General features: G+C 71.0%; 43 protein-coding genes and 1 pseudogene (2 of these 44 cut by a window edge). 16 read left to right on the forward strand and 28 right to left on the reverse strand.

Annotation, left to right across the window (positions count from 1 at the left end; genetic code table 11):
- Both AB0E94_RS15100 and AB0E94_RS15105 read left to right on the forward strand, forming a co-directional pair.
- On the forward strand, window positions 1-471 hold the 3' portion of the coding sequence (locus tag AB0E94_RS15100; RefSeq protein WP_360326452.1) for an alpha/beta hydrolase. It extends 330 nt beyond the left edge of the window; 471 of the gene's 801 nt are visible here — the last part of the coding sequence; the start codon falls outside the window, past its left edge; its stop codon occupies window positions 469-471.
- Window positions 468-2,795: a BTAD domain-containing putative transcriptional regulator gene (locus tag AB0E94_RS15105; RefSeq protein ID WP_360326454.1), complete on the forward strand. Its 2,328-nt coding sequence runs from the start codon at window positions 468-470 to the stop codon at window positions 2,793-2,795. The genes AB0E94_RS15100 and AB0E94_RS15105 overlap by 4 nt, the downstream gene beginning before the upstream one ends.
- Here the strand turns inward: AB0E94_RS15105 and AB0E94_RS15110 are convergent.
- Window positions 2,726-4,279, reverse strand: coding sequence for an alpha/beta fold hydrolase (locus tag AB0E94_RS15110; protein ID WP_360326456.1), 1,554 nt, complete (start codon window positions 4,277-4,279; stop codon window positions 2,726-2,728). The two genes, AB0E94_RS15105 and AB0E94_RS15110, sit on opposite strands and share 70 nt — an antisense overlap.
- 83 nt (window positions 4,280-4,362) lie before the next feature.
- On the opposite strand from AB0E94_RS15110, the gene AB0E94_RS15115 reads away from it, so the two are divergent.
- Together AB0E94_RS15115 and AB0E94_RS15120 are read left to right on the forward strand one after the other, a co-directional pair.
- Entirely contained in the window at window positions 4,363-5,196 is an 834-nt protein-coding gene (locus AB0E94_RS15115) for an RNA polymerase sigma factor (protein WP_360326458.1), read from the forward strand.
- 14 nt (window positions 5,197-5,210) lie between these two features.
- On the forward strand, window positions 5,211-5,783 hold the full coding sequence (locus AB0E94_RS15120) for a hypothetical protein (RefSeq protein WP_360326460.1): 573 nt from the start codon (window positions 5,211-5,213) through the stop codon (window positions 5,781-5,783).
- Between the two features lie 38 nt (window positions 5,784-5,821).
- On the opposite strand, the gene AB0E94_RS15125 is transcribed toward AB0E94_RS15120, so the two are convergent.
- On the reverse strand, window positions 5,822-7,642 hold the full coding sequence (locus AB0E94_RS15125; protein WP_360326461.1) for a polymorphic toxin-type HINT domain-containing protein: 1,821 nt from the start codon (window positions 7,640-7,642) through the stop codon (window positions 5,822-5,824).
- 51 nt (window positions 7,643-7,693) lie between these two features.
- The gene (locus tag AB0E94_RS15130; RefSeq protein WP_360326462.1) at window positions 7,694-12,130 is read right to left on the reverse strand and encodes a ricin-type beta-trefoil lectin domain protein; all 4,437 of its coding nucleotides are present in this window, start codon (window positions 12,128-12,130) and stop codon (window positions 7,694-7,696) included.
- 259 nt (window positions 12,131-12,389) lie between these two features.
- On the opposite strand from AB0E94_RS15130, the gene AB0E94_RS15135 reads away from it, so the two are divergent.
- Entirely contained in the window at window positions 12,390-13,016 is a 627-nt protein-coding gene (locus AB0E94_RS15135) for an ATP-dependent Clp protease proteolytic subunit (protein ID WP_360326464.1), read from the forward strand.
- Window positions 13,013-13,627, forward strand: a complete 615-nt coding sequence (locus tag AB0E94_RS15140; RefSeq protein ID WP_360326466.1) for an ATP-dependent Clp protease proteolytic subunit — start codon at window positions 13,013-13,015, stop codon at window positions 13,625-13,627. The genes AB0E94_RS15135 and AB0E94_RS15140 overlap by 4 nt, the downstream gene beginning before the upstream one ends.
- Before the next feature lie 229 nt (window positions 13,628-13,856).
- On the opposite strand, the pseudogene AB0E94_RS15145 reads toward AB0E94_RS15140, so the two are convergent.
- From AB0E94_RS15145 to AB0E94_RS15170, 6 genes and pseudogenes are all read right to left on the reverse strand, one after another.
- Window positions 13,857-14,087: pseudogene (locus AB0E94_RS15145) on the reverse strand (helix-turn-helix transcriptional regulator); the annotation flags it as partial.
- Window positions 14,088-14,290: 203 nt separating this feature from the next.
- The gene (locus AB0E94_RS15150; protein WP_360326467.1) at window positions 14,291-14,731 is read right to left on the reverse strand and encodes a hypothetical protein; all 441 of its coding nucleotides are present in this window, start codon (window positions 14,729-14,731) and stop codon (window positions 14,291-14,293) included.
- Window positions 14,728-15,441, reverse strand: a complete 714-nt coding sequence (locus AB0E94_RS15155; RefSeq protein WP_360326469.1) for a hypothetical protein — start codon at window positions 15,439-15,441, stop codon at window positions 14,728-14,730. Before AB0E94_RS15155 ends, AB0E94_RS15150 begins: the two co-directional genes overlap by 4 nt.
- Window positions 15,434-15,751, reverse strand: a complete 318-nt coding sequence (locus tag AB0E94_RS15160; RefSeq protein ID WP_360326470.1) for a hypothetical protein — start codon at window positions 15,749-15,751, stop codon at window positions 15,434-15,436. The genes AB0E94_RS15155 and AB0E94_RS15160 overlap by 8 nt, the downstream gene beginning before the upstream one ends.
- Window positions 15,748-16,485: a YbaB/EbfC family nucleoid-associated protein gene (locus AB0E94_RS15165; RefSeq protein WP_360326472.1), complete on the reverse strand. Its 738-nt coding sequence runs from the start codon at window positions 16,483-16,485 to the stop codon at window positions 15,748-15,750. Before AB0E94_RS15165 ends, AB0E94_RS15160 begins: the two co-directional genes overlap by 4 nt.
- A 168-nt stretch (window positions 16,486-16,653) precedes the next feature.
- On the reverse strand, window positions 16,654-18,864 hold the full coding sequence (locus AB0E94_RS15170; protein WP_360326473.1) for a ricin-type beta-trefoil lectin domain protein: 2,211 nt from the start codon (window positions 18,862-18,864) through the stop codon (window positions 16,654-16,656).
- A 191-nt stretch (window positions 18,865-19,055) separates the two neighbouring features.
- Between AB0E94_RS15170 and AB0E94_RS15175 the strand changes: the two genes are divergently transcribed.
- Window positions 19,056-20,063 (forward strand): LacI family DNA-binding transcriptional regulator, encoded by a 1,008-nt coding sequence (locus AB0E94_RS15175; RefSeq protein ID WP_360326474.1) that lies wholly within the window; start codon window positions 19,056-19,058, stop codon window positions 20,061-20,063.
- Between the two features lie 109 nt (window positions 20,064-20,172).
- Here AB0E94_RS15175 and AB0E94_RS15180 read toward each other — a convergent pair whose 3' ends face one another.
- Entirely contained in the window at window positions 20,173-20,304 is a 132-nt protein-coding gene (locus AB0E94_RS15180) for a hypothetical protein (RefSeq protein WP_360326476.1), read from the reverse strand.
- 66 nt (window positions 20,305-20,370) lie between these two features.
- Here AB0E94_RS15180 and AB0E94_RS15185 point away from each other — a divergent pair, with 66 nt between their 5' ends.
- Window positions 20,371-21,468, forward strand: coding sequence for a M35 family metallo-endopeptidase (locus AB0E94_RS15185; protein WP_360326477.1), 1,098 nt, complete (start codon window positions 20,371-20,373; stop codon window positions 21,466-21,468).
- A 229-nt stretch (window positions 21,469-21,697) separates the two neighbouring features.
- On the opposite strand, the gene AB0E94_RS15190 is transcribed toward AB0E94_RS15185, so the two are convergent.
- The 3 genes from AB0E94_RS15190 to AB0E94_RS15200 form a co-directional block, all read right to left on the reverse strand.
- A complete protein-coding gene (locus AB0E94_RS15190; RefSeq protein ID WP_360326479.1) occupies window positions 21,698-23,074 on the reverse strand; it encodes an ATP-binding protein in 1,377 nt (458 codons plus the stop codon).
- A gap of 71 nt (window positions 23,075-23,145) precedes the next feature.
- The gene (locus AB0E94_RS15195; RefSeq protein WP_360326480.1) at window positions 23,146-29,268 is read right to left on the reverse strand and encodes a S8 family serine peptidase; all 6,123 of its coding nucleotides are present in this window, start codon (window positions 29,266-29,268) and stop codon (window positions 23,146-23,148) included.
- 213 nt (window positions 29,269-29,481) lie between these two features.
- Window positions 29,482-32,406 (reverse strand): AAA family ATPase, encoded by a 2,925-nt coding sequence (locus tag AB0E94_RS15200; RefSeq protein ID WP_360326481.1) that lies wholly within the window; start codon window positions 32,404-32,406, stop codon window positions 29,482-29,484.
- Between the two features lie 117 nt (window positions 32,407-32,523).
- Between AB0E94_RS15200 and AB0E94_RS15205 the strand changes: the two genes are divergently transcribed.
- Both AB0E94_RS15205 and AB0E94_RS15210 read left to right on the forward strand, forming a co-directional pair.
- Window positions 32,524-32,874, forward strand: coding sequence for a type II toxin-antitoxin system RelE/ParE family toxin (locus AB0E94_RS15205; protein WP_360326483.1), 351 nt, complete (start codon window positions 32,524-32,526; stop codon window positions 32,872-32,874).
- Between the two features lie 3 nt (window positions 32,875-32,877).
- The gene (locus tag AB0E94_RS15210) at window positions 32,878-33,177 is read left to right on the forward strand and encodes a helix-turn-helix transcriptional regulator (RefSeq protein ID WP_360326485.1); all 300 of its coding nucleotides are present in this window, start codon (window positions 32,878-32,880) and stop codon (window positions 33,175-33,177) included.
- 84 nt (window positions 33,178-33,261) lie between these two features.
- On the opposite strand, the gene AB0E94_RS15215 is transcribed toward AB0E94_RS15210, so the two are convergent.
- From AB0E94_RS15215 to AB0E94_RS15240, 6 genes are all read right to left on the reverse strand, one after another.
- Complete coding sequence (locus AB0E94_RS15215) at window positions 33,262-34,041, reverse strand: oxidoreductase (protein ID WP_360326486.1); 780 nt, start codon at window positions 34,039-34,041, stop codon at window positions 33,262-33,264.
- On the reverse strand, window positions 34,038-34,868 hold the full coding sequence (locus AB0E94_RS15220) for an alpha/beta fold hydrolase (RefSeq protein WP_360326488.1): 831 nt from the start codon (window positions 34,866-34,868) through the stop codon (window positions 34,038-34,040). The genes AB0E94_RS15215 and AB0E94_RS15220 overlap by 4 nt, the downstream gene beginning before the upstream one ends.
- Window positions 34,869-34,913: 45 nt before the next feature.
- Complete coding sequence (locus AB0E94_RS15225; RefSeq protein WP_360326490.1) at window positions 34,914-37,706, reverse strand: LuxR family transcriptional regulator; 2,793 nt, start codon at window positions 37,704-37,706, stop codon at window positions 34,914-34,916.
- An 87-nt stretch (window positions 37,707-37,793) separates the two neighbouring features.
- Window positions 37,794-38,321 (reverse strand): GNAT family N-acetyltransferase, encoded by a 528-nt coding sequence (locus AB0E94_RS15230; RefSeq protein ID WP_360326492.1) that lies wholly within the window; start codon window positions 38,319-38,321, stop codon window positions 37,794-37,796.
- Window positions 38,314-39,543, reverse strand: a complete 1,230-nt coding sequence (locus tag AB0E94_RS15235; RefSeq protein ID WP_360326494.1) for a DUF6271 family protein — start codon at window positions 39,541-39,543, stop codon at window positions 38,314-38,316. Before AB0E94_RS15235 ends, AB0E94_RS15230 begins: the two co-directional genes overlap by 8 nt.
- 126 nt (window positions 39,544-39,669) lie before the next feature.
- On the reverse strand, window positions 39,670-40,686 hold the full coding sequence (locus AB0E94_RS15240; protein WP_360326496.1) for a hypothetical protein: 1,017 nt from the start codon (window positions 40,684-40,686) through the stop codon (window positions 39,670-39,672).
- A gap of 196 nt (window positions 40,687-40,882) precedes the next feature.
- Here AB0E94_RS15240 and AB0E94_RS15245 point away from each other — a divergent pair, with 196 nt between their 5' ends.
- The gene (locus AB0E94_RS15245) at window positions 40,883-41,824 is read left to right on the forward strand and encodes a LysR family transcriptional regulator (RefSeq protein ID WP_360326498.1); all 942 of its coding nucleotides are present in this window, start codon (window positions 40,883-40,885) and stop codon (window positions 41,822-41,824) included.
- Here AB0E94_RS15245 and AB0E94_RS15250 read toward each other — a convergent pair.
- The 3 genes from AB0E94_RS15250 to AB0E94_RS15260 all read right to left on the reverse strand — a co-directional run bounded on the left by AB0E94_RS15250 (window position 41,811) and on the right by AB0E94_RS15260 (window position 44,548).
- On the reverse strand, window positions 41,811-42,656 hold the full coding sequence (locus AB0E94_RS15250; RefSeq protein WP_360326499.1) for a serine protease: 846 nt from the start codon (window positions 42,654-42,656) through the stop codon (window positions 41,811-41,813). The genes AB0E94_RS15245 and AB0E94_RS15250 overlap by 14 nt on opposite strands.
- Before the next feature lie 180 nt (window positions 42,657-42,836).
- Entirely contained in the window at window positions 42,837-43,688 is an 852-nt protein-coding gene (pdxY, locus tag AB0E94_RS15255) for a pyridoxal kinase PdxY (RefSeq protein ID WP_360326500.1), read from the reverse strand.
- A gap of 47 nt (window positions 43,689-43,735) precedes the next feature.
- The gene (locus AB0E94_RS15260) at window positions 43,736-44,548 is read right to left on the reverse strand and encodes a patatin-like phospholipase family protein (protein ID WP_360326502.1); all 813 of its coding nucleotides are present in this window, start codon (window positions 44,546-44,548) and stop codon (window positions 43,736-43,738) included.
- 208 nt (window positions 44,549-44,756) lie between these two features.
- Here AB0E94_RS15260 and AB0E94_RS15265 point away from each other — a divergent pair, with 208 nt between their 5' ends.
- Window positions 44,757-45,503 carry a response regulator transcription factor gene (locus AB0E94_RS15265; RefSeq protein WP_360326503.1) on the forward strand — a complete coding sequence of 249 codons (747 nt, stop codon included), beginning with the start codon at window positions 44,757-44,759 and terminating at the stop codon, window positions 45,501-45,503.
- On the opposite strand, the gene AB0E94_RS15270 is transcribed toward AB0E94_RS15265, so the two are convergent.
- On the reverse strand, window positions 45,428-47,143 hold the full coding sequence (locus tag AB0E94_RS15270; RefSeq protein ID WP_360326505.1) for a dihydroxy-acid dehydratase: 1,716 nt from the start codon (window positions 47,141-47,143) through the stop codon (window positions 45,428-45,430). The two genes, AB0E94_RS15265 and AB0E94_RS15270, sit on opposite strands and share 76 nt — an antisense overlap.
- Before the next feature lie 59 nt (window positions 47,144-47,202).
- On the opposite strand from AB0E94_RS15270, the gene AB0E94_RS15275 reads away from it, so the two are divergent.
- Complete coding sequence (locus AB0E94_RS15275) at window positions 47,203-48,057, forward strand: SMP-30/gluconolactonase/LRE family protein (protein WP_360326507.1); 855 nt, start codon at window positions 47,203-47,205, stop codon at window positions 48,055-48,057.
- A 2-nt stretch (window positions 48,058-48,059) separates the two neighbouring features.
- Here the strand turns inward: AB0E94_RS15275 and AB0E94_RS15280 are convergent, their stop codons facing one another.
- The 3 genes from AB0E94_RS15280 to AB0E94_RS15290 all read right to left on the reverse strand — a co-directional run bounded on the left by AB0E94_RS15280 (window position 48,060) and on the right by AB0E94_RS15290 (window position 52,299).
- Window positions 48,060-50,003 carry an ABC transporter permease subunit gene (locus AB0E94_RS15280; protein ID WP_360326508.1) on the reverse strand — a complete coding sequence of 648 codons (1,944 nt, stop codon included), beginning with the start codon at window positions 50,001-50,003 and terminating at the stop codon, window positions 48,060-48,062.
- A complete protein-coding gene (locus tag AB0E94_RS15285; RefSeq protein ID WP_360326510.1) occupies window positions 50,000-51,427 on the reverse strand; it encodes an extracellular solute-binding protein in 1,428 nt (475 codons plus the stop codon). The genes AB0E94_RS15280 and AB0E94_RS15285 overlap by 4 nt, the downstream gene beginning before the upstream one ends.
- A 107-nt stretch (window positions 51,428-51,534) precedes the next feature.
- On the reverse strand, window positions 51,535-52,299 hold the full coding sequence (locus AB0E94_RS15290) for an IclR family transcriptional regulator (protein WP_360326512.1): 765 nt from the start codon (window positions 52,297-52,299) through the stop codon (window positions 51,535-51,537).
- 45 nt (window positions 52,300-52,344) lie between these two features.
- Between AB0E94_RS15290 and AB0E94_RS15295 the strand changes: the two genes are divergently transcribed.
- From AB0E94_RS15295 to AB0E94_RS15305, 3 genes are read left to right on the forward strand one after another with little or no spacing between them, the layout of a single operon-like run.
- Entirely contained in the window at window positions 52,345-53,175 is an 831-nt protein-coding gene (locus AB0E94_RS15295; RefSeq protein WP_360326514.1) for a fumarylacetoacetate hydrolase family protein, read from the forward strand.
- Entirely contained in the window at window positions 53,168-53,872 is a 705-nt protein-coding gene (locus AB0E94_RS15300) for a ThuA domain-containing protein (protein ID WP_360326516.1), read from the forward strand. Before AB0E94_RS15295 ends, AB0E94_RS15300 begins: the two co-directional genes overlap by 8 nt.
- Window positions 53,842-54,933: a Gfo/Idh/MocA family oxidoreductase gene (locus AB0E94_RS15305; protein ID WP_360326518.1), complete on the forward strand. Its 1,092-nt coding sequence runs from the start codon at window positions 53,842-53,844 to the stop codon at window positions 54,931-54,933. Before AB0E94_RS15300 ends, AB0E94_RS15305 begins: the two co-directional genes overlap by 31 nt.
- Here the strand turns inward: AB0E94_RS15305 and AB0E94_RS15310 are convergent.
- Together AB0E94_RS15310 and AB0E94_RS15315 are read right to left on the reverse strand one after the other, a co-directional pair.
- Complete coding sequence (locus AB0E94_RS15310; RefSeq protein WP_360326519.1) at window positions 54,930-56,507, reverse strand: CHASE3 domain-containing protein; 1,578 nt, start codon at window positions 56,505-56,507, stop codon at window positions 54,930-54,932. The genes AB0E94_RS15305 and AB0E94_RS15310 overlap by 4 nt on opposite strands.
- Before the next feature lie 118 nt (window positions 56,508-56,625).
- Window positions 56,626-57,671 carry the 3' portion of a hypothetical protein gene (locus tag AB0E94_RS15315; protein WP_360326521.1) on the reverse strand. It continues 925 nt past the right edge of the window, so 1,046 of the gene's 1,971 nt are visible here — the last part of the coding sequence; its start codon lies beyond the right edge, outside the window; its stop codon occupies window positions 56,626-56,628.

Raw genomic sequence — 57,671 nt, forward strand, 5'->3', positions numbered from 1 at the left:
CCGGCGGAGGTGGCCGGGCTGATCCTCTACTCGACCGGGCCGGTGGCCGACGCGCAGATGCTGGCCCAGGCCCGGTGGAACCTGCACCGCGACACCGTCGAGGACGTGCACGACGAGGCGTCGGCGACCCGGCGGCTGCGGGCGGTGCTGCCCTCGCACTTCGCCGACTACCAGCGGCGGGAGGCCGAGTTCGCGCCGGTGGTGGCCGGGGTCAGGTGCTGGCCGCGGCCCGCGTCCGACTTCGCCGCCGTCGACCTGCGCGGGCGGCTCGCGTCGATCGAGGCGCCGGCGCTGATCCTGGCCGGGGCCCGGGACGTGGTGTTCGGGCCGGACGCGGCCGCCGTGCTGCGGGCCGGGCTGCCCGACGCGCGGGTGGCGATCTTCGAGAACAGCGGGCGGTTCGCGCACCTCGAGGAGGCCCAGCGGTTCGCCCATCTGCTGAAGGAGTTCACGAACCGGGTGACCGGGTGACCGGTCGGGGTCCGCGCCTGCAGATCATGGGGCCGCTGCGGGTGTGGCGCGACGGAGTGGAGCTCGACGATCTCGGGCCGCGCCAGCAACGCTGCCTGCTCGCGGTGCTGCTCGCGCGGGCCGGGCATCCGGTCAGCATGTCCGACCTGATGGCGTCGATCTGGGGCTTCGACGCCCCGCCCAGCGCGGTCAACGTCATCCACAAGTACGTGGGCGCGCTCCGGCGACTGCTCGAACCGGAACTCGCGCTGCGTACTCCCGGCTCCTATCTTCTGCGCGGCACCAGCGGATACCGCTTCGCGGCCGGCCCGGAAACGCTGGATCTCGCGGAGTTCCGCGACCTGGTCGCCGCCGGCCGGGCGGCCACCGGGACGCCGGAGGAGGCGCTGGAGAGATACGCGGCGGCGCTGCGGCTCGGCCGCGGGCCGGCCGGGGAGACGCTGGCCGACAGTGTCGGGGCGGCGGCCGCGTTCGCAGCCATCGACGGCGAGTTCGTCGAGGCCGCGGTCGCGGCGGCGGACATCGCGATCCGGTTGCGGCGCCCGGAGACGGTGCTGGCGCCGCTGCGGCTCGCGGCCGCGATGGGCCCGCTCAACGAACTGGCGCACGCGCGGCTGATCACCACGCTCGCGATGGCCGGCCATCCGGCCGAGGCGCTGGCCACCTACCGGGCGATCCGGGAACGGCTCGCCGAAGACCTGGGCATCGACCCCGGTCCGACTCTCGACGACGCTCACCGGCAGGTGCTCGGCCGGGAGACGACCCTTCCTGCGGTACGCCCGGCGCAGCTCCCACCTGACCTGCCGACCTTCGCGGGTCGCGGATCCGAGCTGGCTGCCCTGGACGCCCTGGTCGGCGCGATGTCCCGGGACGGCCGAACCGCGCCGCTGATCGTGGCCCTGGACGGCATGGGCGGAGTGGGCAAGTCGGCCCTCGCCGTGCACGCGGCCCACCGGCACGCGGCCCGGTTCGACGACGGGCAGCTCTACCTGGACCTGCGCGGCGACCAGGACGACGACGTGCTGGCCGGTGACGCCCTGGCCGCTCTGCTGTACGCCCTCGGCATGCCACCGGCCCGGATGCCCGGCACGTTCGACGCGCGGCTGGGCGCGTACCGGAGCCTGACCGCCGGCCGCCGGTTCCTGGTGCTGCTGGACAACGTGCACGATCCGGCCCAGGTCCGCCCGTTGCTCCCGAACTCCGCCGCCAGCCTGGTGCTCCTGACCAGCCGCCGCCCGCTGCTGGGGCTGGCCGCGTTCGACGGCGCCGACCTGCTGCACGTCGAGGTTCCCGACCCGGCCTCAGCCCGGGAACTCCTGCGGCGCCGCCTTCCGGCCGGCGCGACCGGGCCGGCGGTCGACGAGATCATCGAGCTGTGTGGACGGCTCCCCCTCGCGCTGGCGATCCTGGCCGCACGGCTGACCGCCCGTCCCGCGCTGTCGCTGGAGTCGGTGGCCGCCGATCTGCGCGACAGCGCCCGCCGGCTGGCGGTGTTCCCGGCCGGCACCGGGACACCGGACCCGCGGAGCGCATTCGCCTGGTCGTACCGGCAGCTCGGGCCGGGCGCGGCCCGGTTGTTCCGGCTGCTGTCGGTGTCCCTCAGCGCCGGGATCACCGAAGCCGCCTGCATCAGCCTGTCCGGCGGCGGCCCGGCACCGACCCGGGCCGAACTGGAGGAGCTGTCCGGAAGCGCGCTGATCGACGAGCACCCCGACGGCCGGTTCACCTGTCACGTCCTGGTGCGGGCCTATGCCGAGGAGCTCCTGCACACGATCGACGGCCCCACCGAACGCCGCGCCGCAACGACCCGTCTGCTCCAGCACTACCTGCGGGCCGGCCTCGCCGCGCAGGCGGCCCTGCTCACCGCCACCCCAACCCCGCCGGCCGTCGCTCACGCGGGTAATGCGTCGCCGACAACCGCGCCCAGCGACGGCTTGCGGTCCCGGCCCGCGAACGGCAGACCGCCAGCCGTCGCTCACCCGCCTATCGGCACCCCGATAACCGCGCCCAGCGACGGCTCACGGTCCCGGCCCGCGAACGGCAGACCGCCAGCCGTCGCTCACCCGCCTTTCGACCCCCCGATAACCGCGCCCAGCGACGGCTCGCGGGCTGGGGCCGCCTGGTTGGCCGAGCATCGGCTGGAGCTGGTGGAAGCGGTTCGGGTGGCGGCCGACCTCGGGGACCACGACACGGCCCGGAACCTGGCCGGGACGCTGCGGCACGTCGATGCCACCGACTGGGCGGAGGCCGAACGCTACGTGCGGGTCGCCGGCCAGTCCCGGCCGAGCGCGGCGGGAACGTCCAGCACCGCGCCGTCGGCGTAGTCGAACGTGAACTGTTCCTCCCCCAGCGCCTCGACGGCGGCGGTGCGGGCGCGGCCCAGCTCGACGGCGTCGTCCGGATCGGGCACCTGGCCCAGGACGGCGAAGGCGCTGTCGGTGAAACCGATCATCCGGGCCGCCCGGGAATGGTCGCCGTCGGCCGAGGCCAGCGCGGCGGCGGCGACGCCCAGGTAGGGGACGAAGGTGCGGTGGCCGTGCCGGAAGACGCGCTCGTGAACCTCGGCGAACAGCTCCCGGGCGAGATCGACGTCACCGCGGTGCAGCTCGGTGAAGGCCAGGTTGTAGGTCTCCGAATCGACCACGCCGGGCCGGCCCAGCTCGGTGTTGAGTTCGATGCTCGCCAGGTAGCGTTCGCGGGCCAGCTCGTAGTCGCCGGCGAGGCGGGCGACGGCGGCCAGCACGTGGCGGGGGCGTTCCTCCAGGGCCCGGTCGCCGGCGCGCAGCGCGACCTCCAAGGCGGCGCCCGCCAATTTCTCGGCGCGGGGCAGGTCGCCGGCGCGCAGGGCCAGGCGGGACAGCGCGTACCGGGCCTCGACCTCGCCCGCCGGTTCGCCGGACCGGGCGAGCTGCTCCTCGGCGAGACGCGTCACCTCGGCCGTGTCGCCACGGCGGAACGCGCCGCGTACCTCCTCGGGAAAGGTCAGCCGCCGGACCTCGGCGGCGAACGTCCCGGGCTCCTCGAGGTGGCCGAAGTGGCCGCTGTTCTCCAGGATCACCAGCCGCGATCCGGCGATGCCGGTGTGCAGCGCCGCCGCCCATTCCGGCCCGCAGATGAAGTCGTGCCGGCCGGTGATCACCAGCGTCGGCGCGGTGATCTCCGGCAGCCGCGGCCGGTGGTCGATCGCGGTCGTCCCGAAGTCGACGAGCCAGGTGCGCATGGCGTCGCGCAGTGGCTGGAACTCGGCGCGCCGGCCCCAGAAGTCGGCGAAGTAGACCGGCAGGCCGGCCCTCATCCGGGCGGTCTTGGCGGCGTCGGTCTCCGCCAGCAGCGGCGCCTCCAGGGCGGCTGCCGCGCCGGCCGCCTCCGGGACGTCCGGGTGACGCTGCGGGTACGCGGCCGCCTGACGGCTGCCGGCGGCCCAGAAGTCGTCGTCGGTGACCGGTGTCGAGCTGTACAGGACGAGGCCGGCGACCCGGTCCGGGTGGTCCAGGGCGTACTGCTGGGCGACCACCCCGCCGTGCGAATGACCGAAAAGGTACACCCGTGGCACGGCCAGGTGTTCGACCAGTTCGTGGAGCAGGCCGGCGTAGGTGCCGGCGTAGGTGGCGTGCTCCGGCAACGGGTCCGATGCGCCGGTGCCGGCCGGTTCCACGTACACCATGGTGAAGGTCTTCTCCAGCTGCGGAAACCGCAGATAGGAGTATTCGACTCCGGGTCCGCCGGGGTGGGCGATCATCACCGGGCCGTCGCCCGCGAGGTGGTACGCCAGCCGCGTGCCGCCGGCGGTGGAAAAGAATTCGGTCACGTTCACCAGACGACCGGGGTGGGCGGGAAGTTCGGGCCGGTGGTCAACAAATCGTCCAGTGGGCGTCTCTAGGTTCGTCCGGCATGGAGACCGAACTGCTCGTCCGTGCCGCCCAGCGCGGCGACGCGGCCAGCCTGACCAGGCTTTTCCAGGCACACTACGCCGGGATGCGGTCGGTCGCGCAGCAGATCCTGGGCGCCGGGCCGGACGCCGACGACGTGTGCCAGGAGGCGGCGATCACCGTGCTCACCCGGATCGGGCAGCTGCGTGATCCGTCGGCGGTACGGTTCTGGCTGCATACGATCGTGCGCAACCTCTGCCGGACCCGACTGCGGCAGGCGCAGCCCGTACCGATGGATATGTCCGATCTTGATCTGGCCTTTGCGGCTGACGACCCGGTCGAACGGTATGCCGACCGGGACTGGGTGCGGCATGCGCTGGCGCGGCTGTCGCCGGCGTTGCGGCCGGTGACGATGCTGCGGTATTTCAGCGCACACGATTCCTACGAGCGGATCGCCGGGCTGTGCGTGATTCCGGTGGGCACGGTTCGCAGCCGGCTCAACGAGGCCCGGCGGCAGCTTTCCAAGATCCTTCCGCTGGTACGGGACGAGCGTCACGACGAATCCGCGGCGCTGACCACGCTACGCCGGGCCGAGGCGGCAGCGATCCTGGACGGTTCGCCGGGGGCGGTTCGTGGCCGGTGGGCGCACAGCGCGGTGGTGTGCTGGCCGGACGGACGCCGTACCACCGGATTGTCGTCGGTGGTGGACTCGCTGCGCCGTGCGGTGAGCCCGCAGCGTCTGGTCGACGTGGTGGCCGCGCCCGATGTCACCGTCTGGGAGACCACGACCGGCACGTGGCTGCTGCACGAGCGCGGCGGGCAGGTCCGCAACGTACGTCTCGCCGTCGATGTTTAGGGCATGATGCCGGTATGGATCAGAGCTACGTGGAGATGGCCCGCCAGCTGCGGGAACTGGGCTGGTGGCAGGACTTCTCGGCGGAGGACGCCGCCACCGGGGAACGTGCGGTCGCGGAGGGCGCACATCCGCTCGGTGGCAAGGCGACCCTCGACGAGGAGCCGGGGTCCCGCTTCTTCGAGGTCGACGGGGAGGAGATGGCCGAGGGCGGGGTCGCCCGTACCCTCCAGGTCGATCTCGTCCCGGCCCTGCGCGAGCACGGTGTGGACCTTCGATTCGAGTTGATCGACTATCCCGGCAGCGTGGACAGCGGTGACTACGTCATCGCGATCAACGGCCGCCGCTGTGTGGTGTGGACGCCGGCCGACTGGGCGGCAGGCAACCCGTGGTGGGTGTCGACGGTCCGGCCGCTCGCGGTGGTCAACGACCTGCTCGCCGAGGCCGGTGCGGTCCCCCGGCTCTACACCCTCTACGCCGGCAGCAACCAGGGCGAGGCGTGGCTGCTCGACCCGCGCATCGCCGAGGTCATCGCCGGCAGCGGCGTGCTCAAGGAGGAGTCGCTGCCCGCGCTCCCCGCACACGCGTGACAGCGGGCGCCGCCGAGGCGGCGCCCGCCATCCTCCGGTCAGCCGTCGATCGGGTGCAGGTAGAGCTGGATGTTCATGCCCTTGGCCTCCTCGACGAGTTCCAGGGCCTTCTCCACGTAGCCCGGCGGCGGGTTCTGCGGGTACGCGACCCGCAGCACCCAGTTGGAGATGTCGCCGCGCTTGTACTGCTTCGACAGGGTCCAGCCGTCGTCGACCAGCCGACCGTTGTTCAGCGTCTTCAGCAGCGATCTGATCTTGCTCTTGAACTTGCCCGCCGAGTCGATCGTGTCGTACCGCCAGTCGACGGTCTTGATGCTGGTCCCGGTCCTCGTCGCGGTGTCGTAGGCGTCGATGTACGGGTGGCCCGGGTAGAGGTTGCCGCCGAGCGCGTCCTCGATCTTCAGCCCGTCCGTGCCGGTGATGTGGTCCCACGTCCCGGATCGCAGGCCGAGGACCTTCTGCACGGCCTGGATGACCGGGCAGGTGTTGTGCACCAGGATCGGCAGACCGCCGTCGACGACGAAGTACGTGTGCACGCCCTCGACGGACAGGTCATGGGTGGTCATCGAGCCGGTGTAGTTACGGACCGACACGACGGTGACCGGTTCGGCCCCGTCGGTCCGCAGCAGGTCACCGGCCGTCAGCCGGCCCGCGTCCACGAACGCCTGACGGTTCAGGCTGTAGAACGGGTGGTTCTGCGTGCCGGTGACGACCGCCCGGCGGCCGTCCGGGCCGGTCACCGTCAGTTCGGTGAACTCGGTGTCGGTCTCGGTGACGTGCACCTCGGTGACCCGGTGCGCCTGGACCGTACCGCCGGGCTCGGCGTTGCGGACCAGGTCGCCGACCCGGACGTCCTCGATCGCCTTGACGCTGCCGTCGGCCATCAGCACGCCGGTGCCGGCCGCGAAACTGTGGCCGGTCAGGCAGGAGCCCCAGCCGTTGAAGATGGCCTTGGCCCGGGCCGCCATGGCGGCCTGTTTGAGCTTCAGGAACGTCCGCGCGTTGATCGAGGTGACCTTGAGCGCGCCGATCGCCGCGTCGATGCCGGCGACGTTGTACGCCACCATCGCGATCCGCAGCTCCTTGACAGCGAGCGCGATGCCCTTGAGCGCGAACGGCAGGACGATCTCGGCGACCACGAACCCGCAGTCGAGCCAGCTGCCGCCGTCGTCGCCCGGGGTGAGCTTCTTGTAGCAGCCGATGAACTCGCCGAACAGGATGCCCGGCAGCGCACGCAGCGTGGATTCGAGCATCTGCTGCTGGGTCACGTGGATCGTGGCCTCGGTCGAGACGTCGAACGGTTCGGTCATCAGCTCGTCGAGCTGGACCTGCGGCCCGCTGCCGGTGTTGATGCAGACGTTCGGGTCGGCGCTCGGCGTGACACAGCTGGCCAGCAGGTAGACGTAGTAGCCCTGGGACCGGTAGATCCCGGTCACGTCGCAGCCGCCGGTCCCGACGCAGTCACTCGTCGGGTTGAAGCTGTATCCGGTCTGGACCGGGACCATGTAGATGTTGTCGAGCGACGTCGCGACCGCGTCACCGCCGTTGGTGACCTGGCCGGTCTGCTGCGGGTTACTGGCCAGCGCCTGTTCGATGGCGTTGAGCGACGCCTGCGCCGCGTCGGCCGAGGCCTGGGCGTTGTCGGCGGCCTCCCGGGCCGACGCGGCGGACAGCTCAGCCTCGGTCGCGAACTGGTCGGCCTGTTCGGCGTCGGCCGCGGCCTCGTCCGCCGCGCCCCGGGCCGCGACGGCGTCCCGTTCGGCCTCGTCGGCCGACGACTCCGCCGACGACGCGTCGGCGTCCGCGGCGGCCGCCGAGTTGCGAGCCCGTTCGAGGGCGGCCTGCGCCTTGGCGTCCATCTCGTCGATCCGTGCCGACGCCTGCTGGGTCGCCTTGGCGTCGGCCGCGGCCTAGGCCGCCGACTTGGTCGCCGCCGCAGCCGAGGCGGCCGCCTTGGACGCCGACACCGCCGCGTCCGCCGCCGCCTGGGCGGTCAGCTTCGCGTCCCCGGCGGCCCGGTTCGCGGCGTCCACCGCGGCGGCCGCCAGTGCCGAGGCGGCAGCCGCCTGCGCCGCCGAGACGTTGGCCTGGGCCTCGGCGATCGTCTTGGCCGCCTGCGAGCTGAGCACCGCGAGGCCGGCCGCCGAGTCGGTGGTCGCCCACGGGTCGGCCAGGTCGATCGCCTCGTCGGCCGGCGCGGCCACCTTCAGGGCCGCCGCGGCGGCCTCCTGCGCGGCCTGTCCGGTCGCCACGGCCTGGCCGATCGCGACCGCGCTGTCGGCGAGCGCACCGGCCGCCTCCTGCTTGGCCTCGATTGCCGCGGCCTTGGCGTTGGCCGCTTCCTGCTTGGCGTCGGCGGCCGACTGCCGGGCCGCGGTGGCGAAGTTCGCCGATTCGCGGGCGTTCCAGATCGCGTCGGCGGCGAGGGCGTGGCCCTTCACCGACGCGGCCCGGGTCTGCTTGACCGCGGTCTCCGCCTTGCGGACGTCGGCCGCGGCCCGGTCCGCGGCGGCCCGGGCGACGGTGGCCGCCGTCCGGGCCCGTGCGGCCGCGCCCTCGGCGGCGCGGGCCGCCTGGTTGGCGTTGTCCGCGGCGACACCCGCGTCGTTGGCCGCGGCCCGGGCGATGCGGGCCTCCGCCTCGGCGGCGTCGGCGCCGGCCGAACCCTGCGCGGCCGCTGCCTTCGCGTCGGCCACCGCAGCCGCGGCCATCTTCTGGTCGAGGGTCTTGCGTGCGGCGTACGCGCGGGACTCGGCCGCTGCGGCGTCGGATTCGGCGCGCAGCGCTGTCGCCTCGTCGGCGTCCGCCCGTCCGGCTGCCGCCTGGGCCTCGTTCTTCTTCGACTCGGCGATCGCGGCCTGCTGCTGCGCGGTCGCGTTCGCGGCGGCCGCCTTCTGCCGTTCCGCCTCGGCGGTGGCCTTGGCCTTGGCCGCGATCTGCTGCTGCCGGGCCGCGTCGTCGGCGGCCGCCTCGGCCCGGGCCAGCGCCGCCTTGGCGTTGGCCTCGACGACCGCGATCTTCGCCTTGTCCGCGGCGACCTTGGCGGCGGCGTTGGCCGCGGCGGTCGCCTGGGCCTGCGCCTGGGTGGCCAGCCGGGCGGCGCGGGCGGCGCTGTCCTGAGCCGACTGGCGCAGGAACAGGGCACGGGCCGCGTGTGCCTGAGCGCCGGCGTTCGCGAGCAGGGTCGCCGAGTTGGCCAGGGTGGCGTTGGTGGCCGCGACCACGGTCTGCATCGCGTTCGCGGTGGCCTGCGCCGACGCCGCCGCGGCCAGGGCGATCTGCGCCGACTGCTGGGCGTAGGTCAGCCCGCGGCCGACCGGGAACCCGGCGCTCGTGGCTGTGGTGTAGGCCCGGTCACGGGCGGCGACCGCCTTGTCGGCGGCGTCCTGCGCGACAGCCGCGTGGTTCTTGGCCGCCTCGGCCAGCCCGGCGACCTTCGCCTTGATCAGGTTCAGGTTCTTCGGGGCGGCCGTCATGTCGACGCTCGACCAGTCCGACGGGAACTTCGTCTTCTGGTCCTGCGCCCACAGGATGCCGCGGGCGGTCCAGGCGTACCCCAGGCCGTCGTGCATCGTCTCGGCACTGGCCCGCAGCGTGTCCAGGGCCTGCATCTCGGCGGCGATGATGTCGGCGCGGGGCTGAGCCTGCGCGTTCAGTTCCGCCTGCCATTCGGCCCAGGCGGTCTCCTCGACGTCGATCAGCACTTCTTCGGGGTCGATCGGGTTGGTCGGGTCACCCTGCGCCCAGCGCGTCTTGAGGGACTCGACCTCGACCCGGAACTCCGTGGTGCCCGGCTGCGGCGCCACGGTCGGCCAGCCGTCGTACTGGATGAACCGGCGAACCTCGTCGGCCGAGCCTTCGATGGCCTGCCGGGAGTACATGTTCCACTTCCACGCGTCGGCCGGGACGGCGGCGGCGTGAGCGGCGGCGATCTCGCGGACCTTGGCCTGGGCCGCGGCTTCGGCCTTCGGCATGGTCAGGTCGGCGTAGACGGCGCTGGAGGTCATCCGGCGGGTGGCGTCGGCCGACATGAAGTCGGTGACGTCGGTGTCGTAGTCGGGCACCGAGCCGTAACCGGACATCGGGTAGCCGCTGAAGTTGTCCCGGCGGCCCGACTCCCGCTGGGCGCGGGCCTGGTCGGCGGTCTTCGCCGCGGCGATGTCGGCGTTGAGCGGAACGCTGGTGCCGTTGTACCAGCCGTCCAGCCAGGTGCCGTCGACCCAGGTGTGCCAGGGCGTCTTCAGCGCGGTGTCCGGGCCGGCCAGCGTCTGCGCGGCGGCCTGGCGTACGTTGCTGCCGCCGGCGTGCAGGACCAGAGCCAGGTGCGCGCGGGTGTCGCGGGCCCACTCGGCCTCGTCCATCGCCCGCTGCCGCTCCCAGTCCGACGCGGTGCCGGACGGAAGGACGGACGGGGTCGCGGTGACCGGGCCGACGAAGGTGCGCGCCGCGTGCGGGACGTTCCACACCTGGGCGCCGGTGTTGTTACAGGTGTAGATCCACAGCTGGGTGCCGTTGACCGTGGTCGAGTTCGGCACGTCGAGACAGCGACCCGAGTTCGGGTTGACCAGACGCGGCCGGCCGGCGGTGTCCCAGCCGACCACCCACTGCTGGTCCAGGGTGCCCGCACACTTGGCCATCACGGTCAGCGTCTTGTCGGCGGTCACGGTCTCGCCGCCGTTGAGGCCCAGGCACATGCCGCCCGCGGTGAGCGTGCCGTCGGTGTTGAGCAGCCACGGCAGCAGCGGGCCGGTGGAGTAGCCGACGTTGCAGGTGTAGAGCACCACGGCGGTGGCCGCGGCCGGAACCGCTGTCGTCGACGCCGGGATCGCGCACTTGCTCATCACCGTGTTGGTGATCGGCCCGCTCGGCGCCTGCGGCCGGGTCGGCGGGAGGAACCGCTGCGCGTCCGAGCCGTTGCACGCGTAGATCCACAGGGCCACGTTGTTGGCGGTCGACGAGCTCGGCGTGTCCAGGCAGCGGTTGGCGGCCTGGTTGTTGAGCTGGATGCTCCCGTTGCGGTGGTACTCGAAGATCCAGTGCTGGCTGTCCCAGTCGTGGCAGTCGTACATCTGGACCGGGCGGGCGCTGTCCTTCTCGGTGGCCAGGTCGGTCTCGGTGGTGAACGCCGTGCCGAGCCCGGTCCGGGCCAGCACCAGTCCGGTGCCGCCGACCACGGCGTGCAGACCACCGGCGCCGGCCGACAGCGAGTCCCCGAAACCCGGGGACGAGGGGGCCGACACCTCCTTGGTCCAGCCGCCGGCCGCGACACCCTTCTTGGCGTAGACGAAACCGTCCGAGCCGCGCATCACCTGGGTGCCGTCCGAACCGGCCGCGATGGCGGTGTCGAAGTTCGGGTCGGCGGCGGTGATCGTGGACTCCTTGACCCAGCCGCCCATGCCGATGCCGGTCTTGGCGTAGACGTAGCCGTCGCTGCCGATCAGCATCTGCACGCCGCCGTTGGTGGCGATCGCCTTCGCGCCCGGGGCGAGCTCCTTCACCCAGCCGCTCGCCGGGCCGATGCTGTTGCGGGCGTAGACCGCGCCGTCACTGCCGATGATCATCTGGGTGCCGTCGGAGCCGACCGCGATCGCCTTCACACCGGCGGCGCTCTCGGCCACCCAGCCGGACGCGTCACCGATGCCCTGCCGGGCGTAGACGATCTTGTCGGAGTACGAGAGGTACATCTGGACGCCGCCGTTGGTGGCGATGTCCTCCACCCAGCCGCCGCCCTCGTACACCCAGCCGTCCGCGCCGACGTTGCTGCGCGCGTAGATGCCGCCGTCGGCGATCATCTGGGTGCCGTCCGAGCCGACGGCGATGTCGGAGACGTTGTAGTCGGTCTCCTTCGTCCAGCCGCCCAGGCCGACAGCGCTGGTCTTCGCGTAGACCTGACCGCCTTCGGTCAGCATCATCTGCAGCGTGCCGCCGATCGCGATCGACTGGGCGGCGCCGCCGTTGGTGCTGGTGACGGTCAGGCACTTGGTCGGCGCGGCGGCCGACCGGATGGTGCCGTCGTCCCAGAGGTCGGTCTCGCGCTGGTAGGTCCAGTTCTGGGTGGCCGCGCCGGAACAGGCGGCCGACACGATCGGAGCGCCGTTGGCGGTGTTGCCGTTCATGTCGTCGAGGCACTTACCGAGACCGTCGTTGCGGATCAGGCCGGTGGCCTGCGCGTTGAGGTCGGAGATCTGCGACGCCCCGGTGTTACCGAGGTTCCAGTCCGGCGCGGCCTGCGCCGGGAAACCGTGGGCGAGCGAGGCCAGCACGGTGACGACGGTGCTGACGACCAGAGTTCTGATGGTGGTTCGGCGTTTTGACAGCCCGAAAGATCGCACGACGCGTCGCGCCATGACTCATACCCCCCGACAACGGCCCGCATCGATGACGGCCGTTGGTGAAATGCAAGTCCCCGTGATCTTGCACACGGGAGAGTAGACCTGCGAAATCCGCGCAGGCAATAGACGAATGCAAAACTGCCGATATGGGCGTCGAGTGGCCTCCCGCCACCTTCTGGACGGCCTCATCTGCTGACCGCAGATCGGCTTGGCCGGCGGGCGTCATCACCTCGAAGGTGGAGACGGAACGCAGGGCCGAGCCCGAGGAGAAACCATGTATCCATTCACTGCCGCGGCGACGGGCGGGACCGGGTCCGTCGACGACCAGCTGTCCGTCCAGCTGCTGCACCAGCGCATCATCGTGCTCGGGGCCGAGGTCGACGACCCGATCGCCAACCGGATCTGCGGGCAGCTGCTGCTGTTGTCCGCGGAGGACCCGCTGAGCACCATCAACCTGTACATCAACTCGCCGGGTGGCTCGGTCACCGCCGGGCTGGCGATCTACGACACCATGCGGCTGATCCCCAACGACGTCAGCACGCTGGCCCTCGGGCTCGCCGGCAGCATGGGGCAGTTCCTGCTCACCGCCGGCACCCCCGGCAAGCGGTACGCGCTGCCGCACGCCCAGATCCTGATGCACCAGGGCTCGGCCGGGTTCGGCGGCACCGCGGCGGACGTGGAGATCTACGCCAACCAGCTGGAACGGCTCGGCCAGACACTGCTGCGCCTGACCGCCGAGCACACCGGGCAGACGATCGACATGGTCGAACGCGACAGCCGGCGGGACCGCTGGTTCACCGCCGAGGAGGCGCTCGAATACGGCCTCATCGACCGGGTCCTCGACAGCGTCGACGACGTACGCCCCGACATGACCCACCGCCCGATGGGACTGAGCGCATGAGCCACTACACCATCCCGACCGTCGTGGAGAAGACGCCGAGCGGGGAACGCGCCTTCGACATCTACTCGCGGCTGCTGTCGGACCGGATCATCTTCCTCGGCACCGAGATCGACGACGGCGTCGCCAACGTGGTGATCGCCCAGCTGATCCACCTGGAGTCCAGCGGGGAACAGGAGATCGGCCTGTACATCAACTCGCCGGGCGGCTCCTTCAGCGCGCTGACGGCGATCTACGACACGATGCACTTCATCAGGTGCGACATCGCCACCACCTGCGTCGGCCAGGCCGCATCGGCGTCGGCGGCGCTGCTGGCGGCCGGCACCCCGGGCAAACGGTCGGTGCTGCGGCACGCGAAGGTGACCCTGCACCAGCCGTCCGGCCAGGCCCGCGGCACGCTGCCGGACCTGGCCGTGGAGGCCAAGGAGGTGGCCAAGGTCCGGGCCGAGATGGATCAGATCCTGGCCGAGCACACCGGCCATTCGGTCGCCAAGATCCGGGAGGACACCGACCGCCGGCTGACCCTGGCCGCCCCCGACGCCGTCGCCTACGGCCTCGCCGACCGGGTCATCACCCGCCGCGAGCCGCGCGGTTACCGGCTCAACGCCGCCTGATCGAGCGCCGTTTGAGCCGGTAACCACCTGGCCGAGCGGCGCTGATCCGGAAGCCGCCTGATCGAGCGGCGCTGAGCCGGAAGCCACCTGATCAGGCGGCCAGCAGAACGACATCGCCGGTCCGGGCGCCGCGCGGGGCGTGTGCCGCGCGGCGCAGCCGGACCGTCTCCAGCCGGGCGGTCTCCAGCCGGAGGACCGGGGCGCGGTGCGCGGTGAGGTCGCGCCCCACCTCGGCCAGCAGGTCACCCAGCCCGATGCCCAGCGAGTCACAGACGGCGGCCACGATCTCCGAGCTCGCCTCCTTACGGCCCCGCTCGACCTCGGACAGGTACTGCACCGAGACGCACGCGTCCCGGGCGACCTCGGCAAGGGTCCGCTCCTGCTCCAGCCGACGGCGCCGCAGCACCTCGCCGAGCAGGGTGCGCAAGAGAGGCCGCGGTTGGTACGTCACGTCTGCCATGCACCGACGGTAGTGAGCCGTCGTCGCCCCCGACACCCGATCGAACCCGGTTCTGCCAGCAGCAGAGGAGCCTGCGGTGAGATTCGGCCCCGGATGCACGGCCCGCCGGCACCGCATCCGCGTCCGCGGATCACTAGACCTGGCCGTGCGCTCGATCAACGCGACGAACACGATCAACACCGGGCGCCGCCACCGCGGGCGGTTCACCCGTTTCGGGTACGGCGAACCGCTGCCCCGGCGACGACGAGCCCGCCGATGGCATCACCCACCGCGAGCACGACTCCGAACGCCGGGAACGCAGCGGCCACCGCGGAGACGCCGAAGGTGAGAGCTCCCACCGTCAGCGCGAGAATCACGCCACCCAGCCGCAACCACGCCAGACCGGCCGTGACCCGGGCCAGACCTTGACCTCGCGGCCCGCGCAGAAGAGCCACGATCGCGAACATCGCGAGCAGGACACCGACCGCGGCGGACAATCCCATCACGGTGAACGGCATGGCTTCCTCAGGTGTGAAGCCGCCGTCCCGGCGTCCCTGCCAGGCCATCGCCCCGAGCAGGGCGAGAAGGCATTCGGCCAGCGCCACCACCACGATCATGATGATGAGCATGGCGTTCCCGGCCCGCTTGGCCGGAGTGGCGGTCATGACGTACCCGCCGGCGGCCAGTGGCCCCGGAGGAACCCGGTGTCGTCGAACTTCTGCCGCAGTGTGGTGTTGGCCGAGGTGCAGGCCCTCTTGAGGGTCTCGCAGCCGACGATCAGCGCCACCGACGCGGTCACCGCCGCACCGGCCGCGATGAACGGCGCCGCCGGCATGCCGAGAATCGTGGCGCTGGAGGCGATAGCGCCGACGAGGCCGACAGCCAGAGCGACCAGGGCCCCGGCCAGACCGGTCCAGAACAGGAAGACCCCGTTGTGCACCTGGTCCAGAGCCGTGGCGAGGCCATCGGTGAGGGTCGTCTTGACCTTCTCCAGAGCGGTCTTCTGCAAGGGCAGCATCTGCCGGTACGCGTCCGCGGCATCCCCGTCCCAGTTGGTGTCCACGGTGAGCAGCCCCGCGTCGGCGGCCTGCACCTGGCCGCTGACCGGAACACCGACCCGGTCGCTCCACGCCTGCGCGGTCGTCGACAGCGCGGACAGTGAACCCATGTTGGACAGGATCGTCGTCAGGTTGTCCCAGATGCGCTGCATGAACGCGCAGAAGTCATCCCAGCCCTGGCGGATCCGGGACTGCAGGGGCGGAGGGATGTACCCCATCTTGTCGTTGATCGAGTTCTGCAGCTCGACGGTCTTGCCGTCGATACGGGAAATTGTCGAGTTGATGCGTTCGAGGAGGACTGCCTCGGTGCTACTCACGGACCTCCCACACTCCCTCCAGTTCCCGGGCGGCTCGGTCGTTGTTCGTCTCGTACTCGTAGGCGACCTTGTCGAGCTTCCTGCTCAACCCGCTGTACACCTCGCTCGCCTCGTCCAGCAAGGTCACCACCTTGCGCTGCAACTCGGCGTAGGTGTCCAGCAGCCCGCTCGGCAGCGAGGCCCAGGACAGCTCGCCGGGCCCCAGATTCAACAGACTCGCCTCGTGAGCCGCCTGCCTGGTCACCGACGCGACCTGTTCCCACGACGCGGCATCCTGGCGCAACGCCTCCAGTGCGGCTTTCAGAGTCATCGGCTGTCCATTCCGAATCGCCGGGCGAAACCGAATGGATCCTGCATCACCCACTGCGCCTCGCCGAGCGGGCTGTCGGCGATCAGACGCTCGACGCCGTGTGCGGCGACCTGCTCGTAGGCGGCCCGGAAGGCCATCACGATCTGCCGGGCGAGATTCGCCTCGTGGGCGTCGTCCAGCCAGGAGCGCTTGAACCGGACGGCCACGACGTCACCGCCGCCGGTCAGTTCCACGGTCACCTCACGGTGCGAACTGTGGCCGGTGTGGGTTGCGCTCAGGGTCTGTTGCATCCGGCTGGACACCTCGTCGAGACCCTGCTCGATCGACTCGACCACGTGAAGTAGCACGACCAGAGCGGCTTCACGGTCGGCACCGGAGAGCGGGGCCGACGTGATGGCCTCCAGGTGCTGCTGAAGCCTGGCGGGCGGGGGCACCGGTTCCGGCGCGACGGGTCTGGCGTACTCGTCGCCCCATGCGGTCAGGCGTCGCACGGAGGCGTCCCGGACCGCTTCGGCGACTGCCTCGCCCAACTGTTCCCTGGTCAGACTCGACCGCCAGCGGTTCACCACGCTGACTGTGGCAACCCGGCCGTGCTCGTTCAGCGTCACCGTCACCGACCCGGTCGAGTCCGAACCCGCTTCCCCGGGCGCGTGTGCGGCCGAACGTGCCCGCCGTAGCAGTGCCTCGCCGTCGTCTCTCAGGACGGCCAGGGCCCTCAAGCGATCGTCAAACATCGGTCATCCCCGTCTCGGCGGCCGCACACCACTTCAAGCTGCTCGATACGGGATACCCCGCGCGACGCCGGCCGGTTCGAAGGATCCAGCCGGATCGCCGGCCCGTGGCGGAACAAACGCCGGGCCGGGCCTCTGCAGGCCCGGCCCGGCGATCGGGTCAAAGGCGGATCAGGGGCCGGTGACCAGGTACGCGACCTGGCTGCCACTGTTCACGGTGGCGCCGGTGTTGTTGATGATGCGGTTGATGGTGCCGGTGCCACCCAGTGACACGGTGACCATGCTGTTGAAGCGGACGCCCGACTTGTTCGGCACCTCGAAGGCCCGCTCGTTGACCACCGACGGGTTCACGTTGAAGTACGCGTACGAGCCCAGCCCGTAGGCCTGGTGGTTGTTGACCGCGTCGGCCACCTTGTAGGCGGCGTAGCCACGGGTCGAGCCGTTCATGTAGGCGGCCTGGTTCGGCGGGTCGTACGGCATCTCGTTCTGGTAGAAGTACGTGCGGCCGTTCTCGCCGTTCCAGATGGTCTGGTACTTCTGGTAGTGCTCGACGAACAGGCCGTAGAAGGTCATGTCGTCGCCGTTGACGATCAGGCCGGTGTCGGCCGTGTTGATGTTCCAGCCGACGGTTCCGTTGTTGCCGTGGTCGGCGCGCCAGATCCAGGTGTGGTCACCGATCACGTCGTCGCTGTTGATCTGGAGGCTGACCGTGGCCTTGCCGGCGATCGAGCCGCCGATGCGGAAGAACACGTCGTGCAGCGACGTCGGGTTGGCCGAGTGGTCGGTGGACGAGCCGTTCGGGCCGACCTCCATGAGCAGCGGCGAGTTGGTGGTGCCGGCGTCGAACATGATGCCGGCGACCTTCACGCCGTCGACGTCGGCGACGCGCATCGGGACGATGCCGTTCTGCGGCACGAACGTGGCCAGCCCCAGACCCAGCACGACGGTGTCGGCGCGGGTCACGTTGATGGTCTGGTTGATGTTGTACGTGCCCGGCGTGACCAGCAGGTTGTTGCCGGCGGCGAGGGCGGCGTTGATGTTGGCGGCGGTGTCACCGGGCCGGACGATGTAGAAGCGGCTCAGCGAGATCGACTCGCCGGCGGGGCTGCCACCGGCCCAGGTGGTGCCGGACGTGTTGCGGCGCAGAGCGGGGACGAAGACGCGGTACGCGCCGGCGGCGTCGATGTACAGGTAGGGCTTCTCCCGTACGACCGGAGATTGTCCGATGTTGGTGTAGGGAGGATTGGGGAAGCTGGTGGCCGGGGCGCCCTGCACACCGACGAACACCTGGTTCCAGTTGCGGCCGGTCCACGACCCGATCTGCGAGTTGCGGGTGATCCACTGCTGCTGCGAGCCGGAGTCGATCTGCCCGTCGATCTTGGTGTCGGAGATCCAGCCGCCCGACGACCAGCCGCCGTCGGAGAGCGCGAGATTCCCACGGACATGCATGCGGCGGTACGGGGCAGCCTGTGACACCGACCATCGGTCCAGTCCACCGGTCGGATTGACGGCCAGACCCTCGGCGGAACGCCAGAAGTTCTGCGTGGCGTTCTGCGAGCCGTCCGGCCACCAGTCGGCCTCGACGTGCACCCGGCCGTTGATGGTGGTCTGGCCGGGGACCAGTCCGAGACCGGCGACCTGGGTGAAGAAGCCGACGTTGGCGTCGACGTTGTAGGTGCCGGGCTTGAACAGCAGCGCGTACCGCTGGGTGCCGAACTGGTTGGTGACCTGCTGGTTGAAGACCGTGTTGAGCCGGCTCTGGATGGTCGACGCGGCCATCGACGGGTCGAAGACCGACACGTTCGGGCCCAGGTCGGGGTTGGTGACCGGGGTGTCGTTCGGCGGCGTGGTGGGCGGGGTCGTGGGCGGCGTGGTGGTACCTCCGGAAAGGGTCCATCGCTGGTTGGCGGAGCCGGCGCACGCCCAGATCTGCAGGCGCGAGCCGTCGGCGGTGCCGTTGTTCTGCACGTCGAGGCACTTGCCGCTGGCCTGGTTGACGAGCGCGCCGGACGCGTTGAGCGACCACTTCTGCGTGTTGACGCTGTCGTAGCAGGTCCACAGATGTGTGAGGGAACCGTCGGCGGTGCCGTTGTTGGCGACGTCGAGGCACTTGCCCTGCGACTGGACCTGGCCGTTGTCGGCGAGCGTCCAGCGCTGGCTGGCGACCGTGCTGTAGCAGGTCCAGATGTGGATGGCGGCGCCGTCCGCGGTCGAGTTGTTAGCGACGTCGAGGCATTTGCCGCTGCCCGCGCCGACCAGGGAGCCGGCGCTGGCGGCGGACGCGCTGGTGATGCCGAGGATGCCGAGGCCGCCGACGACCGCGGTGGTGGTGGCGACGGTGAGTAGTCGTCGCCTGATTGACGGGATGCCTGTCAACGGCATGGGGAACTCCCTGTGTGAACAACGGAACGCCGCGGACCTCCTGCCCAGCCGACGTAACGCAGATGGAACACTCGCGGCTTATACATGTCAATGCAGCGCTGTCATCGCCAGGACATATCCGCTGGTCGAAACCGGTTCCGGATCTGTTACATTGTTACATTCAGATATGGAACGGTGGACGGGGTCCTAGGTTGAAAAAGCGCGCGACGGTACGGCAGATCGCCGCCGAGACCAATCTGTCCATCGCCACCGTGTCCCGCGTGCTCAACGGCCAGGACAACGTCGCCCCGCGTACGCGTGAGCTGGTCCTGCACGCCGCCCGGCGGCTCGGGCACGACGGGCTGCTCGTGTCCCGGGCGCCGGCCGGTGGCGTGTTCGTGCGGTGCCCGTACCTGCTGGACGATTATTTCGGTCCGATGGTGTCGTCGATCGTGGAGACCATCGAGCTGCACGGCATGACCGCGGTGGTCAACGCGGGCACGTCGGCGCGGCGGCCGGGCATGCTCACCGGCCTGCCCCGGACCGCCGGGATCGCCGGCGGAGTCCTCATCCTGCCGCCGGAGTCACCCGACGAACTGGCCCGGCTGCGTGACCAGGGGTTCCCGTTCGTCGTGCTCGACCCGCGGACCAGCCCGCCGCGCGACATCGTCGCCGTCTCCAGCGCGCACGTGACCGGGGCCCGGCTCCTCATGGCCCACCTCGTCGAGCTGGGGCACCGGCAGGTCGGGATCATCGCCGGCCCCAAGGAGTGGCTGGTCACGACGTCGCGGATGGCGGGGTATGTGGCGGCGCTCGCCGACGCCGGGGTGCTGCCGTCACCGGAACGGATCCGGTTCGTGAACGAGCCGAGCGTGGAGAACGGCTATCGGGCCGCCTGCGAGCTGCTCGACCGGCCGGCGCGGCCGACGGCGCTGGCCTGCTTCAACGACAAGACCGCGGTGGGCGCGCTGCGGGCGGCCCGGGAACGCGGCCTGCGGGTGCCGCAGGACCTGTCGATCGGCGGTTTCGACGACGCCGACATCGGCCAGGCCACCGAGCCGATGCTGACCACGGTCCACCAGCCGCTGGCCGAGATGGGCCGGATGGCGGTGACGATGCTGGTCCGCATGCTGAAAGGCCACGACCTGGACGCCCGCCACGTCGAGCTGGGCACCGACCTGATCATCCGCGGCTCGACCGGCAGAGTTACAGAAGTATAGTTCCGGGAACTACGCTTCTGTAACTCTTGGTAACCGCCACCTCGGCAGCCTGTTTGCGTTCGTCTATCGCGGGTAGCGGATTGAGCCATCGAAATCGACCGCCACGGCGTCAATCGAGGCCGAACTCTGCCTTGATCTCGTCGCCGGCGGCGGCGCTGCGTCGGGCTATGACCCGTTTGGGATGAGAATGTGCCATCACTGGAAGAAGGTGATCATCTAAATTGAGGATCGTTGATTTCATGCATCGACTCCTTGCCTCCTCCCTGGAGGGCGCCCATCGGAGTCGATAGCCGAGAAGGGAGACCACGTGCGCATCTCTCGACGTCCACTGTGGGCCGCGTGCCTCGCTGTCGGGATCGCGATCCCGGCAGCCGTCACCGTCGGGGCGAGCGCGGCGGCAGCCGGCAGTGCCGCCGGTCTCACCACGACCGTCCAGATCAGCCAGGTGACCAGCAGCGCCCTCACCGTACGGGTGACGGTGCGGAACACCTCATCGTCGGCGGTCGACGTGCTCTCCCGGGACCTGCCGCAGGCTCGCGAGTCCAAAGCCGTCCTGGCCGTGACCAGAAACGGTGTGCCGGTGCCCTACCGGGGCAAGCTGGCGAAACTCGGGGCGCCGACCGCGGCCGACTACACCCGCATTCCGGCCGGAGGCACCTACGCCGCGACGGTGAACCTGGCGGACGACTACGACCTGTCCCAGCCGGGAACCATCACCGTCGCACTGGCCTCGACCCAGGTGCGGGCTCGTACCGGGGCGACCGCGGCCCGGCCGGGCGCGCTCCAGGTCGACGCCGGCCGGGCCACCGTCCGCACCAGCGCCGGCATCCGCAGCACCGCCAAGGTGGCCGGCGCCGCGCCGGTCACCACCGAGAAGGTGCAGGTCGCCGCTGCGGCGGCCGCGGTCAGCATCACCTTCCGCGGCTGCACCACGAGTGAGCAGACCGCGCTGAAGACGGCCGTCACCAACGCCGCGACGTACTCGCAGAAGTCCCAGACCTGGCTCGCGGCGAACCCGTCCGGCGGTGGCGCCTACACCACCTGGTTCGGCACCTACAGCTCGTCGCGGTTCTCGCGGGTGACCTCGACCTACAGCAAGATCACCAGCGAGCTGACGACCAAGGCCCTGACCCTCGACTGCACCAGCAACGAGGACTACTACGCGTACGTCTACCCGGACCAGCCCTACGTCATCTACCTCTGCAACGCGTTCTGGACCGCCCCGGCCACCGGCACCGACTCGAAGGCCGGAACGCTGATCCACGAGTCGAGCCACTTCACCGTCAACGGCGGCACCGACGACCACGCGTACGGCCAGACCGCGGCGAAGCAGCTCGCCGTGTCGAGCCCGGCCAAAGCCGTCGACAACGCCGACAACTACGAGTACTTCGCCGAGAGCCGCTGACCCCGATCAGTGCGCCTCGACCGGCGGCCCGTTCCAGCGTTCTTCGTGGACGGCGTAGCGAGATCTACGACGTTCGAGCTGGAGCGGGCTGCCGCCGCGTGCCGGTGGTAATGGCCTTCTCGATCGCCCCGCACAACACCATGCTGACCTCGACCAGATGGCCGCGGACGCCGAGGGCGACGATCTGTACGTGACCACCCTGACTCCCGCCCGTCGAGGTGACAGCCGGTCATGGTCCAGCGTTCGACCAGAGCGTGTCCAGCGGAAGCACCAGCGTTCCGTCGTCGAATCGGAACGCCAACGCACCGGTGTACAACACCACGGCCGATGCGAGACGATCACCGAGGCGGGCGCGGAGCGCTCTGATCCCGGCGAGGTCGGACTGGTCGACCCGGGTGCCGGCTTTGATCTCGAAGGCGAAGACCATCCCGTCATCACGCTCCAGCACCAGATCGACCTCGTGGGCCTCGGCCGTACGGAAGTGGCCCACCGCGACCGGCGCGTCCGACCAGCTCACCTGCCGGAGGATCTCGCCGACAGCGAACGTCTCCACCAAGTGGCCGTACTCGGTCAACGTCGCCGGATCGTTCGTGGCGATCTTCTCCGGCGTGAGACCGAGAAGCCAGGCCATGACGCCTGAGTCAACAAGATGGACCTTCGGCTGACGGACCACTCGGGAGCCGAGAGTCGTTCCCCATGATGGCACTCGTAGAACCAGGAAGACGGCCTCGAGAAGCTTCAAGTAGTTCTCGGCGCTGGACTTCTCCATCCCCACCGCTGAGGCGGCGCCGGCGATGTTGAGGATCTGACCGGACCGGGCGGCGAGAACGCGCAGCAGCCGCGGGAGCATCTCTCGCTGACGTACCCGGCTCAACTCCATCACGTCACGCTCGATGACAAGATCAAGATAGTTCGCGAACCAGCGCGATCGGGACCGTCCCGGCGGACGGCGCAGCACGACAGGCATTCCACCGGAGGTGATCCGGCGGGCATACTCGTCCCGCGTCGTCGTGGACGGCACGGAGCCGAGCGACACATCAGCGCCATCGAGCAGCCTGCCTACCATGGAGGCTCCGGTTGCCCCGTCGATCTCGGCCTGAGTCAGGGGAAGCACCTCCAGGATGTCGACCCGGCCGGTCAGCGCCTGCCCGGCCTCCGGGAGGGTCACGTACCGCGTCGATCCCGCCAGGACGAACCGTCCCGGGCTGAGGTCCCGGTTCAGCTCGGCCTTGATCGCACCGAGCAGATCCGGGACATGCTGGTACTCATCGATCAGGATCGGGCCGGGGCCGCTGACGAAGCGTCCGGGATCGGCGCGGACCGCAGCTCGGGTGGCGGGATCGTCGCAGTCGATGACGGTGCGCCCCAACCGGTCGGCGAGAGCATGTAGAAGAGTGCTTTTGCCGACGGTGCGGGGACCGTTGAGCACCAACGCCGGCTCCTCGGTCAGGCGCTGGGCCAGCACGGCCGTGAGGTGGCGCGGAGCTATGCCAGTGAGAGAACCCTCCACGATTCGGAGCCTATCGAATTCCGCATCTGCAGGCGAGATTTTCCGCATTTGCAGGTGCTGGATTCCGCATTTTGAGGGCTGGGTAGCCGGCCGCATCGGGTGGGAGTCGCGGTCAGAGCCTCCCCGGCGACCTTGCCGGGGAGGCTCTGACCTTTGGGGGGGCCGGACTAAAGGCGCGGGTCCTCCTGGATCTTCAAGGCGTTCAGGATCGGGTCGGCCTCGCCCTTCTCCCGGGTGAACACGATCGTCAGGTCGCCGCCGGTGTGCTTGACGGTCACCGCGTTCGTGTTCGCGGTCAGCGTGCCCGCCTTCGCCTGCACGTCGTGGTCGTAGAGGACGACCTTGCCGTCGGCGAGGACGTCGAAGGCCCGCTGGCCGGGCCGGACCTTCTCGAGCTCGGCGAAGTCGAGGCCGATCCGGTACGTCCCGGCCGGGGCGTTCCGGAACACGTAGCTGAACGTCTCGCCGGTCCGCTGGGTGCGGAACAGCGCGTCGTCAGTCGTGCCGGCGATGTCGGCCCGGCTGGTCTGCACCTTGCCGCCGACGTAACCCCAGGACCGCGAGCCGAGCGCCTGATCCGGCGACCAGACGAAACCGCCGGCGCCGATGTGTCCCGCTCCGCCGGCGTCGACGCCCTTCCAGTAGGCCGACGTCGCCAGCCGGACCGGCCTGGTCTGGGTCCCGCCCTTGCCCGCGTTCGACGTCACGAGCAGGTCCCCGGTCAGCACACCGGGCTGGAAACCGGTGTTGTCGGCGGTCACCGTGACCGTGGTGGCGGCGCCGGCCGCGAGCGTGACCGGGCCGGTCGCGGCCGCGCCGGTGAGGGTCAGCCACGGCAGGTCGGCGGCCTCGCTGAGCCGCACCTCGAGCGGGGCGGAACCGCTGTTGGTGACGGTCACCGCGGCCGTCGCCTTCTTGCCCTTGTCGAGCAGCCAGTCGAGGCCGGCTCCGGTGACGGTGGCGATGCCCGTGGTCAGCGCGGTGTCCCGTACCTCAGCCTGATCTTTCTTGGTGATCGTCACCGGGTGGCTCGCGGTGACGTAGCCGGGCGCCTCGACCTGCACGGTGTTCTCGCCGACCAGCGCCTGGGCCTTCCACCGGCCCTTCACGTCGGTCGTGACGACCCGCTCGCCGAGCCTGACGACCGCGCCTTCGATCGGCTTGCCGTCGTTGCGGTCGGTGACCGTGCCCTCGATCGTGCCGGCGGCCGGGAGGTTGTACTCCAGTCCCAGGCCGGCCTTGAGGACGGGCTGGTCGGCCGAGTACTGGCCGGCGGGGTTGCGGTTCAGGCTCTCCACACCGACCGTCGCCGACGCCCCCTGGGTGAGGGGGTTGTCGCCGCCGACGCCGTCGCCGTACCCGATCTGGATCCGTCCGTCGGCGATCAGGGTGACCGAGAAGCTGACCCGGGCCGTCCGGTCGCTGTAGAAGGCGGCGTTGCGCCACTCGACGACCTGCGCCGCCACCCCGTCCACCTCGGTCGTGCCGAAGTAGATGCCCGCCTCGTCGTCGACGACGAGATCGTCCCAGAACGGGTAGATCGCATCGATCGGGTACGGGGACGGGAGCGCCGTGTTGCTGCCCGACGTGTAGGCGCGGTCGAAGGTCAGCGTGCCGTTGGTCGTCACGCACACCCCGTCCCACGCGGTGTCGTAGAACGGCTGGAGGTAGCCGGCGTCGAACCACAGCACGCCGCACAGGTCGTCACCGTGCCAGCCGGACTCCTCGGTGCCCTGGCGGAAAAGCCCGTCAGAGACCTTCATCGTGTACGAGCGACCGGCGGGCGCCACCGGCACGGGACCCGGGTCCGGCTGCTCGGGCTGGGGTTCCGGCTCCGCCACGTCGGCACGCGGGTCGAGGGTCACCCGCAGCGCGGCGATGCTCGGGGGCTTCAGGCCCTTCGAGCCCCGCAACTCCACGGTCAGCGGGCCACCCTCGTGCTGGACGACGGCCTTGCGCCAGTCTGCGGCGTCCGGTCCCACGGCCGCGGCCGGGTCGTACGCGTAGTCGGTCAGCGCCCCGTCTACGAGGACGTCGAACACCCGCTTGCCCCGGCCCGCCCGGTCGATCTCGGCGAACCCGAAGTCGATCGCGTAGGTGCCCTTGGGCGCGTCCGGGAACCGGTAGAACAGCTGCTTGTCGGTGGTGGTGCGCTGCGTCTGGAACAGCGCGTCGTCGGTCGTACCGGAGATCGGGGTCCTGGTGATGTCGACCTTGGTCTTGCCCTCGTAACCCCAGGACTTCCGGCCGGCGGCCTGGTCGGCGGCCCAGCTGTAGCCGGAGCCGTCGGTGAGCTTGGCGCCACCGGCGTTGACCCCGACCTGGTATTTCGTGGTCGTGAGCGTCACCGGGACATACGTCTTGGACTGACGTCCGGAGTCGGACCGGACCACGATGTTCGCGCCCTGGACTCCGGGCTTCGCGCCCTTCGAGGAGATCGAGACCTTGACGGTCGTCGACTGGCCGGGGGCGAGGACGCCGCCGGCCGAGGAGAGCGACAGCCACGGCAGGTCGGTGAGCAGGTCGTCCTCGACGTCGACGAGCACCACGTCGTCGGCGATCTGGTCGGCCGCCCACAGCGCGCCGGTGGCGTCGGTCTCCAGGCCGCCGCCCAGGCCCGCCTTCTGGCCCGGGAACCACCACGCGTTCACCAGCGAGCAGTCGACGGGGTCGACCTGCAACAGGCGGGTGGGCCGGTTCCAGGTGAGGTCGGTGTACCAGATCGTGTCGGACGCCTGGTTGTAGGCCAGGCCCATCACCTCGGGCAGCGGCGGGGCGCAGAAGGACAGGAGCGCGCCCGGGTTGTCGTGCGACGTGCCGGCGACGGTGCCGATCATGCCGTTCACGCGTCCGCCGACGTAGAACACGTCCCGGGCCGGGTTGTAGGCGAGACCGGTCAGCTGGAGCGTCGACCAGTTCCCCTTGATCTGCCTGGTCTCCTTGCCGGTCTCCCGGTTGAAGCAGTGGATGTAGCTGGCCGGGCTGTCCTCCATCTGGCACATGTCGCCGGTCCTGGTGTCCAGGGCCATGTCGAACGCGCGGTAGTCGGGGTTCCACGACGCGTCGAAGACCTTCCCGGTCTTCTTTCCGGTCACCGTGTAGGCGGTGTTGGTCCGCTTGTTGTAGTCGTGGACCCAGACGTCACCGTCGTACCCGATGCCGGAGGGCTCCTTCTCCGCGATGGTGCCGGGGATGGCGATCCGGGTGATGACCTCACCGCCGGAGGTCGGGCCGACCCTGGCTGCCGCCTGCGCTTCGGTGACGGTGGCGGCGGCGCTCGACGTGGTCGCCTTGCCGTCGACGTTCGACGGTTTCATGCCGCTCGCGCCGGCCTTCCACGCGGCCAGGTCGATCGTGCCGACCGCGCCCGTGCCGGTGCGCGCGGTGGCGCCGGCGGCGTCGAGCTCGGGGTGCCGGGCGGCTTCGCCCAGGTGGTACGTGAGCGGCGCGGATCCGTTGTTGGTCAGCGTGAGCGTGCCCGCGCCGTTCTGGTCGGCGCCCAGCAGCGCGTCGAGGCCGTCGGGCTTCAGTCCGGCGGCGCCCGTGGTCAGGCGTACGCCGATCTCGGCCTGCGCGTAGAGCTGCTTCAGCGAGAAGGGGTACGCCGCGGTGGTGTAGTTCGGCGCCTCGACCGTCATGGTGTAGTCGCCGACCGGGAGCTGCCGGTGCACGATGCCGGTCCCGTTGGTGGTGACGGCTTCGACGAGCCCGTTCTCGTTGCTGAAGGAGACCTTCGCCCCGGCGACCGGCAGGCCGTCGTTCTGGTCGGCGACGGTCGCGTCGAGGTAGCCGAAGTCGGGCATGTCGTAGGTGACGACCATGCCGTCGCGCAGCACCGGGGCGTGGTCGGAGAACCGGATGCCGTCGACGCCGGCCCAGCCCTGGATGCCCGTGACGGCGTTCGCGCCGGCGGTGATCGCGTCGTCGGTTCCGAAGCCGTCGCCGTACCCGAAGATCACGGTGCCGGAGCGGGTGAGCGTGGCCGAGAAGCTGACCGGCTCGGTGTACTCCGCCCGGGTCGGCCAGGCCCAGATCTTGGCGTTGCGGTACTCGATGACGAACGCGTCCTCACCGTTGACCTTGGTGGCCGCCGTGAAGACGCCGCCGCCGGGGGCGAACTCGACAGGGGTCTCGACGTAGAGCGGGAAGATCCCCGCGCCGCCGTAGCCGGGTCCGGTGCTGCCGTCCGGGGCGATCACGCCACGCCGGCCGATGCCGAGGGTGTCGTGGCTGCCGTTGTAGAGCGCGATCGGGAACGGCAGTTTCACCGTGGCCCACACCCCGCTGGTGAAGGTGACCGGATCGGTGCCGCGCAGGTGTTCGCCCTCGGTGACGGCGCAGCTGTAGCCGCCCTCGTCGACGACGAGCCCGACCGGGATCTCCGGCGACCCGTTCTGCGCGCTGACGGTCAGCGGGACCGTGGCGGGCGAGAAGCAGGCGTTGGGGTCGACGGCCAGCGTGTAGGTGCCCTCCGGGACCGCGGCGATCGTGAACGTGCCGTCGGCGCCGGTGCGTACCGGCTTCAGCGGCGTGCCGTTGACGGACACGTCGGCGTTCGGGACGGGCCGCTTGCCGCCGTCGACGACCCGGCCGCTGATGTCGTGCTTCGCGGCGGTGGTCAGCGGCAGCTCGACCGTGGTGCCCTGGCCGAGGGTGATCGTGACGTCGGCGGTCGCCGTCAGGTAACCGAAGACCCTGGTGGTGAGCTTGTAGTCGCCGGCCGGGAGGTTCGTGGTGAACCGGCCGTCGGCGTCGGTGCCGATCGACCGGCTGAACGGGCCGCTGATCGTCACGTCGGCGGCCGGCACCGGGGCGCCGTTCGCGGTGACGACACCGGTCAGGGTGCCGCCCTTGCGGGGGGCGAGCTCCAGCAGGCGTACGAGGTCGAGCCGGCCCTCGCCGTACTTGTTGTTGATCTCGGCGGTGCCGCCGCACTCGGTGTCGTCGACGTCGACGGCCGACTCGCCGAGCAGGCGGCGGGTCTCGTCGACCTGCCCGATCAGGGTCGGGTCGTAGCCCCAGAGCGCCGCGACGGCGCCGGCGACGTGCGGCGCCGCCATCGACGTGCCGGACATCTCGGCGTAGCCGTTGTTCGGATAGGCCGAGCGGACGCCGTTGCCCGGGGCGGAGATCTCCGGCTTGATCCGGCCGCCGTCACCCTCGCCCTTGCGGGAGAACGACGCGAGCGTGCCGTCCGGCGAGAGGGCGCCGACCGAGTACGCGCTGGTGGCCGCGCCCGGCGAGGAGACGGTGTCGCAGGCCGCGTACGGCGAGGTGTTCCCCGACGACCACACGCTGAAGATGCCCGCGGCGGTCCAGGCCTCGTCGATGGCCTGGAAGAAGCCGTCGAAGTCGTGTTCGACGTTCTGGCCCCACGAGTTGTTGACGACGTGCGGGCGCTTGGACGGGTCGGGGTTGTTCCCCTGGAGGTCGGTCGGTGCGAGCAGCCACCAGCCGGACCGCAGCAGCGACTCGACGCCGCTGTTCGTGCAGCAGCCGTCGGTCGCGATCCACTGCGCGTCCGGGGCGACGCCGACATGGTCGTTGCCGTCGGCGCCGACCATGGTGCCCATGGTGTGCGTGCCGTGCCCGTTGTCGTCGCACGGCGCGCCGGCGCACGAGCTACGGGTGGCCATCCAGTTGTAGTTGTGGTCGACGGTGCCGTCCGGCTTCGTGCCGCGGTACCTGTCCTTCAGCGCGGGGTGGTCGAACTGCACACCCGAGTCGAGGTTGGACACGGTGATGCCGGCGCCGGTGGCGCCCATGGCCCACGCCTCCGGCGCGTGGATCGCCTCCAGGCCCCAGGTGACGGTGTCGCCGGCGGCCGCCGACCGTTCCGTGACGGCCTTCTCCTCGACCGGGTCGACCAGCGCGACCTGCGGCGTCGCGTGGATCTCGGCGACCTGCACCCGCGCCGCCACGTCGAGGGCGAGCTTCTCGGTGCCGCCCTTGACGAGCACGGCGTTGGCGATCGGGTAGGAGGTGTACTTGACGCCGGCCCGGTCGAGCTCGGTGGAGACCGAGGCCAGGGAGTTCTTCGCCGCCGCGGTCAGCGCGTCGTAGACGAACCGGCCGCGCGCGGTCCAGTCGGTGATCTTCTTCGCCGGCGCGAGGTCGGCCCCGGTCTCGAAGGTGATCCAGAAGTCGGAGGACGGCTGCGTGCGGAACCGGTCCGTCAGGGTCGGCGAGATCTTGCCGGGATCCGGATCCGCTGCGTACGCCGGAACGGGCTGGAACATGCTCAGGCCGACCAGTACGGCCAGCGTCGCCGCCAGGGCTTTGGGTCTCATGGGGGTCCCTTCCGCCTACAGGGGTTGGTAGGGGTCGTGGCTCTCGTGGTCGTCGGCCTCGTGGGCCTCGTCCTCAGGAGGTGGCGGGTGCTCGGCGCCGGTTTCGTCAGGCGCGGCAGGTGGCTCAGACATGCATCGGCCGATGGCTATGGATCATGCAGCCATGCTCGGGCCGGGCGAGGGGCCTTAGCTATCCGGCGGATACGTCAAAGTTCACGACTCGGCGAACACGCCGGCTTCGACCGCCTTGACCGCGAGCGCGGTCCGGGAGCTCACCTTCAGCTTGCGCATCGCGGCGCGCAGCTGCTGATCCACGGTGGCCGGCGACTTGGTCAGGATCCGGCTGATCTCCCGGTTCGTCTTGCCGGCGACGACCAGCTGGACCACGTCGAGCTCGCGCGGGGAGAGCTCGTCGCCGTACCCTCGCCGGCCGCCGCGCCACAGTCGCGGGACCTCGGCGCCGTGCTCGCGGAGCCGCTGCGCGACCCGGTCCGCGTCGCCGCGGGCGCCCAGTCGGAACAGCTGCTCGTACTGCGCCGCCAGCAGTTCCCGGCCCTGGTCGGGAAGGCCCTGATCGGGCCGGCCCTGCGCGATGAGCGCCTCGGCCCGGCGCTCGCGGGCGCGCATGGCGTCGTAGGGGCGCGGCAGCACGTCCCAGGCACGCGCCGCCCGGTCGTGGGCCGCCGACGCCCGGGCGTGGTCACCGGCCGCGGTCAGCAGCAGGGCACGGCACCCGGCCAGCGCGGCGCGGGGCGCGGGCGCCGTACGGCCACGCAGTCCCCGGGCGAACTGGTCGACCAGGCGGGTCGCGGCGGTCAGGTCACCGGCGGCGAGCAGCGCCTCGATCCGGGCCGGAACGAGGTCCGTCGCCCAGACCCAGATGCCCTTGCGCCGTACGGTTTCCATCGGCTCGTTGGTGATCCGCAGCGCCCGGCCGCTGTTGCCGTCCGCCAGCCACAACCGGGCCAGCGCGGCGGCCGCCTCCATCGTGTCGTCGGCCGCGCCGAGCCGGGCCGACTCCTCCAGAACCAGCCGGAACTGCTCCTCCGCGGCACGACGCCGGCCGGCCGCGGCCGCCAGCCGGGCAGCGAGCCGGATGCTGCCGAGATAGTGGGCCGGGCGGTCCCGGTCAGCGTCGGCGAGTGCCGCGCTCGTCTCGGCGAGACCGTCCCACCGGCCGGTGTTCCACGCCAGGTTGGCCTGTTCGAGCCGGACGTTGTGCTGCAACCGGGACGCCTGCTCGGCCTCGGCCAGGCGCATGGCCACCGCGAGGTGTGCCTCGGCGTCGGCGTACCGGCCCCAGATCAGCGCCCCGGTGCCGACGTTCACGTGGATGCGGGCCACGTCGAGACGTTCCTCCGCGGTCACGCCGTCGGCGGGCAGGCCGGCGACGACCTCCCAGGCCTCCTCCTCGCCCAGCATGAGCAGCGCCGCGGCGCGGTTCCCGGCCAGGTTCAGCCGCTGCGCGGGCGAGTCGATCCGGACGGTCAGCTCGGCGGCGCGATCCAGCCAGCGCCGGTGGGTCGCGGCCGGCCACGGTCCCGCGTACGCCCAGCCGAGGTAGGTCATCGCCCGCGCCGCCTCGACCGGGTCGTGGTCGAGACCGGCGACCGCCTGCTCCAGCTCGCCGAGCGCGGCCTGCGCCTCACCCCCGGTGATCAGGAGCCGGCCCAGCGGGTTGCGGATCCCGGCCTGCTGACGGGCGGAGAGGCCGGGGGTCTCCAGAACCGAGCGCAGGGTACGGATCACCCGGTGGTAGACCTCGTCGACAGGTTCCCGGCGGCCGAGTGCGGCGACGCCGGCGATCCGTGCGACACGTGCCCGGTCCTCCGGCGGCAGCACCGCCCACGACAGCAGATCGACCAGCAGGTCGACCGCCTTGGTGTGGTCGCCGGAGGCCATCGCCAGTTCGGCGCCCTGCTCGGCGTACCGCGCCCAGGACCCCGTCTCGCCGGCCTCGCGGAAGTGATGGGCCAGACGCGCCACCGGCGGCGGGTCGAGGTGCTCCAGGGCCCGGCCGGCCAGCAGGTGGAACTGCCGGCGGTCGGTCAACGGGATCGCCTCGTAGACCGCGGTGGCGGCCAGCACGTGCCGGAACCGCCACCGGCCGCGGTCGTCCCCGTCCAGCACACCGGCGGCGGCTGCCTCCGCGACGGCGGCCCGGCACACCTCCGGCGACAGGCCGGCGGTCATCGCGATCGTCGCCACCGAGGAGCTCTCGGCCAGAGTGGCCGCCGCGCGCAGCGCCTGCTGTGCGGCCGGCGACAGGCGGCTCACCCGTTCCCGGGTGGAGTCGCGCACCGTCGGCGGGACCCGCAGCTCGCGCAGCTTCAGCCGGACCCACTGTCCATCCCGGAACACCAGGTCGGCCCGGTCGCACATGAGACGGACCGACTCCTCCAGGGCCAGCGGGACACCGCCGGTCCGATCGTGCAGGAACGTCGTGAACTCCTGCGAGATCGGGTTGCCGTCCAGCATCGAGGACACCAGCGCCGCCGTGTCGCCCGGCCGCATGGGCGCCAGGGCGATCCGCAGCTGGGTCACGCCGGCCGGCAACCGGGACGTCAGCCGCAGCAGCAGCGATCCGTCGCCGACCTCCTCCGGCCGGTAGGAGATCACCAGGCTGGGCCCGTCGGTCTGCTGCCGGGAGATGACGAACAGCAGGAACTCGAGGGTCACCTCGTCGGCCCAGTGCGCGTCCTCGAGCACGAGGACGTCGACCCGCAGGGCTCGCAGCAACTCGTCCAGGGCACGGAACAGGCGGTGCCGGGCCGCCTTCGCGTCGTCCAGGGACGGCAGGGCGGGTGGCAGGTCCGCCGACCATTCCGGGAACAGCGGCCGCAGCGCGCCCGCGAGCCCGGTGAGCGGCAGGCCCGCCACCGGGCGCTCGATACCGAGGAACGCGTCGACGATCGGCCCCAGCGTCAGCGACTCACGAAGCGGAGGGCACACCGACACCAGAGCGGTTGGCCGGTCCGGCACGGCCAGCCACTCGCGCAGCAGCCGGCTCTTGCCGATCCCCGCCTCGCCCTCCACCAGCACGATCGCCGGCGGCCGGGCCAGAGCGCCGCGCAGCGCCGCCACCTCTCGATCGCGGCCGACGAAACGTGGCGTGGAAACCGGCGAGGGGTCGAGCATGCGTGATGATCTCGCTTTTGGAATCCGGCGCACAAGACCGTCACGATGACCGGCCTGTAAAAGGCTGGCCCGGTCCTGCGATCATCGGCGCCGCCACCGAGGTATAGCATCGCTGCTATGACGTGGGGTGCTGTCGAGCTCGAACCGGAGGTGGAGAAGTGGCTGGAGAGTCTGACCACCACTCAGTTCGCCCACGCGGCGTTCTACGTCGATCTACTCGCTGAGCAAGGACCACTTCTGGGCGAGCCATACACCAAACAGCTTGACCGAAAGTTGCGTGAGCTGCGGTTTCACCTCGGCAGACAAGCGGTCCGGATCACGTACTGGATCGGGCCCGGCAGGAGGATCATCTTGCTGACGGTCTTCTGCAAGACGCGCATGCGGGACGAACGAGAGATCGACCGAGCACGTCGGGCACTGGGGCGGTGCATCGACGAGGCACATGAGGTTGTGAGCGAGGAGGACTAGATCATGGGTGAGAATGGCGGCTGGGCCGCTATGCGGGAGAGGCGCCTGGCTGAACCGGGCGCTGCCGAGGCCTACGATGCGGCGCGCTTGGCGTTCGAGCTCGGTCGTTCCGTTCGGGAGCTTCGTGAGCGCCGGGGCTGGAGTCAGACCCGACTTGCTAAGGAATCCGGAATGACGCAGTCGGCGGTCGCCCGGTTCGAGGCAGGTGGGACTGTGCCGACCTTGTCGGTGCTGGAGCGGTTGGCGGCGGCGCTCGACGTGAATCTCAAGGTGGGTTTCGAGCCGCGCGGCGAAGCCGCTTGAGCGGCCGGCGGGCCCGGCCGTAGCTCAGCGCGGTTCTGCGGGCGGCATTCGGGCGCTGAGGTACGGCCGGCGGGCCTGGGCCTGTCACATCGAGGTGGTCAGGCCTCCGTCGATGATCAGGTCGGCGCCGGTCAGGTTCGGGGCCTGGTCACCGGCCAGGAGCAGGACCAGGGCGGCCACCTCGTCGGGGCGGGTGAACCGGCCGGTTGCGGTGCCGCTGACCGCGCCCTTCGCGACGTCGCCCGGGTCCAGGCCGGCAGCCGAGCCGACGGTGTCGGCCACACCGCCCGCGCCGAACCACAGGTCGGTCTCGACCGGGCCGGGACTGATCGTGTTGACCCGTACCCCGCGCGGCCCGACCTCCTTCGACAGCGCCTTCGAGAAGTTGGACAGGGCGGCCTTGGCGGCGCTGTAGTCGATCACGAGCGGGTCCGGCAGGGACGCGTTGACCGAGCCGACCGTGACGATCGAGCCGCCCCGGTCCAGCAGGTGGGGCAGGGCGGCGCGGGTCACCCGTACCGCCGAGAAGAAGTTGATCGTCAGGGTCTGCAACCAGTCGTCGTCGGTGACCGAAAGGAAGCCGCCGGTGCGGGGCCGGACGCCGCCGACGTTGTTGACCAGGATGTCCAGGCGGCCGCCGAGACGGGCCACCCCCTCCCCGACCAGCGCGGCCGGGCCGTCGGGGGTGCTCAGGTCGGCGATCACCGGATGCACCCGGTCGATCGAGGCGAGTTCCGGCGGGGTGCTGCGGGCGCCCGCGACGACGGTCGCCCCGGCGGCGGCCAGCGCCCGCACGATGGCCAGGCCGATGCCCCGGCTGGCCCCGGTGACCAGGGCGGTCTTGCCGGTCAGGTCGGCCGTCACAGGTTCTGCTCCTTGAGCCAGGTCAGGCAGGTGCCGGCGACTTCCCGCCAGCCGCTGTCGATGGTCAGCGAGTGCGCCTTGTCGGCGAACGTGATGATGTCGGTGACCGCTTCTGAATGCCGGTACTGCTTGAGCGTCGCCCGGGTCACCGACTCCGGGACGGTGTGGTCCTTGCCGCTGGCGATCAGCAGCAGCGGCCCGCGGGTCTGGTTGCCGGTGTCGACCTTGGCCGGCGAGTGCGGGTTGAAGTTCGCGGTCGCCGCCTCGAACAGTGGCTTGCCCGGCGCCGGGATCGTCCACTGGTCGAAGAGCTGCTGAGACTCCTCCTCGGAGACGGTGTTGGCGAACGCGAACCGGAACTGCTCGGCGGTCAGCGACACGGCCCGGTGCAGGTTGGCGGGGTTGCGGAAGACCGGCAGGGTCGCTTTCAGAGCCGACAGCGGCACCGGCAGAACGCCCTTGATCTGTGCCGCGTCGATGGCGATCGCGGCCCGTGCCCGGTCCTGGCCGAGCAGCTTCTGCGCGATCATGCCGCCGAACGAGTGACCGATCAGGATCGGCGCCTCCGGCAGCTGTTCGATGATCGCCGCGTAGTGCTCGACCACGTCGTCGATGCCGTGGTCGCCGATCGCGGCCGGGTTGGCCCGCGACGCCTCGACCGTGTCGCCGTCGCCGGGCCAGCCGGGGGCTTGCGTTTCGTAGCCGGCCTCGGTGAAGAGCCGGTTCCACGGCTCCCATGAGGAGGCGTGCAGCCAGAGGCCATGGATGAAGAGAACAGGCGTCGCCACGGATCTTCTCCAGTCGTACGCGCTGCGTGCCGGACGCATCACAGCGATCGTCCCCACGCTAGGACGGCACGGCGGGTGACGGCTTCAGTCCGGTGACTGCGTCATCGCCGTTTCGCTAGGCACTGCGCTAGCGTCATCGAGTTGCGTCAGCGCGCCGGCCAGCTGATTGCGGGAGGTGACGCCCAGTTTCGGGAACATCCGGTACAGGTGGGAGCTGACCGTGCGGTGCGACAGGAACAGCCGCTGGCCGATCTCCCGGTTGGACAGGCCCTGCGCGGCCAGGTCGGCGATCTGGGTCTCCTGCGGGGAGAGCAGCTCGCGGCGGCTCGACGTCGGCTGCCATCCGCGCTCGCCGGTGGCCCGCAGCTCCTGGTCGGCGTGCTCGGCCCAGGTGCGCGCGCCGACCGCTTCGAAGGCGGCCCGGGCCGACCGCAACGGCGCCCGCGACTCGACGACCCGCCGCTGCCGGCGCAGCCACGAGCCGTACGCGAACTCGGCGCGCGCCCGGTGCCACGGCATCGCGCGGGCCGCTCCGTCGACCGCGGCCCGGAACAGCGGCTCGGCCGTGGCGGGTTCGGCGAGGACGGCCCGTGCGTACTCCAGATTGATGGTCGCCCCGAGGGCGGGCGAGTCGCCGGCGATCCGCTCGACGGCTTCGAGGGCGGTCCGGGCTTCGGCGCGCCGGTCGGTACGCACGGCCGCGTCGGCCAGGTAGCCGAGCGTCCAGACCTGCTGCACCCGCTGGTAGGCCGGATCGGCGGGGTCGAACACCCGGCGCAGCTCGTCGTAGGCGGCGGCGTCCCGGCCGGCCCCGAGCGCGGCGGTCCCCCGGGCCAGCTGCACCCCGGCGAGCAGGGAGGACGCGGCATTGGGGGTACGCAACGCGACGTGTTCCGCCTCGGTGAGCAGGCCGTGGGTGTCGCCGCCCCGGGTGACCGCGCCGATCAGGGCCACGGCGATCCGCGCGGTGGCCGCCCACAGCGACTGCCCGGTCTCGTCGGCCAGCCGCATCGCCTCGTCGGCGGAGGCCGACACGTCGAACACGCCGAGGTAGATCTCCGCCCACGATCTGATCGCCAGCGCCTCGGCGAGCAGGCTCATCCGGCCCTGCGCCCGCAGTTCCTGAACGGGTGTGGAAAGGAACCCGAGGGCCCGGCGGAAGTCACCCGTGCAGAACGCGGCGATGCCCAGCAGGCCGGCCAGATCGGGGCGGCCACCGGCGTCGTCCGGCCAGCGGGACAGCTGGTCGATGACGGCCGGGCCCTGCTCGTTCGACTCCGACAGCGCGAGCACGGCCAGCAGCCGCGGATCGTTGCCGGCCACCTCGACCTGCCGGGCGGCGTGCACCACCTCGTGCCGTACCGCCGGGCCGGGGTCGCGCCACCACACCCGGCGGGCCGCGCCGACCAGCAGCTGCATCGCCAGGTCGATGTCCTGCGCGCCGGTGGCGATCCGGGCCATCTCCACCAGGTGCCGCACCTCGGCCGGCTCCCCGGTGGAGCCGTCGTGGAAGACGCCCTCCAGCCAGGCCAGCCGGGACCGGTCCCGGTCACCCAGGGCCAGCCCGGTGACCTGCGCCTTGATCTGCTCGACCTGACTGAACCGGCCCAGCTGGTAGCCGAGCTCGGCCGCGCTGAGCAGCCGGGCCGCCTGCGCCTGCGGGTCGTCGCTGAGCGCCGCCGCCCGTTCCAGCCACGCGGCAGCCGACGCGACCGCGCCCCGGCTGTGCGCGTCGCCGGCGGCCCGTTCCAGCTCGGCGGCGATCCCCTCGTCGCGGCCGGACACCGACGACGCCCGGTGCCACATCGCCCGGTCGGGGTAGACGGACAGGACGCGGGCCAGCGCCCGGTGCGCCTGCCTCCGGGTGGCCGGGGCCATCCGCTGCCGCAGCGCCGACCCGACCAGCGGGTGGGCGATCCGGTAGCGGGCGCCCGCCGCGATCAGCAGCCCCTGGTCGAACGCGGGTTGCGCGGTGCCGCGGCTGACCGGCGAGCCGTGCAGGATCTGGGCGGCGGCGACCACGTCGTCGAGGTCGTCGCCGTCGTCGACCGCCGCGACGGTCAGGATGGCCAGCACCGCCGGGGTGAGGTGGTCGGCTCGGGCGGCGAAGGCCCGTTCCAGGCGGGTGGTCATCGGCAGGTCGTCGTCGAGCTCGGTCCATGGGACGCCGCCCGGTTCGAGGGCGGTGGCGAACTCGATCAGCGCGAGCGGGTTGCCGCGGGCCTGCCGCAGCACCCGGTCCCGGATCGGCGCGGGCAGGCTCGGCGAACGCTCGTGCAGCAGCGTGGTGGCGGCGGTGTCGTCGATGCCGTGCAGCTCCCGCCAGAGCATCGCGGGCGCGTCCAGCCACAGCGGCGCCTCGGTGCGTGACGTGCACAGGACGATGACGCGTTCGCCGGCGATCCGGCGGACGACGAAGGCGAACGCCTCGATCGACGGCTGGTCCATCCAGTGCAGGTCGTCCAGGCACACCAGGACCGGCGCGCGGGTCGCCGAGTCGGCCAGCAGCTCCAGCACGGCCAGGAACGCGAAGAACGGGTTGCCGCCGGTGGTGTCGCTCATCGCGAAGCAGGCGAGCAGCGCGTCCCGCTGCTGGGCCGGCAGCCGGTCGGCGAACGGCAGCAGCGGCCGCAGCACCTGGTGCAGCCCGGCGAACGGCAGTTCCGTCTCGGACTGGCTGCCCCGGGCGGTGAGAACCGTGAACCCGGACGCCCGCGCGTGCTCGGCGGCGGCCGCCAGCAGGGCGCTCTTGCCCACGCCCGGCTCGCCGAGCAGCCCGGTCGCGCCACCCTGCGATCCGGCCGCGTCCAGGATCTCGAACAGGAACCTCAGCTCATCGTCCCGCCCGACGATCGGTGGGCTGTTGTTCGCGTTCACAGCGATCAGCATTCCGGGCCGCGGCGCCCGGTGTCCACCCGGCCCGCAGGGTCCGGGCCGGCGGCACGGTGAGCCAGGCGGTGGCCCCTATCCGAGGACGCGGGACATGTAGACGGCGCCCGGCCCGTACGACACCGGAAGTTCGGTCTCCCGGTGCGGATGGAATCCGCACGCCGCCCAGAAACCGGTCGTCCCGCCGACCGACACGAGCGAGATCCGCTGGTACGCCCGGCTGCGGGCGATGGCGGTCAGATGCGACACCAGGCGACGGCCCCAGCCGCAGCCGCGCAGGCCGGGATCGATGACGATGTCGTGCAGGTGCAGGTTCGCCGAGCGGTGCGCCGGGCCTTCCGGCCGGCGCAGATCGGGAGAGGACCCCCGGGGGTACGGCAGCGCCAGCAGATATCCGCCGATCCGCCCGTCGTCGTCGAGAACGAAGGACGTGTCCGGGTACGCCCGGGACCGTAACGCCTGAGGCCCTTCCGTCAGGCCGTGCGGGTCATAGGCGGCGGCTTCCAGCCAGGCGATCGCCGGCCAGTCGGACTCCTCGATCGGCCGCAGGCGGGCACCCCCGGCGGTGGCCGGCGGGGACACCAGATCATGCAGGTCAGACATGCGCGATGAGGCGGGCGGCGGCGACGAGCCCGGCCCACGCGTCGATGAGGTCGGCGTAGTCCTCGATGTCGCGGCGGGCCTCGAACAGCAGCGCGTCCCGCCGTTCGGCGATCAGGCCGGCCACCCCGGTGAAGCGCCCGCCCAGCTTGCGGTACGCCTGCTCCATCAGGTGCGCCTGCTGCTCGTTGGGCTCCCGCGGTTGCCAGGTCGATGCCCGTACGATCGCGGCGATGTCTTCGGGGTTGTCGTTCGTCATCCGTTCGTAGATGAAATGGAAGTAGTACATCGACAGGATGAACTTCGCGAATCGCATCTGGTAGGCCAGGAATCCGGCGTCGCTCTTGCGTTCCGCGGTGTGGAAATTGACGATGTGCCGGTTGTGCAGGAGGCCGGGCAGCCCGGCCCGGTCGGCGACGTGGATGAGGAAGTAGTCGCTGCCGATCGTGTCGGTGGCCGGTGGCAGTGGCACCCTCTCGTGCAGGCCGTGGAAGCTGATGTTGTGCATGTCGACGCGCATCGGGTCGACCACCGACAGCACGGTGTGATCGCCGTCGAAGGGTGCGCTGCCGGTGAACGACTCCTCGACCAGGGCGCGTTTCTCGGCGTCGGTGCTGCCCGGCGCGGCCCAGAGGCTGACCAGGTCGTAGTAGCCGTCGGCGTCGCGGATGTCCTCGACGTCGACGGACATGTCACCGACGAACGACGCGCCGGCCATCGCGACGGTCAGGTCCCGGCGGCTGTCGTCGAGCCGGTCCTCGGTGGCCGTCACGTCGCGGGCCGGCCGGCCCAGCGCGGACAGTTCGGCGTGGATCGGGAAGACCTTCCGGCCGGCGTACGTCTGGAAGTACAGGTCGGAGTCGCGCCGGTGCACCGACTCGCAGCCGAGGGCGGCCGCGATCAGGAAGGCCCGGTTGGTGCAGGCGCCGTAGGACGGTTTCGACGGCAGCAGCAGGTCGAGCATCCGGCCCGGTTCGGCCACCCCGGCCCGGTCCACGACCCGGCTCAGGAACTCCCGCTGCTGCGCCTCGTCGAGGTGGCGGACGTTTCCGGCCTCGGCCAGGACCTTCGCGTGGGTGGTGAAGTCGTCCGAGGAGTCCAGCACCAGCAGGTGCACGTCGACGCCGAAGTGGTGTTCGGCGTACTCCGCCTCGGCCACCACTTCGGCGAGCGTGGCGGAGCACTCCCGGTTGGTCGGCACCACCAGACAGATCTGGCGTTTCATGCGGTGACACTCCCGAAACAGGCATCGACGGACAAGCCGCAACGAACCTAGTGGCCGATCTTGAGCGCCACAAGCCCAGATATGAGGGAATGTCGGAAATCGCTGGTCATCGCCGGTTCCGGAACCTCACGTCCCGTTCGACGCGCTGATCGCCACGGTGGCCGGGTTGTTGTCCAGCTGCTGCCAGCCACCGCACACCGAGCCGTTGCAGACCGCCCCGGTGGAGCGCCAGATCGCGCCGGTGCCGTGCAGCTGGAAGACCGTCGACTGGCTCGCCGCGATGGCCACCGCGGCCGGGTTGTTGTCCAGCTGCTGCCAGCCGCCGCAGAACCCGCCGCTGCACGGCGTGCCCGTGGACCGCCAGATCCCGCCGGTGCTGTGCAACTGGAACAGCGTGCCCGCGCCGGCCGAGATCGACCGGGCCGCCGCGTTGTTGTCCAGCTGCTGCCAGCCGCCGCAGAAGCTGCCGCTGCACGGCGTGCCGGTCGAGCGCAGGATGCTGCCACCCTGCCGCAGCTGGAAGACCGTGCCGGCGCCGGCCGCGAGCGCGGTCGTTGCCGCGCTGTTGTCGAGCTGCGTCCAGCCGCCGCACACACTGCCGTTGCAGACCGCCCCGGTCGAGCGCCAGACGGCGCCGGTGTTGTGCAGCTGGTAGACGGTGCCGTTGCCGGCCCGGATCGCCTTCGCGGCCGGGTTGTTGTCGAGCTGCTGCCAGCCACCGCAGAACCCGCCGCTGCATGGCGTGCCCGTGGACCGCCAGATCCCGCCGGTGCTGTGCAGCTGGTAGACGGTGCTGCCGCTGGCCGAGATCGCCACCGTCGCCGGGTTGTTGTCCAGCTGCTGCCAGCCGCCGCAGAAGCTGCCGCTGCACGGTGTGCCGGTCGAGCGCAGGATGCTGCCGTCGCGCCGCAACTGGAAGACGGTGCCGGCGCCGGCCGAGATCGCCACCGTCGCCGGGTTGTTGTCGAGCTGGAGCCAGCCTCCGCACACGCTGCCGTTGCAGATCGCGCCGGTGGACTGCCAGACGCTGCCGTCGCGGTGCAGTTGGAACACGGTGTTGGCCGGCACGGCCGCGGCGGCCGGCCCGGCCGGAACGGCCAGGGCCGTTATGGCGAGCATCGCCGCCATGAAGAGCCTCTTCATCGATCCCCCCTGTGAAACCGGGCGCGCCGATCGCGCCCGGAATCGAGTCTCGGCGGGAGCGAGCCGCGGCCAGGACACCTTGTTCCGATCCGGAAACACCGCTTTTAGCATTGATCGTGTTGGATTGCTGACTGCTTTCCGGCCCGGCCCCGAATAGCCTTCGGTCACGGCCAGACAGGGGCGGGACGGGGCTGCCATGAACCGGTTCGACATCGACGTGTCCACCCTGCGCAGTTTCGTGGTGCTCGCGATCGTGCGCAGTTATACGGCGGCCGCCCGGGAGCTGACCATCTCGCCGTCCGGGCTGACCAAACGCATCCAGGCGCTGGAGCGGCGGCTCGGCGCCCCGCTGATCATCCGCGACCACGGCGGGGTCGGCGGCCTGACCCCGGCCGGCGCCGCCCTGATGCGGGGCGCGGCGGGACTGTTCGACGCGTTCGAGGCGATCTCCCGGACGGTCCGCGGCGACGCCGGCCCACGGCTGCGGATGGCGATCCAGGGCCTCGACCGGATGGTGGCCGGCCGCCGGCAGATCCTGGCGGCGGCGCTCGCCCTGCGGGCCGCCCACCCGGGCACGCTTGTCGAGTATTCGCTGCTCGGCTACGAGGACCCGGTCGAGGCGCTGCGCAGCGGCCGGGCCGATCTCGCGCTGACCGCGGTGCCGCCGCGCTCCGGTGACGTGGTGTCGGTGCCGTTGTGGCCGCTGGAGCGGGTGGGCGTGGTGCCGGCCCGGCATCCGCTCGGGCGCCGCGGCACTGTCGGGGTGGACGAGTTCGCCGACCGCTCCATGCTCTGGATCCCCGGCATCTCGGCGGAGTTCATGTCGCTGTGGTCGCTCGGCGACGTGCGCCCGCTGGGTGGCGCCCGGCTGGTGGACATCACCCCGCGTGGTTTCGACGACGTCTACCGGAGCATGGCGTCGACCGGCGGGACGCTGGCGCTGCATCCGGAGGCGGCCCGCAACCGGCCGCGCGGCATGCACACGGTGAAACTGCGCGGGGCGCCCCGGACCTGGTATCACGTGGCGCGGCGGCGCGACACCGGCGACGTCCGGGCCGACGCCTTCCTGCGCCTGCTACGGCTGGGTGGCCCGGGGCCGGCCGGAGCCGCCCCGGGCGCCGCCGTCAGGGTTTGGTGAGCAGGCAGCCGGAGACCGTCAGGTCGATGGTGCGGCTGGAGTTGAGGCAGGTGGTGAACCAGTAGGTCTGCTGGCCGTAGCTGCGTCCGGACAGGACCGTCACGTTGCCGGCCGCGTCGACCTCGCACGGGTTGTTCAGCGTGCAGCGGCCACCTGACTCGTTGCCGGTGTTGTTGATGCCGATCAGCTCACCGGTGACGGTGCTGACGATCGGCGAGCCGGAGGTGCCGCCGATGGTGTCGCAGCCGGCGTTGTAGCGGATCGAGTCCTTCCAGGTCCAGGTGTCCTCGCGCAGCGTGTTCACGAAACCGTCGATGGAGCAGTTCCAGACCCGCTTCCAGTAGCCGGACGGGATGCCGATGCCGGTGCCGGCGGTCGGGTGCGCGGCCGAGATGGTCAGCGGGACGGCCCCGTACGACGAGGACAGTGCCCCGAACGTGGTGTTGAGCCGGTAGAGGGCGACGTCGTTGCCGGTCATCGTCGCGTAGATCACCCGGTTGGCGCGGACCCGGACCACCGAGCCGCCGGAGCTGTTGAGCAGGGTGCCGGTGCGGGTGCTGGAGACGTTCTGGATGACCCGGCCGGCGGCGATGAACCCGCCCTCGTAGCAGTGCCCGTTGGTGAGCATCATCGCGCTGTCGGTGCTGATCGAGGAGGGGAACCGGACGAGCGACGCCGAGCAGTTGCTCAGCGCGATGGTGTTGGCGAGCGTCACCGCGACGGCGGTCGGGGCCGGGGCGGCCGCCTGGGCCGGCGCGGCGGGCCCGGACAGGACGCCGGCGAGGGCCGCGAGGGTGGTGGCGCCGATTGCTAATGCCCGTCGAAAACGCATGAAGGTTCCCCTCACTGCGGGGCGGCAGCCCGTTTTCGGCCCGCCGCCCAGATGGCGGCGAGGCGTGACGGGTCGACGGCACGCCTACGCCGGATGTCTCTGGCGTAGGCACCGTCCCATCAGACATTTACCTCTGTCAATAATTCAAAATGCCCCGGATACCGGCCTTATGGAACCCGGTCAGCGCACCTTCTCGGCGCTGAACTGCAACCGCGGATTCGCAAAGAACTCCTGCGCCTGCACCAGCCGCAGCTCACGCTCCCCGGACCGGAAGGTCAGATCGATCAGATCAAAGACGCTGGAGGCGGTACGTTCCAGCGCGGCCGCCGCATCACCTGTCGTCACGTAGTGCGCGGTGAACAGGGCCGCCGTGACGTCCCCCGACCCGTTCGCCTTGAACGGCAGATGCGGGGTGCTCACGATCCACGCCCCCGCCGGGTCCACGACCAGCATCTCGATCGTGCCCTCGGCCCGGTCCGGCCGCTCCACACTCGTGACCAGCACCGTCGACGGCCCCATGGCCCGGGCCAGGTCGGCCGACGCCAGCGTCGAGTCCAGGCCGGCCGGCTCGGTGCCGGTCAGGAACCCCAGCTCGAACTGGTTGGGCGTGATGATGTCGGCCACCGGCACGACCTTGTCACGCAGCAGCACCGGGATCTCCGGCGCGACGAAACACCCCGACTTTGCGTTGCCCATGACCGGGTCGCAGGCGTAGACCGCCGCCGGGTTCGCGGCCTTCACCCGGCCCACCGCGTCGATGATGACGTCAGCGATGCCCACCCCACCCTGATATCCGGACAGCACCGCGTCGACCTGCGGGAACACGCCACGCTCCTCGACACCGAGCAGAATCTCGGCCACGTCCGGCGGCGGGATGAGCGGACCGCGCCACGCGCCGTACCCGGTGTGGTTGGAGAAGTTGACCGTGTAGACCGGGACGACCTCGACCCCGATGCGCTGCAACGGGAACACGGCCGCGGAGTTGCCGACATGCCCGTGGGCCACCGCCGACTGGATGGACAGAACCTTCATGAGCCAAGCGTCTCAGAGATCCCCGGCCCCGTTCACCCAGGCCCGGCTCATTTGTCCTGCTGCCAGTCGCGGCGGGCCTCGGCTGCCGCGACCAGCGCGCGGATCACCGGCAGCGCCCTGTCGGCCGCCTCCCGGCCGAGCTCCTCGAACTCCGGGATCCGGTTCAGTTCCCAGAACGCGTACTCGTCGACCTCCGGGGTCAGCACCAGGTCGGCGTCCTCCTCGAGCGAGCCGGCGCCGCCGGGCTGGAGGGTGCTGACCGCCACCAGGATGTGCAGCACCGTCGACGGCGGGCGGCGTGGCAGTGGGCCGGACACGTCGACCGCGATCACGATGTCCGCCCCCATCCGGCGGGCCAGCGCCGCCGGCACCATGTTGACCAGGCCGCCGTCGACGAGCAGGTGGCCGTCGCGCTCGACGGGCGGGAACACGCCGGGGATGGCCGCGCTGGCCAGCACCGCGCTCGCGACCGGCCCGGACCGCATCACCACCTCCCGCCCGGTGGTCAGGTCACAGGCGACCGCGGCGAACGGCCGCCGCAGGTCCTCGAAGTCGGCGCCACCGAACGCGGTCTCCAGGAACAGCCCCAGTTTCGACGTCTCGAACAGCGCCTTACGGGTCCGGGCCGGCCGCACCAGCCGGGCCCAGCGCAGGGTCTGCGCCAGCTCGGCGATCCCGGCCGGGCTCATCCCGCTCGCATACAGACCACCGACCAGCGCGCCGGCACTGGTCCCGGTGATGATCGCGGGCCGCAGCCCGGCCCGCTCCAGAACGTCGAGCACACCGATGTGGGCCGCGCCCCGCACCGCGCCGCCACCGAGCGCCAGGCCGATCCGGATCGATGGGTTCTCGTCGTCCACGCTGACAGGCTAAGGCGCTCCCCTGCCTCCCCACCCTCCGCGATCTCGTTGAGTTCGAACACACCTGTCCCGCCGGACTCCGCAAGCGGGTGTGATCCGGGGCGCGCGGAACCGGCGCGATATCAGGTGGAAACAGTTCGCGTTTAGCGTGACGGCCAGGTACGACGCTGGATTCGTGCCGGGTGACTCGTCGTGAAAGGAGCAGGGTGTGAAGCTTCTCCTGCTGACCGATGACCATGTCGATGTGCTGCCCGCACTGGACCTGCTGCCGTTCGCCGTCCAGGTCGCGCCGCTGGACAAGGGCGCCGAGGTCAACCGCGACCCCAACCTGACCGCGATCCTGGTCGACGCGGGCACGCAGCTCAGCCAGGCCCGCGCGGTCTGCCGGGCGCTGCGCGCGAAAGGGCTCAACGTTCCGCTGATCGCGCTGCTGCGCGAGTCGGGGCTGGCCGCGGTCGGCGCCGACTGGTGCATCGACGACTTCGTGCTGACCACCGCCGGCCCGGCCGAGGTGGCGGCCCGCCTGACCATGCTGGTGGCCCGCAACGGGCTGGAGAGCACCTCGGGCGACGACATGATCCACATCGGCGACCTGACCATCGACCCGCACAGCTACACGACCCGGCTCGGCGGCGAGTCGCTGGCGCTGACGTACAAGGAGTTCGAGCTCCTCAAGTACCTCGCCCAGCACCCCGGCCGGGTGTTCAGCCGCGACCAGCTGCTGCGCGAGGTCTGGGGCTACGACTACTTCGGCGGCACCCGCACGGTCGACGTGCACGTGCGGCGCCTGCGGGCCAAGCTCGGGCCGCGCTGCGAGACGATGATCGGCACGGTCCGGCAGGTCGGCTACAAGTTCGTCATGCCGGCCGGCGGCGCCGCTCAGTGGGATTCACGGGACACCCGGTCGCCGCTGGAGCCGAGCAGGAAGTCGCAGTCGGCGCCGGTGTTCGCCTGACCGACGGTGTCGACGTAGAGACGTTCCCAGCCGCGCGCCGGCGCCGCGTAGGCTTTCGCCGCCTCCGGCGACGGCTCGCGGGCCGCCCACTCGTCGGCCGGGACGTCCGCGTCGAGACGCCGGCCGGCGACATCCAGGACGATCAGGTCGCCGGTGCGGACCTTCGCGAGCGGCCCACCCGCCGCGGCCTCGGGCGTCACATGCAGGACCACGGTGCCGTACGCCGTACCCGACATCCGCCCGTCGCAGATGCGCACCATGTCGCGTACCCCCTGTTCCAGCAGTTTCGCCGGCAACGGCATGTTGGACACCTCGGGCATGCCCGGATAGCCCTTCGGCCCGCACCCGCGCAGCACCAGCACCGAGTCGGCGGTGACGTCGAGGTCCGGATCGTCGAGCCGGGCGTGCAGGTCCTCGACGGAGTCGAAGACGACGGCCGGCCCGCGATGCCGCAGCAGGTGGGGTGACGCGGCGGCGGGTTTGACGACCGCGCCGTCCGGGGCGAGGTTGCCGTAGAGCACCGCGATCCCGGCGTGCGGGCGCAACGGCTCGGCGCGGGGCCGGATCACCTCCCGGTCGTAGACTCGCGCGTCGGCCAGACAGTCGACCAGCGGCTGCCCGGTGACCGTGATCGCGGCCGGGTCGAGCAGGTCACGGACCTCGGCGAGGACCGCGTGCAGACCGCCGGCCCGGTACAGGTCGTCCATCAGGAACCGGCCGGCCGGCAGCAGGTCGGCCAGCAGCGGCACTCCGGCCCCGGTGGTGTCGAAGTCGTCCTGGGTGAGCCGCACCCCGAGCCGTCCGGCGATGGCGAGCAGGTGCACGACGGCGTTGGTGGAACCGCCGAGGGCGGCGAGCGCGACGATCGCGTTGAGGAACGAGGCCCTGGTCATCACGTCGCTGGGCCGTCGCTGCCGGTCGGCGAGTTCGACGGCGAGGACCCCGGTCGCGTGGGCGGCCTCGAGCAGGCGGCTGTCCGGCGCGGGCGTGCCGGCGATACCGGGCAGGGTCATCCCGAGCACCTCGGCGAGCAGGCCCATCGTGGACGCCGTACCCATCGTGTTGCAGTGGCCCTTGCTCCTGATCATCGACGATTCGGAACGCTGGAACTCGGCGGCGCTGAGTGTCCCGGCGCGGACCTCCTCGGAGAGTTTCCACACGTCGGTGCCGCAGCCGAGCGGCACACCACGGAACGTGCCGGTCAGCATCGGGCCGCCGGGCACCACGACGGCCGGCAGGTCGACCGAGGCGGCCGCCATCAGCAGCGCCGGGATCGTCTTGTCGCAGCCGCCGAGCAGCACCACGCCGTCGATCGGGTTGGCCCGCAGCATCTCCTCGATCGCCATCGCGGCCATGTTGCGCCACAGCATCGCGGTCGGCCGGACCTGTGTCTCGCCGATCGACACGACGGGCAGGTTGAGCGGGATGCCGCCGGCCTGCTGGATGCCGGCGGCGACACTGCGCGCCACCTCGTCGAGGTGGGAGTTGCACGGGGTCAGGTCGGAGGCGGTGTTGGCCATCGCGATGTGCGGGCGGCCGTCGAACGCGTCGGCCGGCAGCCCGCGACGCATCCAGGCCCGATGGATGTAGCTGTTGCGGTCGCCACCGGCGTACCACTGCGCGCTGCGTCTCGGCTGCATCTCGACCTCCGGAATCAATACGCTGTCATCGACTGACACGACTTCGCAACGGAGCGCCCATGATCAAGCGACACACCGCGCGGGTGGCGACCGGCGCCGGCTACTTCCTCGGTGAGGGGCCGGTGTGGGACGCCGGCCGGCAACGGCTGCTGTGGGTCGACATCATGGCCGGCCACGTGCACGAGGGCCGGCTGCTCGGCGACCGGATCGAGCCGGTCCGGACGCTGTCGTTCGAGGGCAGTGTCGGCGCCGTCGCGGTCGCCGAGAGCGGTGACCTGCTGGTCGCCGAACGGGAGACGCTGACCCGGGTGCACCCGGACGGCCGGCGTACGCCGCTCGCGCGGGTGCTGCCGGAGGGCGCGCCGGGGCGGTTGAACGACGGCGCGGTCGACCCGTCCGGCCGGTTCCTGGTCGGCAGTCTCGGCAACGGGCGGGAGGTGCTGGTCCGGTTCGAGGGCGGCGGGTGCGCCACGATCGACGACGACCTGACGCTGTCCAACGGGCTGGCCTGGAGCCCGGCCGGTGACCGTTTCTACAGCGTCGACACGCTCCGCCGGACGGTCTACGTCCGTGACTATCCCGACGGCGGCCGGTCGGTGCTGTTCACCGTCGACGACGGGCATCCGGACGGGCTGTGCGTGGACGGCGGCGGCGACCTGTGGCTGGCCGTGTGGGGCGGGGGCCGGGTCGAGCGCCGTTCGCCCGAGGGCGAGTTGCTCGCGATCGTCGAGGTGGACGCGCCGCACACGTCCAGCGTCGCGTTCGCCGGGCCGGATCTGGACGTGCTGGTCATCACCACGGCCACCCAGGACCTCTCCCCCGCCGGCCTGGCCCGTCATCCGCTGTCCGGCCGGCTGTTCACCGCCCGGGTCGGCACGGGGCTGCGTACGCCGTACTGGAAACCGGGAAGTTGATCTCATCCTTTGACCGCCCCGGCGGTGAGCCCTTCGGTGAGGAAGCGCTGGCCGAAGGCATACATGACCACGACCGGGATGCTGACCAGCAGTGACGCCGCGGCGAGCTGGCCCTGCGGGACGACGTCGCCGGCGATCATCGACTGCATCCCGACCGGCAGCGTCTTGTACTCGTCCTTGGTGATGAACACGAACGCGAAGAGGAACTCGTTCCACGCGTTGGTCAGCGTGAACAGCGCGACCGCCAGCAGACCCGGTTTGGCCAGCGGCAGCACCACCCGGCGGAACGCCTGGATCCGGGTGCTGCCGTCGACCAGTGCCGCCTCCTCCAGGTCGACCGGGATCGACGCGAAGTAGCCGGTCAGCAGCCAGGTGGCGAACGGCAGCGTGAACGTCGGGTAGGTCACCACCAGCGACCACAGCGAGTCGGTCAGCCGGGTCTCGATGAGCAGCTGGTAGAGCGGGATGAACAGCAGCGCGCCGGGCATCACGTAGGTGAGCAGCACCGTGACGGTGAACCCTTGCGCGCCGCGGAACCGCAGCCGGGCCAGCGCGTATCCGCCGAGGGCGGCGCAGAGCAGGGCCACCGCGGTGGACGCCGCCGACACCATGATCGTGTTGAGGTACCAGCGGCCGAACGGCTGGTTGGTGAACAGGCCGCTGAACTGCTCGAGCGTCCACGGGGTCGGCCACAGGTCGTTGTCGCGCATCACGACCTGGGTCTCCGACTTGAACGCGGTCACGAAGATCCAGTACATCGGGCCGAGCACGAAGGCCAGCAGCCCGGCCAGCGCGATCCACGTGCCGGTCCGGGACACGACCGCGGCGATCAGCAGGATCACCGCCAGGACCAGGGCCGCCTTCCAGAAGATCTCCGGGGACGCCCAGAGGAGCAGGCCGGTGACCAGCCCGGTGATCACCCAGGGCACGGCGCGGCGGGTCGGGCCGGTCCATCGCGGCGGCCGGTTGCCGGAGTCCTCCCGCAGCAGGCGGACCAGCAGGAACACCAGTCCGGCGATGATCGGCAGCATGACCAGGGTGACCGCCGCCCCGGCGCCGTACTGGAGCTGGAGGATCGCCTTCGAGTAGGCGACCAGCACGTACGGCGCGGTCACGTCGCCCGGGCCGCCCTGGGTGAGCAGCCAGATCAGGTCGAAGTTGTTGAACGTCCAGATCGACGACAGGGTCACCGTCACGGTGATCACGTGCCGTAGCCCGGGCAGGGTGACGTGCCGGAACTGCTGCCAGGTCGAGGCGCCGTCGATGGTCGCCGCCTCGTACAGGTCGGCCGGGATCGACTTGAGGCCGGCGAGGAAGCAGACGGTGAAGAACGGCACGCCCTTCCACACGTTGACCAGGATCACCGACGGCATGGCCAGCGACGGGTCGGACAGCCAGCCGGCCGGCCAGCTGTCGACCAGGTGCAGGCTCGCCAGCAGCGGGCCGATCCCGGAGGCGGTGAGCAGGTTGTTGACGCTGCCGAAGATCGGGTCGAGCAGCGCACGCCAGCTGAACGCGGTGACCACGGTCGGCACCACCCACGGCACCAGCAGCAACCCGATCAGCAGGGCCCGCCCGCGGCGCAGCCGGTGCAGCAGCAGAGCCGCGGACAGGCCCAGGACGACCTTGAACACCTCGGCGTACGCGGTGAAGACGAACGAGTTCACCACGCCGGTACGGAACTGCTTGTCGCCGACGAGCGCACGGTAGTTGTCCAGGCCGACGAAGACGGTGTCCGCGCCGTGCCGCACGGTGGTGCTGGTGATCATCGACTGGAGGATCGGGACCAGCACGAGCACACCCACCAGCAGGGCGGTCGGGGCGAGGAACAGCACCGCAAGCCGCCAGTCCCGGCCCAGCCGCCGCTGGACTCCGGTGAGTGAGCCGGGCCCCGGTGGTGACGTCCCCTTCACCACCGGGGCCGGCGTGGTGCGAGTCGAGCTCACTGTGGCAGCCCCTGCTGGGTGAAGATCTGCACCATCTTGGCGTGCGCGTCCTTGACCGCCTGCGCGGGCGCCGCACCCTGCACGACCTGCTGCATCATGTCGGTGAGCACGTAGGCGGCGACCACCGCCTGCTGGCCGGCGCTGGCCTTCTGCGGGAACGACAGGCCGTTCTTGGTGGGCAGTGGCAGCGGCTGCTGGGACATGTTGCGCAGCATCGGGAACGCCGGGTCGCCGCTCGCGAAGAACGGGTCGGCGTCCCACACCTTCGCCCAGGCCGGCATGGCCAGGCCGGGCGCCTCCTTGGCCACGCCGACCAGGGCCGGCGCGGTGATCAGGTACTGGGCGAGGAGTTTGGCCAGGGCGGCGTTCTTGGCGCCCTTGAAGACGACGAACCCCTGGGACTGGCCGAGCAGCAGCGATTTGTCGGTGGCCGGGCCGATGCAGTCGGAGAAGACGTGCGTGTTGCCGTACACCGGATTCTTCTTGGTCTTGGAGTCGGCGTAGACGCTGAAGCTGTTGCGGGTGTAGCCGAGCACGCCGGCCAGCCAGTTCTCGTTGTTGCTGGTGTCGGTCCAGCTGTCCACCCCGGGTGGGAGCATCGATTTGTACTTCGGATTGGTGTAGATGTCACCGAGGAAGGTGACCGCCTGGACCGTCTCCGGGGTGTCGAAGGTGACCTTGCGGCCGTCGTTGGAGGCGATCGCCCCGCCGTAGGAGTTGATCAGCGCCTCGATCATGCCGTTGCCGTCGCCGGAGCGGTTGACCGTCATGCCCCAGCCGAAGCGCCGTTTGCCCGGGTCGGAGATGGCCAGGCACAGGTCGCGCAGTTCCTCCCAGGTGTAGACGTCCTTCGGCGTGATGCCCTTCTCCGTCATCCAGTCCTTGCGCAGGAAGGATCCGATGCCGATGAAGTGGTACGGGATGGCGAACCACTTGCCGTCGAAGACGCAGAAGTTCTTGGCCTCGGCGCAGGGTTCGCCGTACTTCGCGGTCAGGGCCGTGACGATGTCGGTCACGTCCTCCAGGTCACCGAGCGCGTGGAACTGGGCGACGAACCGGGAGTCGGTCATGAACGCCAGGTCGCGGGCCACGCCGCCCTTGACCTCGGCGTCGATCTTGGCGACCACGTCCCCGGCGTCCGCCTGGACCAGGCTGTTCTCGATCGTGGTGCCGGTGGCCTCGGCGAATTTCTTGACCGAGGCGTCGAGGGCGTCGTTGGCCGCCGTCGAGTAGAGCTTCTGCGACAGCAGCCCCATCGCGGAGCCCTTCAGCGCCGCCGCCGCGTCGACCAGTTCCTTCGGCACATCGGCCACCTGCGCTTTCGGGGCCGAGCCGTCGTCCCCGCACGCGGCCAGTCCGGCCGCGCCGAGCACCCCTACGCCCATCCCCAGAAAGCCGCGCCGCGACCAGACCGGACTGTCCATCGCCACTCACCCCTTTGTTCGAAATCTCGAACGTGGTTCGATATACCGTATCGGGTGGACGCGACGCTAGGACAGACCCACAAGAGGTGTCAATGTTTCGAAGCGCGTTATCGGCGCTGATATCCCATCCGGGCCGACAGCGACGCCGCACCGGCGCGCGCCAGCTCGGTCCACCGCGGCTGGACCTGCGCCGTCCACCTGATGATCGGCGCGGAGACGCTCATCGCGGCGACGGCGGCGCCCGAGTGGTCCCGGACGGCCGCGGCGACACAGCGCATGGCGCTGTCCGATTCGCCCATGTCGACCGCGAGGCCCTCGGCCCGCACCCGGTCGAGCTCGGCGCGCAGCCGCTCCGGGTCGGTGATGCTGTCCGGCGTCATACCGGCCAGCGGGCCGGCGGCCAGCACGGCGTTCAGGCCCGCCCGGTCCAGGCCGGCGAGCAGGACCTTGCCGACCGCGGTGCAGTGCGCGGGCAGCCGCAGCCCCACCCCGGAGACCATCCGGACCGGATGCGTGCTGTCCACTTTGACCAGATAGACCACGTCGGCGCCGTCGAGCACGGCCACGTGCACCGCCTCGTCGCACTCGGCGGCCACGTCCCGCGCGACGCTCTGCGCCTCCCGGACCAGGTCGAGCCGCCCGGCGAAGGCCGAACCGAGCTGGAACAACGGCATCCCCAGCCGGTACCGCACCGGCTGCCCCGGGACGGCGACCAGATACGACCGCTCCACCAGGGTGACCAGCAGCTCGTGCACGGTGGTCCGGGGCAGGTCCAGCCGCTCGATCACCTCACGGGCCGACATATCGGGCCGGTCCAGGAACAGTTCGAGGATGTCGAGCGCGCGGATGACCGCCGGTACCACACGGGCCACGTCGAAGGTCCTTTCGATCTCCACCACAGATTAACGGAGGGTCACGTGCCGATCTCTCTCCACCACCTGCGGGACGGCTGGGCTGTGTGCCACGACGGCGCATGGGCCGAAATCGATCACACGCTCGCCGATCTGCTCGCCATGCCGGTGGACCGGGCGCGAGCCGCCGTCGAGGCCGCCTCCCGGGTCCGGTTCCGGCCCGGGCCCACCCTCCCGCCCCTCGACCGGCAGGAGGTCTGGGCGGCCGGGGTGACCTACCGGCGCAGCCGTGACGGGCGTCGGGAGGAGTCCGGGCACGGGTCGCTCTACGAACACGTCTACACGGGTGAACGGCCGGAAATCTTCTTCAAGGCCAGCCCGTGGCGGGTCGTCGGCGACGGCGAGGCGGTCGGGATCCGCGCCGACTCCGGCTGGGACGTGCCCGAAGCCGAGGTCGGCCTGGTCCTCAACGCGGCCGGCGAGGTGTTCGGCTACACCCTGGGCAACGACATGAGCAGCCGGTCGATCGAGGGCGAGAACCCGCTCTACCTGCCCCAGGCCAAGATCTACGATCGGGCCTGCGCGGTGGGCCCGGCGATCGTGCCGATCTGGTCGGCCGGCCCCGGCCCGTTCGACATCGGGCTGCGGGTGCTGCGCGACGGCCGGACCGCCTACGCCGCGACGACCTCCACCTCGGCGATGGCCCGCAGCTTCGAGGATCTGGCCGGCTGGCTGTTCCGCGCCCTGAGTTTCCCGGCCGGCGCGGTGCTGCTGACCGGCACCGGCATGGTGCCGGACGTGGATTTCTCGGTACGCCCCGGCGACACGGTCGAGATAACGTCGGCGGAACTCGGCACGTTGACCAACCCTGTCATCGAGGTGGGCGAAATTGGCTGAAGCTCTGGTGGTCCGCGGCGGCTGGGACGGTCACCGCCCCGTTGAAGCCACCGAACTCTTCCTCCCGTTCCTGAAACAGCACGGCTTCGGCATCACCGTCCACGACTCCCCTGAGATCTACGCCGACCCGGCGGTCATGTCCGAGACCGATCTCATCGTGCAGTGCGTGACCATGTCGTCGATCGGTCCGGAGGCACTGGCCGGGCTGCGGGCGGCGGTGGCCGCCGGCACCGGTTTCACCGGCTGGCACGGCGGCATCGCCGACTCCTTCCGCGCCTCGTCGGACTACCTGCAACTGGTCGGCGGACAGTTCGCCACCCACCCCGGCAAGGAACCCACCTGCCGGGCCGGCGACGAGACCGACAACTTCCTCACCCACACCGTGGAGATCACCGAGCTCGGTCGCGACCACCCGATCACCGCCGGGCTGACCGATTTCACCCTTACCACCGAGCAGTACTGGGTGCTGCACGACGACCTCGTCGACGTCCTCGCCACCACCACCCACCCGGTCCAGCCGTGGCATCCGTGGCACCGGCCGATCACCTCGCCGGCGATCTGGACCAGGCGGTGGGGCGCCGGCCGCATCGTCGTCACGACACCCGGGCACAGCCTCGACGTTCTGCGGAACGCGTCCGTCCGTACCGTCATCGAAAGGGGCATGCTGTGGGCGAGCCGCACCGCATCGGCATCGTAGGCGCCGGATGGATCTCCGGCGCCTACCTGGAAACCCTGCGTGACCATCCTGCGGTGACCATCGCGGCGGTCGCCGACCTCGACGCCGCGCGGGCGGCGAAGACCGCCGACGGCATCCCCGGCTGCCGCGCCCTGCCGGTCGGCGACCTGTTGAACGACGACAGCATCGCGACGATCCTCAACCTCACCGTCCCGGCCGCGCATGCTTCGATCGCGTCCGCCGCCGTTTCCAAAACCAGGCAGGTGTACGGGGAGAAGCCGCTCACCTCCGAGATGTCCACCGCGCGAACCCTGCTCGACCAGGCCGCATCACACGGTGTGACGATCGGGTGCGCCCCCGACACGGTCCTCGGCACCGGGGTGCAGACCGCCCGCGCAGCCGTCGACGCCGGCGTCATCGGGCGTCCACTGTCGGCGGTCGCGGTGATGGCCACACCCGGGCACGAACGGTGGCATCACCAGCCCGACTTCTACTACCGGCCCGGCGGTGGGCCGCTGCTGGACATGGGCCCGTACTACCTGACCGCGCTGGTCCACCTGCTCGGCCCGATCGAGGCCGTCACCGGCGCCGCCTCCCGCCTGCGCGGCTCCCGTGTGATCGGCGACGGGCCGCGCGCCGGCGAACGCATCCCGGTCGAGGTCGACACCCACGTGACAGGGGTGCTGCACCATGCGGGCGGCGCCCTGTCGACGATCACGACGAGTTTCGACGCGGTCCGGACGACGGCCGCCCCGATCGAGGTGCACGGCGAAACCGGAACCATCGAGGTCCCCGACCCCAACCACTTCAGCGGCGACGTACGCCTGTTCCCGCTGGACGGCGCCGGCTGGCAGACCCTTCCCCCGTCGGCCGGCTACGCCGACGCCTCCCGCGGCATCGGCCTGCTCGACATGCTGACGTCCGCTCAGCCACGGGCGAGCGGCGCGCTGGCCCTGCACGTGCTGGACGCCATGACGGCCCTGCTCGAATCGGCCACTTCCGGCCGCCGGATCACCCTGACCACCACCGTCGAACGCCCGGCCGCACTCCCCCTGATCCCGTCCGCCCAGTGGCGTCGCTAGTACTTGAACTGGCCGACCAGGCCATGGAGGGTTCCGCTCATCCGGGCGAGCTCGGCCACCGCCTGCTCCGAGGAGATGATCGCCGTCGAGGTCTCGGCCACCGCTGAGGAGACGGTGGACAGGCTGTTCGAGACTTCACGGCTGCTGGAGGACGCCTCGGTGACATTGCGGGACATCTCGGAGGTGGTCGCGGTCTGCTCCTCGACCGCCGACGCGATGGTGGTCTGGTAGTCGTTGACCCGGGCGACGATCTCCGTCACCCGGCTGATCGCCTCGCTCGTGGCGGACGCGCTGCGCTGGATGTCCATGACGCGCTTGCTGATGTCCTCGGTGGCCCGTGCGGTCTCCTGGGCGAGGTCCTTGACCTCGCTGGCGACCACGGCGAAACCCTTGCCGGACTCCCCGGCGCGGGCCGCCTCGATGGTGGCGTTGAGGGCGAGCAGGTTGGTCTGCTCGGCGATGGCGGTGATCAGGTTGACCACGTTGGTGATCTCGGCCGAGGACTGGCCGAGCGTCATGACGGTCCGGCTCGCCTCCTCCGCGACACGTACCGCCTCGACGCCGGCCTGACTGGCGTCGGACGTGCTGGTGGCGATCTCCCGGATCGAGGCGCCCATCTCCTCCGCCCCCGCGGCCACGGTGGCCAGGGCGCTGCTCATCGCCTCGGTGGACCCGGCGACACCGCCGACCTCGCGGGAGGTCTGCTCGGCGGAGCCGGCGATGTGCCGGGTACCGGCCGACAACTGTTCGCTCGCCGCGGCCAGGGAGGTCGCCTGCTCGCCGATCTGCGCGATGATGGCCGCCAGTTTCGCCACGAACCTGTTGAACGTCGCTCCGAGCGTGCCGAACTCGTCCCGCCGGGACTCGTCGACCCGGTTCGTCAGGTCGCCTTCGCCGTCGGCGATCTCCGCCAGCCGCCCGGTCAGCCGGGCCAGTGGCTGGAGGATGCTGCGGGCCAGCAGCCAGGCGAGGAGCACCACGAGAAGAGCGGCCACCAGGACACCGGCGATGACCGCCGTCCGGGAGGTGTCGGCAGTGTCCGCGGTCGAGGCCGCCCGCACCGTGAGCAGGCTGGACTCCGCCTGTCCCAGGTCGCTCAGCACGGTCCGGATCTCGTCCATGACCGCCTTGCCCTTGTTGGTCAGCACCACGTCCCGCGCAGCCGCGAACCCGGCGGTCCGGCGCAGCCCGATCGTCTCCGCCAGCTCGTCGAACTTGGCCTGCACCAGCGGCCGGAGCTGCCCGATGCGGTCCTGCTGCTGCGGATTGTCAGCGGTGAGTTTCGCGACGTCGTCGATCAGCCCGGTGACCGCTTCGGACGCCGCGGTGTACGGCGCGAGATACGTCTCCTCACCGGTGATCAGATAGCCGCGCTGGCCGGTCTCCGCGTCCTTGAGCGCCCCGGTGATCCGTTCCAGCCCCTCCAGCACCTGGTAGGTGTGCACCACCTGACCGCTGTTCGTCTCCAGCGTGCCGGTGTTCCGATAGGCCAGAGCACCGACGATGCACAGCACCACCAGTGGTACGGCGAACGCCGCTACCAGCCTCGGGGCGACGCGGTGGACCCAGCTCATGATCGAACACCTTTCCGGCCGTGCGCGGCCGGCAAGGCCCGAGATCATGATGTCGGCTCGTCCCCTCGGCCGGGCCGGAACGTCCGAAACCACCGCGGCCCACGAAGGTCGTCCGGCCTCAGCCGATGACATCCGTCGCACGCCGATACGCGGGGCCGTCCCACCAGCTCCGGCCCTCGGCCGCGACACCCTCCAGGACGAACAGGGTGTGCCGCAGTCCGCTGACGTCCTCGGCCGCGTCGGCGAGCACCTGCTTGTCCTCGCCGGCGCCCGGACGTCCGTACTCGGTCACGTCGACCTGGATGTCGGTGCCGTTGACGAGGAGCAGATGGAACTCACTCGCCTCGTCGTCACGCACCGACACGTGGACGGCGGCGACCGCGTCGTAGCGATAGTTGGTGCGTTCCCAGTGGCGGAACGTCGCCTTCTCGAAGTTCAGCTCGGTGGTGAGCTGGCGGACCCCGTCCGGGGTGAGCAGGAAGACCAGCATCTGGTACCGCTTGTACCGCCAGGGGCCGTTCGGCACCCGCGCCTTGCGACTGTTGCCGCCATGTGCCTCCAGCGAGGCGTACGCGTGGATGTCACTCCACTTCAGCCGGTATTTCCGGAGTGCCATGTCGAGCAGGAGCCGCCTGTCGCAGTCGAGCCACTGGGCCATCTCCATCTCCGCCGGCCGGTCCGCCAGCACCTGCTGCCAGCGCCGGTACTCGACCCCGTACCGGTCGAGCCGCAACTCCCGGTCGAAACCGGCGGCGCGGGCGAACTTCACCTCCGCCATGATCCGGATGCCGTGCACCACCAGCACCACACCGGCGAACGCGAACGCCAGAAGGGCGCCGAAGGTGAGAGCGGCCTCCGCCCGGAACGCGGACTGCGCCGCCCAGATCAGGCCGGCGGCTGAGACGACGATGCCGGTCAGGACGCCGAGCGGCAGACCGGCCGGCACAGTGCGGCGCGGATCGAGGGCCTCCCCGTTCAGCCATCGTCCCCGCAGATCCTTCACCTGGAACCGGATGAGCCACTCGATCTCGTCGGCGCCGATCCGCTGCTCGCGATAGGCCTCCACCAGATCGTCGCGGAGACGGCACAGCGGGACGTAGGCGCCGGACAGCCAGTCGGCCCGGTCCCGGTCGTCGGCGGGGGCGTTCCGCCGGAGATGCCGGA

It is taken from the genome of Actinoplanes sp. NPDC026670 (genome assembly GCF_040638175.1).
Taxonomy (GTDB): Bacteria; Actinomycetota; Actinomycetes; order Mycobacteriales; family Micromonosporaceae; genus Actinoplanes.

Coding starts and splice junctions, on each gene's coding strand:
- AB0E94_RS15115 (WP_360326458.1), top strand. CDS start 4,363: ATGGAGACCGAACTGCTCGTCCGTGCCGCCCAGCGCGGCGACGCGGCC.
- AB0E94_RS15120 (WP_360326460.1), top strand. CDS start 5,211: ATGGATCAGAGCTACGTGGAGATGGCCCGCCAGCTGCGGGAACTGGGC.
- AB0E94_RS15125 (WP_360326461.1), bottom strand. CDS start 7,642: ATGGACGCCAAGGCGCAGGCCGCCCTCGAACGGGCTCGCAACTCGGCG.
- AB0E94_RS15130 (WP_360326462.1), bottom strand. CDS start 12,130: ATGGCGCGACGCGTCGTGCGATCTTTCGGGCTGTCAAAACGCCGAACC.
- AB0E94_RS15135 (WP_360326464.1), top strand. CDS start 12,390: ATGTATCCATTCACTGCCGCGGCGACGGGCGGGACCGGGTCCGTCGAC.
- AB0E94_RS15140 (WP_360326466.1), top strand. CDS start 13,013: ATGAGCCACTACACCATCCCGACCGTCGTGGAGAAGACGCCGAGCGGG.
- AB0E94_RS15150 (WP_360326467.1), bottom strand. CDS start 14,731: ATGACCGCCACTCCGGCCAAGCGGGCCGGGAACGCCATGCTCATCATC.
- AB0E94_RS15160 (WP_360326470.1), bottom strand. CDS start 15,751: ATGACTCTGAAAGCCGCACTGGAGGCGTTGCGCCAGGATGCCGCGTCG.
- AB0E94_RS15165 (WP_360326472.1), bottom strand. CDS start 16,485: ATGTTTGACGATCGCTTGAGGGCCCTGGCCGTCCTGAGAGACGACGGC.
- AB0E94_RS15170 (WP_360326473.1), bottom strand. CDS start 18,864: ATGCCGTTGACAGGCATCCCGTCAATCAGGCGACGACTACTCACCGTC.
- AB0E94_RS15180 (WP_360326476.1), bottom strand. CDS start 20,304: ATGAAATCAACGATCCTCAATTTAGATGATCACCTTCTTCCAGTGATG.
- AB0E94_RS15190 (WP_360326479.1), bottom strand. CDS start 23,074: ATGCGGCCGGCTACCCAGCCCTCAAAATGCGGAATCCAGCACCTGCAA.
- AB0E94_RS15195 (WP_360326480.1), bottom strand. CDS start 29,268: ATGAGACCCAAAGCCCTGGCGGCGACGCTGGCCGTACTGGTCGGCCTG.
- AB0E94_RS15200 (WP_360326481.1), bottom strand. CDS start 32,406: ATGCTCGACCCCTCGCCGGTTTCCACGCCACGTTTCGTCGGCCGCGAT.
- AB0E94_RS15205 (WP_360326483.1), top strand. CDS start 32,524: ATGACGTGGGGTGCTGTCGAGCTCGAACCGGAGGTGGAGAAGTGGCTG.
- AB0E94_RS15210 (WP_360326485.1), top strand. CDS start 32,878: ATGGGTGAGAATGGCGGCTGGGCCGCTATGCGGGAGAGGCGCCTGGCT.
- AB0E94_RS15220 (WP_360326488.1), bottom strand. CDS start 34,868: ATGCGTCCGGCACGCAGCGCGTACGACTGGAGAAGATCCGTGGCGACG.
- AB0E94_RS15230 (WP_360326492.1), bottom strand. CDS start 38,321: ATGTCTGACCTGCATGATCTGGTGTCCCCGCCGGCCACCGCCGGGGGT.
- AB0E94_RS15235 (WP_360326494.1), bottom strand. CDS start 39,543: ATGAAACGCCAGATCTGTCTGGTGGTGCCGACCAACCGGGAGTGCTCC.
- AB0E94_RS15240 (WP_360326496.1), bottom strand. CDS start 40,686: ATGAAGAGGCTCTTCATGGCGGCGATGCTCGCCATAACGGCCCTGGCC.
- AB0E94_RS15245 (WP_360326498.1), top strand. CDS start 40,883: ATGAACCGGTTCGACATCGACGTGTCCACCCTGCGCAGTTTCGTGGTG.
- AB0E94_RS15250 (WP_360326499.1), bottom strand. CDS start 42,656: ATGCGTTTTCGACGGGCATTAGCAATCGGCGCCACCACCCTCGCGGCC.
- pdxY (WP_360326500.1), bottom strand. CDS start 43,688: ATGAAGGTTCTGTCCATCCAGTCGGCGGTGGCCCACGGGCATGTCGGC.
- AB0E94_RS15270 (WP_360326505.1), bottom strand. CDS start 47,143: ATGCAGCCGAGACGCAGCGCGCAGTGGTACGCCGGTGGCGACCGCAAC.
- AB0E94_RS15275 (WP_360326507.1), top strand. CDS start 47,203: ATGATCAAGCGACACACCGCGCGGGTGGCGACCGGCGCCGGCTACTTC.
- AB0E94_RS15285 (WP_360326510.1), bottom strand. CDS start 51,427: ATGGACAGTCCGGTCTGGTCGCGGCGCGGCTTTCTGGGGATGGGCGTA.
- AB0E94_RS15310 (WP_360326519.1), bottom strand. CDS start 56,507: ATGAGCTGGGTCCACCGCGTCGCCCCGAGGCTGGTAGCGGCGTTCGCC.